The organism is Enterovibrio makurazakiensis (assembly GCF_050336585.1).
In the GTDB taxonomy this organism is placed as follows: Bacteria; Pseudomonadota; Gammaproteobacteria; order Enterobacterales; family Vibrionaceae; genus Enterovibrio; species Enterovibrio gelatinilyticus.
On the sequence record NZ_JAKJSE010000012.1, the window covers coordinates 57,672 to 115,342 of the forward strand.

A 57,671-nucleotide genomic window follows, 5' to 3' on the forward strand; every position below is an offset into this window, starting at 1 on the left:
CGCGTGAAGCGTGATGTTGCAGAGCGTGGTCGTACAATGGAATCTGTTCTTCAACAGTACCAAAACACAGTTCGCCCAATGTTCATGCAGTTCATTGAGCCATCTAAGCAGTATGCGGACATCATTGTTCCGCGAGGCGGTAAAAACCGTATTGCCATCGATGTGCTAAAAGCACATATAGCAAAATTGCTAAAAGCATAATAATAAAGAAGCCGGCTTAGTCCGGTTTTTTTTATCTTTGAGGTTGGGGAAGCCTAAGCCGCACATGGTCAATGCTGTGTGGCAATTTAAGCAGGGAGCGTGCGATGAGATTAAGTGACAAGCATATACGTGAATACTTGGACAGTGGACACATTACCATTGAACCCAGACCCAATGACGAGGCCATTTCGGGTGTGACCGCCGATGTGACTCTTGGCAACCAGTTTCGAGTCTTTCAAGAGTATGGGGCGCCCTATATCGATTTGTCTGGGCCGAAAGAAGAAGTGTCCGCACAACTCGATAAAGTCATGAGTGATGAAATAGAGATTGCCGAAGGTGAGGCGTTTTATCTTCATCCTGGGCAGTTAGCATTAGCAGTGACGCAAGAAGTAGTGACCTTGCCTGATGATATTGTTGGTTGGCTTGACGGCCGTTCATCATTGGCTCGTCTGGGTTTAATGGTGCATGTCACGGCACATAGGATTGACCCAGGTTGGCAAGGTCGTATTGTGTTGGAGTTTTACAACAGTGGTCGTTTGCCTTTGGCGCTGCGCCCGGGTATGCCAATTGGCGCACTGAGTTTTGAAACCATGACAAGCCCTGCAGAACGCCCTTATCACAAAAGAGAAAATGCCAAGTACAAAAATCAGCAAGGAGCTGATGCCTCGCGGATCAACGAAGATTAGATCTTTTCGCTTTGTTTTTTAAATACGCTGAAACGAGGCGTTTTGATGCAGAAATTTGCGTCATAATTCGTTAGTCTTTTGCTGTTATCTCAATGCATCTCAAAAGGAACGGTTTGTCATCATGAAAAAGCTTCTCTACATCCTTCTTGGACTGGTGATGTTAGTGGTTGTCGCGATAGGTGTGCTTGTTGCGGTTATCAACCCTAACGATTTTAAGCCGCTGATTGCTGACGAAGTGAAGAAAGCGACAGGGCGAGAGTTGGTCATCGATGGTGACATCAGTTGGCGCTTCTGGCCGAGCTTAGGTTTGTCCGTTGAAAAATTAGCATTTAAAAACCCCCAAGGTTTCGCTGAACCAAATATGCTCAAACTGGATCGCGCTGACTTGTCCGTCGCTGTGATGCCGTTGATGTCGGATACACTCGACATTGGTCTCGTGAGCTTGTATGGCGCCCATGTCTTTATTCAAACATTGCCAAACGGGCAGAGTAATCTTGATGGGCTGACCGGAGACGCGTCGACCACAGATAGCGAGCCGGAGACTGCGTCACAGACGCCGACCACCGAACCTGCCAGTGATAGCCAAGCCGCTACAGCATGGACCATTACAATTGGTGGGTTGGATGTGGTTAATGCCAGTGCAGTAGTGCGCGACGATAAGGTTCATACCATCAGTGAAATTAGCCAGCTAAATCTTCATATCGGAAAGCTGACCACTGGCACTTGGGTGCCGGTCGAGTTTGACGTTGAAGGAAAGCAAAATGCCATGGTATTTACTGCGAAAGGCCAAATGGAAGCGATGCTGAACAAAGTGGCGATGGAGTCACAGCTTCGTAAGCTGTCTTTATCCGCTTCTTTGAATGACGCCAATATTCAACTAGACAGCCTGTCGCTCACTGCCGATCAGGTTGCACTAGCAATGCCTGCGGCCTTGACGTTTTCTGCCAAAGGCAAGGCGAACGACATGTCATTTGATACGTCAGGTAAAGCCTCTGTGTTGGTCGATAAATCGATAGCGAATATTCAAGCGACTGGCATTGATATCTCGACCCTGTTGGCTGGAGCATCACTTCCGCGGCCAGAGATGAATATCAGCCTTAAAGCGGATGCGGCGTTCAATAACAACACGCAGAAGTTAACACTGAGTCAGTTGGTTGCCAGCCTTGATGAGTTGGAGGTTGATGGTCATGCATCAGTTGCGCTGGCCGATATTCCCGCTGTACGTTTCGCGCTTCATAGTTCGAAGATTGATCTTGATGCGTTTCTAGGCAACACCACAGAGGCGGCACAACCTGCTGTCTCAAAACCTGCGGAAACCAAGCCATCGTCAGCGCCTAATGACCAATCTGCCACCGCTATTGCCAAAGCGCCATTGAGCGATGACGAGCCTGACTTATCAGCCCTGAAAGGGTTGGATATTGCAGGGGAAATCGCAATTGATGAATTGGTCGCCAACAATGTAAAGGTTAGCCAAGTGAAGACCGCATTTGCTGTTAACCGTGGCAAGGTCAACCTAAAGCAATTTGATGCGAAGCTCTATGGTGGTTCAGTGTCTGCCGAAGGCTCGTTGGATGCAACGGTAACGCCTGCTCGCTATCGTGTCACCAAAGACATCAAAAACGTTAACGTTCAGCCTTTGCTAATGGCAGCAGCCAACGAAGATATTTTGTCTGGTCGTGGCAGCATTGACGTGAATGTAAATGGTGTTGGTTTGTCAGAAAAACGTCTTCGCACTGGCATCACGGGTACTGTGGCTATCAACTTTGCAGATGGCTCCATTGACGGTATCAACATCCCTGAAATGATTCGTGAAGCCAAAGCGACACTAAAAGGTAAGCGTGCGGATTATGTCGAGGAAGCTCGTCAAACAGACTTCAGTGCGCTAACGGCGACCTTTAACCTAGGTAAAGGCATTGCATCAACGCGCAACATGAAGATGGAAGCGCCCGCGCTGCGTATTCGTAGTGAAGGTCAAACCAATCTGGTCAGCGAAGATTTGGACTTCGAGGTGTTTGTCTCTGTGGTTGGAACCAGCAAAGGACAGGGCGGGAAAGACATTGATGAGCTGAAAGACGTTACCATTCCCGTTGCGATTGGCGGCACGTGGCAAGCGCCAAGCTACAAGCTAGATGTCAAAGCACTGTTGACCAGTAATAAAGTGTTGGAAGAAAAGGTGCGCAAAGAAGCTGAGCGTGGCTTAGAGAAATTGCTTGGTGACAAAGCGGGCGATGACAAAGTGAAAAACGTGGCGGATAAGTTGCTAAAAGGTTTGTTTAACTAAAGGTTTGTTTAACTAACTGTTAGTGTCTGAAACTTTGCATTAAAAAAGCCGCTATCGCGGCTTTTTTGGTTTGTTGGCTTACGCACGCTGCTTTTTGGCTCGTTTTTCAGTTTTGAGCATGTCTTGAAGCGCTTCCAGCAAATCAACCGCAGACAGTATGCCGACTAAATCATCGGTTTTGTCTAACACCGGCAGTGCGCCGACATTGTAATCCAACAAGGTTTGATTGGCCTTCGACAGGGTTTCGTAGGTTCGGCAGGTAATGACATCTTTGATCATGACGTCACCGACAGTCAGATCATCTGACAACAAATAAGGGTGTTCAATATCCGGTGCTTCATCAGCCCAATTTGGGCGGCGCAGCGATCTGTCGCTGATAATACCAACCAATTGCGAGTCTTGTGTAACCGGTAGATGGCGTATGTCTTTGTCTCGCATTAAAAAGTAGGCTTCGCGTACACCGGTGTCTGCGCTGACGGTGATAAGTTTACGTGTCATGTAATCCGAAACTTTTCCTGGCATCGTATTGAATCCTCCATGTGGTCAAATTTTAAACCTACATAATGTAAGGACTAAATGTTGAGAGCTGTGACTCATATACCCAATCAACCTCGTTGAATCCTGCATCTTCAGGTTGTTTGGGTATAAATATTCTGGAGGAAACAATAATTAACGGTTTCATTCCAAGGAATTGCTTTCACTCTTGGCTCGGTTCGCTAGAATCGGGTCTTCGCTGAACAAACATCTTGAGTTGCTCCGGCATTGAACAAAAAGGAATACACGCGTAGATGGATTCGATTTCTCAAGCAGCCTTAGGCGCTGCTGTTGCAGGTTTAGTGGCGGGCAAGCGCTGCACCCCTAAGGTATTATTAGCGGGAGCGGCGCTTGGTACATTGCCTGATTTAGATGTGGTGTTGGATTACGGCGACCCCATATCCAACATGATCAAACATCGTGGTTTTAGCCATTCTTTGTTTGTTCTAATCCCGTTCTCTGTAGTGCTAGCACTGTTTTGGAAGCGTTTCTTTGCCGCATCATGGCCTTTCGTTCAGTTGCTCACACTGATCACTGCGGCCTTGATTACACATCCGATATTGGATTCGTTCACCTCATACGGAACTCAGCTTTTTTGGCCGTTAGATGTACCGTCAGTGGCAATATCTAGCATGTTCATTATCGATCCCTTGTACACACTGCCGTTACTTATTCCCGTTTTGGCAGCACTAATTTGGCGTCGTCGAGCCGCTAAATTGTGTGGGGCAGGTTTAGCAATATCGACCCTTTATTTGATGTGGTCCTTGGTGGCTCTAGGCCAAGTACAAGAGCGTGTCGAGGAAAACGTCGCGGGTACGCATTTAGAAGGACAGCCTGTTTTCATTTCCCCGACGCCGTTCAATACCGTGCTGTGGCGAGTGGTTGTGCTAGATGATGAGAAATATTGGGAAGGTCTTACTTCGTTGCTGGATGAAGATCCGGTCATAGACTGGATGCCTATGATTCGTGGTGAATGGCCGTTCCCGAGTGAACCTGAGTTGTTGGCACAGTTTGAAGCCTTTACCCGTGGTTTTGTGCAATTTAAACAGCAAGATAATACGTTGACCGTGACGGATCTTCGCTTGGGGATGGCGATGTATCATCCGTTTGAGTTCTTAATGGCGGAAAAGAATGACCAACAGATCTGGCAGCTCGTAGATCCAGTGCAGCTTGATCCTGGCCCTGTTTTACCTAGGCAAATTCCTGCGCTGTGGATGCGGTTGTTAGGTTTACAAAGCATCGACGCCTTGCTGTGTAACGAACATGACTGTTTTCGTGAAGAGCAAATTGAAGAGACGATTCAGTAAGCAACTTAAAGTGTGACTGGCTGAAGCGAAAACGCCCCTGTTCTTTGTATCCTTTGATTCGGATATTTGGAGAGGGGCTTTTTTTGGGGTACATCGGCGCTATCGAGAAAAGGGGGGGGCCTGCTACCAATCGATGCCTTTACGAACTTTTACACCAGAATCAAAAGCGTGCTTTACATTGCGTACTTCCGATACCGTATCCGCCATATCAGTTAGGGTTCGGTGGGCGGCGCGACCAGTAATGACCACGGACTGTTCACTAGGGCGATTCTCTAACGCAGTGACGACTTCATCAAGGTCGATATAACCATAAGTGACCATGTAGGTCATTTCATCAAGCAAGACGACGTCATAGCTTGGGTCAGCAAGCATGCGTTTACATTCAACCCAAATCTCTTGCGCCACGCGCGTATCGTTCTCTTTGTCTTGTGTGTCCCACGTAAAGCCGGTTGCCATGACGTGGAATTCAACACCGCACTGTTGAAGCAGATTTCGCTCTCCACATTCCCAAGTGCCTTTAATAAATTGAGCCACACCACATTTCTGACCATGGCCTGTCGCGCGAGTGACGACACCAAAGCCAGAGGTGGATTTTCCCTTGCCATTCCCGGTGATGATTAGCAGAAGTCCTTTCTCAATCTGAGCAGCAGCTACACGCTCGTCCACTTGTTCTTTTACTTTTTGTTGTCGGGCTTTATAGCGCTCGTCGCTCATTTTGCTTTCCTTTTCTGCTTGTCATGCTGGCTTCTCGGCCGAATCAATATGTTGGCCTTAGTCATTTGGATCACAACATAACAAACCTTGTCATATTTGGAAGCACAGAAGTGATGTTCAACTCTGGTTGGTCAAAATATCCTCGTCTAGATGTACTGATGGGAACGACGGTATCTAGTACATTTTTTGATCAAACTTTTTAACATCGATTGAACGTCTACTTTGCGCTCTGTTGCTTCATTGGTTACAGTGTTTTCAACGTGATAAAGGAATGGAGTGCCAATGTCGGTTGATCATCATAGTAAACCGAAAATTCTCGTCGTATGTATGGGTAACATTTGTCGCTCTCCGACTGGAGAAGCTGTACTCAGAGCGAAAGCGGCGACACGTGGCCTAGATGTGATTGTTGATTCAGCAGGCACCATTGGGTATCACACTGGCGCTAACCCTGATCCACGTAGCCAAGCTGCAGGAGAAGCCAGAGGGTATGACTTCTCAGGGATTACTTCGCGGCAGGTTGATGTCAAAGATTTTGAGCGCTTTGACATAATCTTAGCGGCAGATAAGGCGAATCTGGCTGACTTAATCGATATTTGTCCCCCTGAACACCGACATAAATTGTCCCTTTTCCTCAGCCATAGTCATTCTGAATTAAATGAAATCCCTGATCCCTACTTTGGTGGTGGACGCGGTTTTGAAGTGGCGTTGGATTTAATTGAACAGGCGAGTGATGAAGTGCTTAACCAGTTGGGATAGCGTGAATTCCCTTATATGGATTTGAAGCCCGTCAATGACGGGCTTTTTTGTGGCCATTTCCCAGAGAAAATTTGGATTATTTGCCATAAACAGAGCATTTTGAAGTCATTCAACTTGTTTAAAATATAAGGCTCTTATAAATTTAGGATCTATAGCCAATGTCTTTGTCTGAGGTAAGGGATTGAAACTTCAACAGCTCAAATATCTAAAAGCGATAAAGGACAATAATTTAAATGTGTCCGCAGCATCGCAATCTCTTTTTACCACACAGCCGGGTGTGAGTAAGCAAGTGGGTTTGTTGGAAAAAGAACTCGGGGTACGAATATTTGAGCGCAGAGGTAAGAACCTCAGTGGTGTTACGCCGATCGGTGAACGTATTCTTGAGCAGGTTGAGCGAATGCTCGCGCTTGAGCAAAAAATTAAAGCATTGGCCAATGAGCATCTGGATCCAAGTGTGGGTACACTGAATATCTATACCACTCATACTATTGCTCGCTATCTGTTGCCAAACAGTGTTTCCTATTTCACACAAAAATACCCGAATATCAATTTCCATTTGCACCCGACGCTGCCTTTGCAAACCAAAGGGGTGATCAGCAAAGGCCACTCTGATTTCTCGATTGTTGCTCACGATCTTGGGGCCGACAATGATTTGATTGTGCTCCCTGCCTATTTATGGACACTAGGTCTGGTAGTGCCCGAGGAGCATCCGCTTGCCCATGTACGTAAACCTACGTTAAAGCAATTGGCGGATTACCCCATTTTAAGTTACGAACCGGGTTCGACAGGGCGTAGAACGCAAGATGAGGCCTTTGGTCGTGAAGGGATTTCCCCTAACTATTTCATGACAGTCATGGATGCGGATGTCATTAAGCGATACGTTCAGCTTGGTTTCGGCATCGGCATTGTTTCTACGTTGGCAGCGCGTGATATCGAAAACACCGGGCTGACCTATATCAATCTTGATCACTTGTTTGCTCCGTCGAGCGCGTGGATTTGTTTCTCGAAAGACATTCTTTTGCAGAACTACATGTATGATTTTCTCCTGTCATTTTCTCCTCATCTCACTAAGACGTTGATGGAAAATGTGTTGATGCAAAATAGTGCCGAAAAAGTTGATAAGCTATTTGAAGGCCTTGAGCTACCTGTCTACTAATACGGGATAGCGAGGACAAACAAAAACGCCAGCGAGAGAATCGCTGGCGTTTTTGTTTAACATGAAGTGTGTCAATTGGTTGATGATTCAGACGCTTCATCGTTCTTTGGTGTGCGGATAGTCCTGCCTTGGTTGTTGTTTAGCTCGGGGTGATCCACCAACAAATGCTTTGTGATCTTAGGAGGAACGGATTCATTCTCAGGGTGGTGGTGATGAAAAATCGGCGTACGAGGTCGATATACGTGGGGTGGACGATCGCCCTCCAGTACAGTTTCAGGTATCCGTTTCCCCGTGATGATCTCAATCGCTGTGATTGAATCTGGTTCGGCTTCAATCACTTCGCTCACGTCTATTTCTTCCGTCGCGTATACCGACATCACGCTCATCAGAAATACCGACACGCTCAAGGTGATGAGTCGCGTTGTCGCTTTAGTGAGGTTTACATAATCATACATGGTGCACCTCCTAGGCAACTGGGCCACTTTTGGTGTCTCGTGCTGCAATAAACCCGTAGAAGATGTAGCCAAGTAGCGTCAATATCGCGCCATAGAAAACGGCAGATTGACCACAGGCATACACGCCATAAATACTGTAAAGCACGGCAAATGTGCCGATGGCAGCCCCTGTTTTGTACTCTTTAGCACTCAAGTTTTGCTTACGTAAAATGACTTCGAGCCCAGTGAGCGACAAGATGTAAGGCACCATATTAATAAACACGGCCAGATTGAGTAGGATATTGAACTGACTAACCAAGTTTGGCGAAATGGTCATAATCGCCAGTAGAAGCTCCAACCCAAGCATGATAAGCATGCCTTTAATGGGCGCATTTGATTTGGTGACTTCACCAAACACTTTAGGGAAAAGGCGAATGTCGGCTGCTGCTTTCGATACTTGCGCATTGGTGAACTGCCAGCCAAGCAAGGAACCGATACAGGCGATAACGGCAAGAGCCGTAATGACTTGTCCGACGGTTTCATTGAACATGTAGGTGTACACTAGGCCAAAGGGCGCATCAGATTTTGCCAGCTCCTCATTGGGGATGATGCCTTGAATCACGGATGTTGATGCGATATATACGATGGCGGTAAAGCTGGTGGCAAGCATACAGGCTAAGGGAACATTCTTTTCGGGGTTTTCTACCGCCCCAGAGTTCGCCCCTGCAGATTCAATGCCTAAGAAAGCCCAGAGCGTGAGCGCGATACCTGATGATATGGCGGTGACGGTTGTATCTTGGTGAGGGTTCCACGCTTCCGCAAAGACCTCAGGTTTAAACCAAAACCAACCCGCAACGGACAAACCAACCACTGGAATAATAATCCCCCAGACGGTCACTGCTGATATTTGCCCTGTGAGCTTTGGGCCCCAAAAGTTAGCAACCATAGTGACAACAAGAATACCCACTACGGCGATAAAAGTGTGATAGGGCGTGGTTTTAATCCAAGGAAAGAAGGGGACAAGATAGCCAGCTGCCGACACAGCAATAGCAACAGCACTGATCACCAAACATACATAATAGGTGTAGGATGCAATGAAGAAGGCAGATTTCCCATGTGCTTCATCAGCATAGGCAGACATCCCTCCATCTCGATTACAGTACATGCCACACTTCGCAAAAGCGTAAGCAATACACATCGCGCCGATTGCGGTGACAATCCATGACAATAATGATATTGCCCCAGTTTGAGCCAAACTGGCAGGTAACATGATAATCCCTGAACCCATCATGTTGACGGTCACTATGGTAGTGAGCCCAACCAACCCCATTTTATTTTTTTCTGATGCCATGCTAGTTCTCCACCTCGATATATGTTGGTGCGAAAGGCGGTAATTTGCTCTACCCAAGTCATGGCAATGGCTCTACATCGTGCGTTTGGCAGTTATGGGCATTGTTCCGTCACCTCTATCAAGTGCCAGCAAGATCGCGACATGATTGAAATAGGCATCAGAAAACGTGAGCAATACATGCTTACCGTTGCATTGAAAATAGATGGTGTCACCTTTCCAGATTGATTCTTTTACAAGACAGTTAAACGATAAATGCCTGAGTGAGGCGGAATGTTTTATTCGGTGTGATCGGAGAATTTGTGTTTCTTCGCATCCAGCTGGAATGAACTGAGATGCACCTTTTTACGTTGAATGTCTTTTTTGCGACTTTGTCTCTGCTTCCTCTCTTCTATGTTCAAGATGTCTCAATGAATCTTGAGTCATCTCTTCTTCAAGTACAGTGTCGGAGCTGGGTGTATGAAAACCTACGGAAAGAAATTTAACGTATTGATATTAGAAGAGGCACATAGAGAGGGTGTTGTCGGTAATGCCATTGAAAGGCTAATTTCCGAACTCGAAAGCAGTGGTGCCAGAGTAATGGTAGCAAGCAGTTTTGATGATTGCTATTCAATGATTAACTCCAATACCGCACTCGATTGTCTGATGCTGACATCGGCCATGAGTGGGTCGCAAAGCGAAGAAAACGAACGTTTCTATGTGCTGATAGAGAAACTAAATAAACGTCAGCAAAACGTGCCGGTATTTTTATTGGCGGAGCGCAAGAAAATTACCCTTCATGTCACCCGTGAGATGATGGAGAACGTGGATGAGTTCGCCTGGATCCTTGAAGACACACCGGATTTCATTGCAGGACGAGCCGTTGCAGCGATGGGACGATACCGTAAACAGTTGTTACCGCCCTTGATGGCTGCGTTGATGCATTATGACGATATTCATGAGTACTCTTGGGCGGCACCGGGGCACCAAGGTGGCGTGGGCTTTACAAAAACCCCTGCGGGACAGCGTTTTTATAACTATTACGGTGAAGGGCTATTTCGCACCGACATGGGTATTGAGCGGGGCAGTTTAGGTTCATTACTTGATCATACTGGGGCGTTTGGTGAAAGTGAACGGTATGCAGCTCGTGTGTTTGGGGCTCATCAATCCTATTCCCTAGTGACGGGAACCTCTGGGTCAAACCGAACGATAATGTCTGCATGTATGAAAGCGGATGATCTCGTGATTTGTGACCGTAACTGTCATAAATCTATTGAACAAGGCCTAATGTTATCAGGTGCTCGACCTGTCTATCTTGTCCCCACAAGAAACCGCTACGGCATTATTGGGCCGATTTATCCTGACCAATTATCGAAAAGTGTGCTTCAGCAACGTGCAAAAGAAGAGCCACTGACCAAAGATTATGCCGACCAACGAGCGGTCTATGCAGTATTGACCAACTGTACCTATGACGGCCTTTGTTATAACGCCAAACAAGCGCAAGACATACTAGCGGAAAGCAGTGATCGGATTCATTTTGATGAAGCGTGGTACGGTTATGCGCGTTTCAATCCTATCTACGAAGATCACTTTGCCATGCGTGGTGAGCCGGAAGAAAACCCAGATGCCCCCACGGTCTTTGCCACCCACTCGACACACAAATTGCTGAATGCACTGTCTCAGGCTTCTTTTCTTCATGTACGGAACGGCAAAGGGGCGATCAGCTTTGAGCGCTTTAATCAGGCGTACATGATGCACGCGACAACGTCACCTTTGTATGCGATTTGTGCTTCCAATGATATTGCTGTGTCGATGATGGACGGCAATCGTGGACACTCCCTGACGTTGGAAGTGATACGCGAGGCCGTAGATTTTCGTCAGGCAATGGGGCGGCTAAACCGTGAATTTAATGATAACGGTGATTGGTTCTTTAAACCGTGGAACGCGGAAACAGTCACGGATCCTGCGTCAGGTGAAAGCTACGCCTTTGAAGATGCCCCGGCTGATTTGCTGTGCGAAAGTCAGGATGCATGGGTCATGCACCCTAACGACAATTGGCATGGCTTCAAGGATATGCCTGCAGATTGGTGCATGCTGGATCCCATTAAAGTCAGCATTCTGGCGCCGGGCATGGGCGATGATGGGCACCTGTTAGATTCGGGTGTGCCGGCTGCGCTGGTCACGCTCTACTTGGGACGCTTTGGTATCGTGCCGACCCGCACCACTGATTTTCAAGTCATGTTCCTGTTCTCGATGGGTATTACCAAAGGTAAGTGGGCAACATTAGTGAACACTTTGATGGCCTTTAAGCGCCATTATGACAACAACACGCCACTCGCCGATGCGCTGCCAGATTTGGTGGCAGACTTCCCTGATGTATATAGCGAAATGGGGTTGAAAGAATTGGGTGATAAGATTTTCGGTTACCTCAAACAGCACAACCCAGGCGAAGTCCTGAACGCGGCCTACGAGACCTTACCGGAAGCTATCATTACGCCACATGCTGCATTTGAGGCCATTGTTGCTGATAACGTGGAAATGGTTCCATCTTCCCAATTGGAAGGGCGCGTGGCGGCGAATGCGGTTATTCCTTACCCGCCGGGTATTCCTATGTTGATGTCTGGTGAGAGTTTCGGTGACGAAAACAGCCCGCAGATTAAATACCTCAAGAGTCTTGAAGTGTGGGATGAGGAATTCCCCGGTTTTGAGAAAGAAACTGAAGGCACTGAAATGCACGATGGAATCTATCATGTAATGTGTGTGAAGTCGGTTTAAATACAAACGAAGGGGGAGCAAATAGCTTCCCCCTTTCTTGTTCAATCTATGTTATTTGACGGTAAATTGCCCCATCATTCCCATGTCTTCGTGTTCCAGAATGTGGCAATGGTACATGTATGGCCATTGTTCAGTCGCTTCGTAGTCAAACTTCAGCAGAATTTCCGCGGTACCATTTGGATAAATGGTGTCTTTCCAGCCTTGGTCTTCGGGGGCTGGTGGTTTTCCATTCATTGACAGAATCAGAAAAGACGTGCCATGCATGTGGAATGGGTGTCTGCCTGAATCAATGGTCCACTTTTCCAGTTGCCCTAGCTTCGATTCATGGTTGATGACTTTCATGTTCATCTGTTGGCCATTAATGGACATATCACCCAATTCAAAAACGCGTTCAACCTCAACATCTTTTTCAAGATAAGGTGTGATGGTATTGAGTTGCTTGGGTAACTCGGATGCAAGCACTTTAAGAGAGTCATCTCCCCGAAGTTCAAGAACAGGTTGGCTTTGAGAGAAAGGAATGAGTACAGCGTTGAACCCGTTGTAGTTCATTGGTAACAGCCTTGCCAACAACCTCTGGCTTTCGACGACTGACATATCAACTACGATGTCATTTCGTTCTCCAGGCGCCATTTTCAGCGATGTTAATTCAACTGGCGACGTTAGTAACCCGCCTTCAGTCGCTATTTTATAGAAAGGTTGGTCGCCTTCCAGATAGAACTCATAAGAGCGGGCATTGGAGCCGTTGAGTAAGCGTAATCTGACGAAAGATCGTGGCACCAACGTATAGGGATTGACGGTACCATTGACCACAAGTGTGTCTTCTCTTAAGTCTTCCGGCATGTTGCCAGTTGGGTATGGCGTCATTTTTCCATCAACGAAGCTTCTGTCCTGAATCACCAATGGAATGTCATCAATGCCATAACTGTTTGGTAAACCCAGAGACATTGAATGCGCATCCTCAATAAGATAAAAACCAGCTAACCCAGAATGAACCTGACTCGCGGTGGAGCCTTTAAGGTGAGGGTGATACCAGTTGGTTGATGCCTGTTGCGAAACGGGAATGGTTACGCTCCATGTCTCTCCGGGCATGATTTTGTTTTGAGGCCCACCATCAATTTTTCCTTCAACGTGCAATCCATGACCGTGAATATTAGTGGGTTCATCCAGATGATTGGTGAACTGAATGTCGGTGTTCTCACCCTTGTACATTTTTATCGTAGGACCAAGATAGCCGCCATTGTAGCCGCGTGTTGTGCTCTTTACGCCGAGGAAAAACGCGTGCTCACCTTTTGTAATATCGATAACTATCGGCCCATTTTGGGTACGGCTGTCGATGAGTGTTGGGATATTTAGTGGTGTTTGTGCTGCTGTGGTGGGTGGAGAAGCGCGTAGAGCAATGCTAGCAAAAACGGCAGTAAAAAGAAGAGCGGAGACTAAAAGTATTACGAAGGCCACACGTCGGTTGGCAAACCCTTTTTGGCGCTGAAGTACACCTTTTTGATGTCTGAAACAGGTCATCCTTGTCCTTAAATAACTTAAATATGTTGTGGTTGCGGATTATTTAATAACAGACTGTGTTCGTCCATTTAGAGCCTAGCTCAAAAGTGATACAAACAAGAAAAGATAGCGAGTTGTCCAGATTAACGCATCTTTAGGTATAAGAAGTTGGTGAGAATAGAAAGAAAAAGGCCAGAACTGAAGTATCTGGCCTTTGATGTTTATGGGGGAAAGTAATCGTCAGTGGCAAGCGATATGGATAAAGATTTGCGCACCGATCAGCAAGAAATCGTCATCCACATAGTAAGGGTTTGAGTGCAGGTAGTTACAAATACCCGCATCTTTGTTACCGCTTCCTAGGAAGAACATTGCACCTTTTTGGTTTTCAGCCGCGTTTACCATCAAACTGAAATCCTCTGAACCGGTCATTGGGTTACCGTTTGGATCAAGGCGGTCAGCTGGCACGGTTTCACGCGCAGCATCGACAACACGTTGGTAAGCATCAGGGTGGTTAATAACCGCAGGGTAGCCTTCGCATTCCATGGTGGTTTTAAAGCCACGGATTTCGCTTTCTTTCACGATGCTGTCGAAGCTGTCTTTTAGGATCTTGTCCGTTTCAGCGTCCATCGCTCGGATGGTGCCGCGAGCTTGAGCATGATCTGGGATAGCATTGGGAATGCTGCCGCCATTGAACATGCCACAACCGAAGACAGCAGGGCTGAATGGATTGGTACGTTTAGCAACAATGTAATCCATGTCCATGATGATGCGACTCGCTTCGCGGATGGCATCTAGACCTTTCTGCGGGGTAGAACCATGAGCAGACACACCGTTTACATCCAGTGTCCATGCAGAACCATACGACGACATAATGCCGTTGTTGATTTTGACCATGCCGTATTCAAGCGCAGCATCGTTGTGCAGTGCGTACACTTCGGATACACCGTTCATGCAGCCCAGCTCAACCATCTTGCTTGCGCCTGGAACGCGCATGTCTTCTTCCGCCATTTGGAACACAAAGCGAACGTTGTGCTTCAATGCTTGTTTGTTTTCAGACAGGAATTTAGCCGTGGTCAAGATGATCGCCATGTGTGTGTCATGACCACAGTTGTGTGAACAGCCGTCATGTTGAGAGCGGTAGTCGTTCTCTGTCATGTCGTCCATTTCCAATGCATCCATGTCAGCACGGAAAGCCACTCGATCCAAGTTCTCGTCGATAGTTAGGTCAGCAATAAAGCCGGTAAAACCTTCGTACGTGGTTAGGGCATAGCCGAGTTCGGTCATCAATGCTTGGCAGTAGGCTGTGGTTTTAAATTCTTGGCCTGATGCTTCTGGGATCTGGTGCAAATCACGGCGAGTGTTCACGCTAAAAGCGTGTAGTTCTAGCAGTTTGCTGTCTAGATTAAATTGGCTGTATTTCGCTGACATTAGATGATTCCTTTCATTTGGAAGCCGATTTGGGCAATCATTGATGCACCAAAGAAGCAGCTGGTGGCAACGATAAGGAAGATGACAATAACCTTCCAAGACATCTTCTTAAGTTCTTCCATTTGGCCGCCAACAGACAAGCCCGCAAATGCCAACAATGGCACACAGACAGACAGGAACTGGATTTTACCGACTGATTCGAGGAAGTAAGTACGGATAGGCGTTTCTGGCAAACAAATCAAAATGCCGATAATGGTCGCGTAGGCAAACGTTGGCAGTGAAGAAGGGATAAATTTCTTAGCAACCAACGACAGAAATACAATCACAGACATAGCAACAAAGCTGTTCACCATTTCTAGTGGCGCAGTGCCGTTAGTGAGAAACTGGGTAAAACCTGCCAGTACAATCGCAAGCGAGACCAGCTTCATATCATTCAGAATGGCTTTCATGGCTTATTTACCTTTGTTGCAAATTTTGTAGACGAACTCAGCAAGTGGCAGACCCAAGAAGGTCAGTGACAGTGCGCCAAGTACAGAAGAAAGCAGGTTAGAGGCAGCAGCAATACTGAGTACTTGCTTCGCCATTTCAGGCTCAAGACCCGACACCAGAGCGCCAGATGCAGCACTTAGCATTGAACCACTACCAACGCCTGAACCCGCAGCCAGTGCTAATGGGTGAAGGCCTGTTAGCGGAGCAATACTGCCCAGCACGCTGAACCACAATGTGCCGATCACTGAACCGCAAAGGTAGATAGCGAGCACGCCAACATATTCAGGGCTGCCCGTGCCGAACTTACCTTGGATAACGGCGATTGAAGGTTCACGACTGATTGATGAACAAGCGCCAATGGTTTTACGGCCAAAGCCGAATTTCACTGCAAGCGGAACGGCGACAAGAATTGGAAGCAGGTTGCCCAGTTCTTGGAATAGAAGCGGGATTCCCGCATCAATGATCATGTCTAGGTTAGGGATGATCATGCCCGCGTACTGGGTGCCCAGAACAAGCAAACAGTAACCAACCATTTTGCCGCAGAAGCCTTCTTCTTTTTCAGTGAAGAGTTTGCCCCACGCTTTGACTTTGGTTTTTGTCCAGTTTACCGACAAGCCCATGCCGATCATCACTGCAAATAGCATTGGTAGAATAGATATCGTGGCAAAACCCATATCAATTTTTTGGGTGCCGATTAAAAACTGAGAAATGAAAATCAGGGCAGATACAGCAATAACACTGGTCATAACGACGCGAGCTTGCCCGCTTTTGTTTTCTTCTGTGTTCATAGGTCTTCAACAGTTAAAAGTGGAATTCGGGGCTGATTATAGAGAGCGCGAGAAAGCGAAACGTGAATGAGATCAATAGTTGCAGCGCGATACTAGATGAAAACTAAATATCATATTCCCATATGGAATTAAGGGTTATTGGCAGGTAAAAAGAGGGTGATTTTGGTGTGCGACATGTTGGTGTTTGGCGACAAGGTGCAACACTGATAACGGAGCTCGCATGAAGGTGTAACAGAAGGCTCGACACGAATCGCGCGGTGAATGTGAATGCAAGTTGGTCAGAAAAAAGAAAACCCAGCACGTGGCTGGGTTTGACGTTTTTAGTCTGGCTACCTAATCAACGGTTAGTTGATATGAGTGTGTGATTACAGTAACGGCGAACAATTGCAGGGCGTATTGGCATCAAGTTTGTCGCTGTTTTTCTGGGGCAAATACCAGCTTTCCAATCCATTTTGTAGTTGGCTTGCTGCTTTTGATGGTGACAGTTGCCCAGACATGACACTGGCGCTGGTTTCCCAAATCTCTAGCTCGAGATTTGGCTCCCCACGAGATAACACTTGGGCCGAGTTTCGGATGGTTGAATCACACCGGTCACGCCAAGACATCATCTCTTGTGCTATCGGGTTCTTTACATCAAAGAAGTGGTTAGACAGTGAAAAGAAGCCTGAAATTTCATTGGTGAGCAGTTCAGCAAACTCGGCGGTGGTCATCCATTTTAGAAACAGCTCTGCCGCTTCTTGATTGGTAGATTTCGAGTAGATGCCCATGCCTAAATCAGTATGGTCACTGAAGTAACAAGCATCGCCTTTCTTTTCGATAGGCGGCGGGAATACACCCATGTCGACTTTGCCTGCAAAGGTGCCAATGTCCCATGACCCCGCAGGGTAGATAGCGGCCTTACCATTAGCGAACGCTTCAATAGAATCATTGTAGCCGCGCTGGTCGAAATCTTCGCCCATGTAGCTTGACCACTTGGCGAGTTCACGGAATGTTTTACGATACGCCTGACTGTCCATACGCTCTTTGCCCGTTAACAAGGCATCACGGCCGTCTTCGCCTTTCCAGTGTGTAGGACCAATGTTTTGGAAGCCCATCGTGGCGGCTTCCCACTTGTCTTTGGTGCCCATGGCGAGCGGCAAGTAACCAGCACGTTTCGCTTTTTCTAATGCCCAGTAGAAATCTGCGTTGGTGACAGGCTCGTTCACGCCAATTTCTTTGAAGATGGATTTATTGTAGAAAAAGCCATGGATAACTGATGCCATTGGCAAGCAGAAAGTTTGTGCGCCTGAATCGGTTTGCCAAGGAGAAAGCGCAAAACTTGGGAAGTTTTCCATCCCTTCCATTTCAGTCACTTCTTTTAGCAAGCCACGATTGAACAGCGCTTGAGAGCCATCAAATGGGCGGCAAGCAATCAAATCGCCAGCCTTACCTTGTTCAAAACGCTTCTCCATGTCTCCGTTCCATTTTGACGCATCGAGATCAGGCGGTGAGCGATATTCAACTTTTATGCTTGGGTAGTGCTTGTTAAAGGCTGGAATGATTTTCTCGTTCCATACTTTGTCATCAGATCGCCAAGAATCAATGATCAGTGTTGTCTGAGCATTCGCGAAAAACGATGCCGCCAGAGTGATCGCGGCAAGGGAGAATAGTTTGGTGGTTTTCATGGTCAAATCCTTACACGCGGAAGTTAGCAATCAGGCGTTGTTGTTCCTGAGCCAAAGTGGCCAGTGATTCACTGCTAGTGGCTGAAGCTCTGGCGTCTTTCTCTGATTCATAGGCCACGTGAGCAATGCCATTGATATGCTCGGCGACTTCATGACTCACTTTGATCTGCTCTTCCGTTGCTTGCGCGACGTGTACCGCCATTTCTTGAATCGCTTCCATTCGCGCCACGATGTCTTGCAGTGTTTCGTCAGTTAGGCGCGTTTGCGTCAAACAATCATCCATCTGCTTTTGGCTCGTGTTCATGGTGTCTGCCATGCGCGACGCGTTACCTTGCAAGTTATTGATCATCTGCTGAATTTCTTCGGTCGATTGCTGAGTACGAGTCGCTAGTGCACGAACCTCGTCGGCAACCACAGCAAATCCACGTCCATGCGAGCCTGCACGAGCCGCTTCGATAGCAGCATTTAGAGCAAGCAGGTTGGTCTGCTCAGCGATATCCTGAATGACATGCAAAATCGAGCCGATGTTGTTGGAGTATTGGTTTAGCTCTTGAGTATTTGAAACCGCCTCCTTGATGTTGCTAGACAGCTGCTCGGTCAACTGGCGGCTTAGTGACACCTGAGTTCGGCCGCTGTTTGCGGTTTGGTTGGTGTTTTCAACTTCCGCGACAGTGAGTTCGGTTGAACGCGAGATCTCTTTCGCACTCACTTCCATTTCAGAAATAGCTGCTGCAACTTGGTCAGTGCGGGATTTTTGGTCTTCAACGCGGGTGCGTGAGCTTTCACTCACACTGGCGGCGCGGCTGGCTTCATCAAGAAGGTGCTGCGCCCCTTCGCCAAATTTTGCCAAGGTGCCTGACATGGTGTTAGCCAACATATCAATCGAGCGGCTTAACTCACCAAATTCATCATGTGCCTGATAATTAGCGCGTGTACGCATGTCGCCATCTGTCATACGTGCAAGTACATTGCTGATCAGTGCCAATGGTTTTTGGATGCTACGCGTTGTATGAACGCCAACCCAAAGGCTAATAGCGGCTGCGACTGATGTCATGATAATGATGTACAACAAGGCTTCGCTAACGGCTTTTTCCGCATCATTGCGGCTGGTTTGTGCCAATTGCTGCGCATAGTCAGCATAGGCTTGCAATTGGGACTGAATATCATCCATTTGAGATTCAGTTTGCGTGATTTCACGTTGCAGTTGTGCGTTATTTGACTGCTGGCGACTCATGACATCTAAAATGCCATGATCTGCCAATGTCAGTTGCTCAACTTTCTTCAAGTTACGCGAGTAGCGTGCTTTCACATCCTCTTCGACAGAAATGAGTTCGAGGCGCTTGAATGCCATTTCGACATCTTTTGACAATGTAGCGCGCAATTTAATCAGGTCAGTATCCTGTCCCGCGCGACGAAGCGACTTCATATCACGTGCGATGCCGCTTGTGATGAGCTCTGCTCGGTTGTGAAGTGAGCGCTTGATAGCAGCTTTTTGCAGCAGGAGATTGGCAGCCCACTGATAGGTGTCTTCTAAGCGAAGAAACTGAAGATCAAGAACCTGACGCTTCTCTGTCAGCATGTTCGCTTGCTTTTGCAAATCAATCAGTGTGCTGGCTTGTTCAAAATAACGAGTCGACGCTTGATGCAATGCATCTATCTGACGGCGTTCATCGTTATGCTGTGCATTCTGTTGGGCACGGCTGAGAATTTGGAAAAAACGTGTCTTCTGGCGGTCAAAAAGTGAGTTGACACGATCGGCTTGCGTCGGGTCATTTTGAAAGGTGCGAATAAGAAGGCTGGTACGCATTAACTCTGTGATTAGCTCTCCTGACGCAACGACCATTGGGGTCGATTGGTTAGTAATTTGCTCCACTTTTCCTTGTAGAGTTTTGGCATTGAACAAACTAATGCTGCTCAGCAATGCCATCAATACAAACATTAAGGCAAAACCTGCGATTGTTCTTTGTACTACGGACAACTTCATTGCTCTCTCACTTTTCAGCAGTCTTGAAAATACAGACTAAAAGTAATGCTGGGTTTTTGTTTCTCACCTGAAATTAATACTCCAAGTGATGACGAAAAATGCCAGCGATTGTGACACGATTCATTATTATCGGCATTATATGACTGTTTCTTTAGCGGAAATTTACGTGATTTAGATCATATATTTTGCAGTGTGAATTAAATGGGCTGAAGGTCTTGGTGAGAAAGTAGTCAATATTGAACCAGCGTATCCGTGTTACTCAGATTCAACGTTCGCAAAATTCGCGCACAAAAAAGCCCCATTAAAGGGGCTCGTTAAATAGGCCTGACGAAGAATGCTAGCTAGATTACCATTTCTTCTTAGGCGCAAAGAGCTCGTCGAGTTCTTTGTTATCGTCGTTCTTAGGCTTAGCATTCTCATGGCCTTTGCTGAGAGCCGCATTGACTTCGTTCAGCATTCCAGTGAGGCTCTCTTTGGCTGACTGGCAGTAAGGGTCATTTTTGCTACTGACCACATCTAACGCTTTCTTCAGCAATTGCTGTGCGGTACCCATTTGGCCTTTGATCTTTGCATCGTTTACGCGTTTGAGTACGTTTTCGATATTGATCTTCATTTGCATTTGTTCCAAACGAGAATTCTCAGAAACAAATGCTTGTGTTGGTAGACGGCCTTTGGTGTGCTCCGCTTTTATGACTGCACGCAGACGTTTGACCAATTTAAGCATCGAAATGGCTTCACGATCGCTATCTGGAACACGGAAGGACGTTGAATCCTTGTTTTGATAAGCCTGCTTGATTTGATTAACCTGCGCTTGTACATCGGCGATACGTTGCGGAAGTGAGCGATCGTTTTTATCGATGTCATGCATGGTCTTCAGTGCATCGAGAATTTTTTGATTCAGACATACCAGCAGGGTACCGCTATACGGCAAATTGTGTGCGTTACCGATCAACTCTTCAGTGGCGTCAATAACTGCAATATATTTAGCCATTTCCTGGCGCTTGGATGACTCTACACGTTGTCGCTGCTGGGCCATAATGTTGTAGCCAACAATGAGACCAAGCAGGATGACACATAAGCCAACCACTAAGGCAATATTCATAAGTGAGCGTCGATAATCCCTGTTAAAACTAAGACGGCCTAAGATACACGATCTGCTAGTATGGTCATAGTTTGTTAGTTCTATTTTCGATCTTAGCTAAATTCTGCCGTTTCGTATTGCTTTTGTCTGATTTAGTGCGTTTCACTACACGTTTATTTGCAAAATTATCATCAAGTTATTTTGGTCGTGTGTTTTGATAGATTTCAGCAATATCGAGCGGAATGTGGGCGCTGTGTAATGATTATGTGTCGATTCGCTTCGCCTTCTTATCAATAAGAGATATAACCTAAGTATCTTCTTGGTGTTCTTGATTGTTTCTATGAAATTACAACAGCTTAAATATATTGTTGAAGTGGTGAACCACGACCTCAATGTGTCATCAACGGCAGAAAGTTTGTTTACCTCTCAGCCTGGCGTCAGCAAACAAATCCGCGCTTTGGAAGATGAACTGGGGGTGCAGGTATTTGGCCGAAGTGGCAAGCATTTAACCAAACTCACACCCGCAGGTGAGAAAATTGTAGATATTGCCCGTGATATTTTGTCTCGGGTTGATGGGATAAAATCTGTTGCGTCGGAATATACGACGCCGGACAAGGGCAAACTGAATATCGCCACAACGCATACTCAGGCCAGATATGCATTGCCATCGGTCATTTCTCAGTTTGTTAAGCGATATCCCAATGTATCTCTTCACATGCATCAGGGTGCGCCGAGCCAGATTGTCGATTTCGTGCAAAAGGGAAAATCTGACTTCGCTATTGCGACAGAAGCGTCCCATCTCTATGAAGATTTAATCATGCTGCCGTGTTATCACTGGACGCGATCTTTGATTGTTCGAAGAGATCACCCGTTAGCCTCTCGCTCGTCCATTACGATTCACGATATTGCGCGTTTTCCATTGGTTACTTATGTCTTTGGATTTACGGGGCGCTCCTGCCTTGATATCGCATTTGACCGCGCAAAACTCAAACCCAATATTGTGTTTACCGCCACGGATGCGGATGTCATCAAAACCTATGTTCGACTTGGCGTAGGCATTGGTGTGATGGCGAGCATGGCGTATGACAAAGCGTTGGACTCGGACTTGGTGGCAATTGATGCGAGCCATATCTTTGATGCCAGCACGACGCGTATTGGTTTTCGTCGCGGTACGGTGCTTCGCACTTATATGTATGACTTCATCGAGAGCTTTGCGCCTCACTTAGATCGCAATACCATCGACAGAGCCATGCTACTGAAAGATCCCCTTGAGCTGGAAAACCTATTCAGTCAGGTTGAACTCCCAATTAGATAAGGGCGGAACACGCTGCATTTTAAGGGGCATTGCGTATATACTTCAGTCGCATTACCCGCGTGGTTCACCGTTCCTGTCGTCCAATATTGGAAGTGTATCTTGTCTCAGCCTTTACCTGTGCTCACTGAGCGTTTTTCGTCAATTGACTCATGGCTTCAATCACATACCTCGTTGTGGCAAGGCATGCCCTTTGACTATCTTGATCTCCCATGGCGTGAAACGCATCCTGAACTGTGCCACTGGCTAGACGCTCAAAGTTTGGAGACGCTGCAAAAGTACAAGGAAAATCCACGATGTTTAGCCGATGCGATCGCAGCTTATCTCCCCGACACAAAGAAGATGCTTGCGTTATGCGCGATTAACTCGGCAGATAGCAGTGACGCAGATATACCCTGTGATAACCACCTTGCGACGGGTATTCCTGGTCGGAAATGGGAGCAAATCTCCGCATTCAATCGCGTTATGCCTATGTCCAGTGGTGATCATTGGCTGGAGTGGTGTGCGGGAAAAGGTTACTTAGGACGCGTGATTTCTGCGTCACGTCAGGCTCGGGTCACTAGCCTAGAGTGGCAGAGTGCACTTTGCCAAGATGGTCAGGATTATGCGGACAAGCAGGGGCTTCCTATGCATTTTGTCCAAGGGGATGCTTTTGCATCAGATTCTGAGTTGCTTGTCCGAGACTGTGACCATGCCATCGCACTGCATGCCTGCGGTGATTTGCATGTGACGCTTTTGCAACATAGCGTCTCAGCGAAACCTAAGAGCGTTTCTGTCTCGCCTTGTTGTTATCATTTGATTCGAGACTCTCACTACCAAGCGCTCTCTTCTGCGGGTAAGCAATCTCCATTGGAGCTTAGTCGACACGATCTAAAACTCCCATTACAAGAAACCGTAACCGCAGGGCAAACGGTGAAAAACAAGCGCTTTGTAGAAGTGAGCTTTCGTCTTGGGTTTGATTGCCTTCAACGCGCGTTGGGTGTGAGTGATCACTATCTTCCTGTGCCTAATGTTCAAAAGTCGCTATTGAACGAAGGTTTTGAGGCATTTTGCCTTTGGGCTGCCAAGCAAAAAAACATCGTTTTGCCCGATGATGTGGATTTCACCCACTATTTGAAACGTGGGGAGTCGCGATTTTTGACCGTGGAAAAAATGGAAACGGTGCGCACTTTGTTCCGTCGTCCACTAGAAATGTGGTTGGTGCTCGATAAAGCGATGTATATGAGCGAGAACGGTTTTGATGTTGATATTTACACGTTCTGTGCCCGAGAATTGACGCCAAGAAACATTCTTATTCAAGCCATAAGGAAGGGCTAAATGGAACTGAGCTATGAACAGCTCATTATGGTGGTGCTTGCGCTGGGATTAGGCGCGTTTGTTCAAAGCTTGATTGGCTTTGGGCTCGCCATCGTCGGCGCGCCAATCCTGATGCTGATAGACCCTTCATTGGTACCAGCAACAGTGACATTGGTCACCCTGTGTTTGGCGATTGTGAATACATGGCAGTATCGCGGGCAATTGTCATTGCGCGGTCTTGGCTGGGCGTTTGTTGGGCGTATTCCAGGTACATTCGTGGCTGGTGGATTGTTGTTGTATCTCTCAATCAATGCGCTCGAAATCATTATGGGACTGGCCGTATTATTGGCCGTGGTGGCGAGTGTATTTAAGCTGTCGGTTGAACCCAATAACAAGAACATGTTCTGGGCAGGTTTTGCCGCTGCAGTGATGGGTACAACGACCAGTATTGGTGGCCCACCGATGGCGTTGGTATTGCAGAAAATGGATATCGTGAAACTGCGTGCGAATTTGGCTGGCTACTTTATCTTTAGCTGTACGATCTCTCTCGCAGTGCAAGGCATGACAGGGTACTTTGAACTGTGGCACGCCAATGTTGCATTACTGTCTTTACCTGTGGTGTTTATCGCCTCATGGTTGGCATTGAAAGTTGCACCTTTGGTTCGTGCTGAATGGGTCAGGTATGGGCTGCTGGTACTTTGTTCCTTTGCCGGCGTGACGACCTTTCTCCGTGGTTTTTCTTAAACCAACAAAAAAGCCGACGCGTAGTCGGCTTTGTGTTTATATCGATTGCGAAAATCAGGCTTAGAATTTAAGGCTGACCTGCATACCAATAAACTGGCTGTCGTATGGCGCGCCCGCATCGGCAGCGAATCTTGCTGCGTCATGGTTGTTAAACCACGGGTCGTAGTTCATTCGAACGTCGGTATCACCTTGCCACCAATCGGTCACCCAGTAGTGGATATGACCCACAGGGTTCAGGAAGAACAAGCTGACGCCACCTAGGGTGTCAGAACCCATCACTTCACCACCATCGGCTACGATCTCTTTCTCTGTCAGATACATCCATTCACCCACTGCTGCGCCAAATAGTGGCGTAACAATGATGTCTTGAATAGAAGGGACTTCTGCAAAGCTTTCTACGCCATATTCCCAGAAAAAGGTCGACATGGTGAAGGAGTATAAGAACGACTCGAATTCAGTGAAGCCGGAGTGACGCGCTGCGGTGTAGTAAACACCACCGAAGTACGGGTGCATCACGTAGTTTAGGTAGTGGTCATCTTTATCCCAGACTGGGCCTGCAGACACGTTATCCCACCATTTTCCTGCAAGGTTACTGAAATCGCGATCTTCCGGTGTCCAGTTAGTCACGCTTTCTGGTAAAAACGTCATCAAGCCGACTGTCGCCACACTTAAGCCCAAGATGGTATAAGTTTGACCCATCAAGTAGTCCCAGTCTTTTTCTGGGGCAGTAGACAGATACTTTGGCAAACGATGAGCAGGAGATTCGTTAAAACGCATAGCGCTATCTACTGGCTGATCTTGCGCATCGTTAATAGCAAGGGAGTCAAAACCATAACTGTTCGAGTAGGAATAAGCTTGCTGCTCGAAGTTGATGGTTGAAGCATCAAAAGCCAAGGCCGTTTGAGAGCAAAGCAAAGCGGCCGCAGCCAAGGTTGAGCGATAACGCACGTAGGATCTCCCACACAACAAAAAGCCAAACCATTCAGCGTTGCCATGTAGCCGAGGTTTGGCGAGAAAAAGTGTTCAAAAATAACAGTGGTATTTGGTCGGTGTATGAGACACGTCCATGATAACCACGCTGAAGCATGGGAGTCATAACCGAAACAAAGTGCTAATTGTGAGGCACTCGCAATTAAGCCGCTAATCATAGCAACGTAAAGGGTCATATTTCCACCAAAAACTAGACATCCATCGCTATTTTAATAGTGGTGTGTCTAGAGTGTTCAGGTTTAGTGCGAAGTGCGGCGAAAGCTTGGGCGGAAAAACGGGTGTTTTTCTTGGTGTGGCTGTCAACGATGTCTGTGATAAATACCCGTACTGAATCTGTTTAGCCGTCGTGAATATCGCTGGTTGCGATAGTGTTAAGTGTCTGTGCATAATGGCTTTACACTATCGCTTATAAGGAGATATCAGTGGGACAGAGCAAACTTCGAGTCGCAATGCTAAGTACTGGCGAGGAAGTGCTACACGGTGATATCACTGATACCAATGCAGCTTGGCTATCGAGACGTTGCTTTGAAGAAGGCTTTGCGCTGCATAGACGTGTCACTGTAGGTGATGCGGTTGATGATATTGCGATTGAGCTAGTTAGATGTAGCCAAGTGTCAGACGTTGTGATTGTTAATGGCGGTTTAGGGCCAACCACGGATGATCTCACAACAGAAGCGATGGCAATGGCGATGGATGTCGATCTTGAGTTGAACAACCATTGGCTAACTGAATTAAAGGCACGGTTTGAAAAAAATGGTAATACCATGCCTAAAAGTAATATTAAGCAAGCCATGCTGCCTGAGGGTGCTGAACTGGTGGATAACCCTGTAGGCAGTGCTTGTGGATTTTCAGCCACGCTTAACGATTGCTTGTTCTTCTTTACGCCAGGTGTGCCAAGTGAGTTCAAGCACATGTTTGACAACGAAATCGTACCTCGCCTTCAAACAGGCTTTCCAAACACGACCAAGCAAGAAATTCAGCGCTTATATACCTTCGGCTTCTCCGAATCCCTCCTCAATGACAAACTAGAGCTTTTGTCGCTGCCCAATGAATTTGAGATCGGGTATCGTTCTTCACTGCCTTTTATCGAAGTGAAACTTTTTTCACCTCGCCAGCATAGTGACATCTCGCTGATCACAGACGCGATCCGCAATGTATTGGGCGATCGTTTGGTGGGGGATGGTCAACCCATGTTGGAGTCGGTTGGCAATCTCCTAGAGCAGAGCAAGGTGACAATTTCCGTTGCGGAAAAATTCTCTGGCGGGTACTTGGCCAATTGGTTAAATCAAACAGAAGCTACGAAAGAAGCGTTTGTTCAAGGTTGGGTGCTGAGTGAATCTAGCCTAGTTGCTGAAGGCGATTACAATCCGTTAGCAGCGGTGCTCGCGATGGCGACAGCATCTCGTGAGAATGCGGGTGTTGATATCGGTTTAGCCTCTGGGAATATAGAAGCGGGCCGTGTTGCACTTGGATTGTCTGCCGCTGATGGTGATTGGGGTATTGTCGTGAAGCCCCGTCGTTCTCAAAGCAATGAGAACTTCCGTTGTTACACTGCCACCATGCTGCTAGATATGTTGAGACGCTATCTATGCGGATACGAGATGTTCCCCGATATCGCCTCTTTGGTGACTACAGAGTCGTTGCATATCCCTGTCGACAGTGAAGCTGAGTAAACATGATAAAGACGCCTGATACAGTCAGGCGTCTTTCTATAGTGATCTTTTAATCTCAACGTCAGTGGAAGATCTCAGCACTTAAGCAGCATCTTGAGGTTGCTTAGGTATACAGGTTTAGGTTTAGCTTTTTGGCCACATGCGCAATCATTCGTTGCGCTCTCACGCTGTTTCCTGATTCATCCAACGGGGGAGAAAACGCCGCGATACCGAGTTTTCCGGGCGCGACAGCGAGCACGCCGCCGCCAACGCCACTTTTTCCCGGCAGCCCTACTTCAAATGCCCAATCACCTGAATAGTCATAGAGACCTTCCATCGTCATTTCGGCAAGTACTGGAGCTACGTTTTGTGCCGCGATGATTTGTTCGCTCGATAGCGGATTCATGCCTCGGTTTGCAAGTGTCGCGCTCATCACTGCGAGATCTTTACAAGTCACGAGTGTGGAGCATTGCCGTGTATAAACATCGCAGGCTTCCATGGGATCGCAAAAACAGTTACCCGCCGCATACAAGAGCCATGCAATCCCTCTATTGTGAAAGTTGGTTGTTTGCTCTGATTCATTGATTTCATCGGAAAGCATGATTGAGCCAGCCGTCATCCGCCGTTGCATATCTAAAATGCGCGCCCATCGGTTTTCGGGGTCGGTGGCGTTAAGCAAACTGACACTAGCCATGGCACCCGCATTCACCAGAGGTGAAAGCGGTTTATCTTGGTGTTCACATAGTGCCATCACTGAATTGAAAGGAAGCCCTGTTGGCTCTGCGCCAATCTTCTCTCGCACTATTTCGGGGCCAACATCCTCCATGAGCAGTGCCAGTGTTGCGACCTTAGAGATAGATTCGATAGCAAAACCGTAGTCACTGTCACCCGCTTGATAGATCTCGCCATTTGCTGTGACAATCACTAAAGCGGCAAGATCCGATGGCACTGATGCAAGATACGGAATATAGCTGGCATTTTCGCCACCGGGTAATGTCTTAAATTGGCGATAGGTATCATCAACCAGTGACTGCAGTGTGTCTGGTGAAGGCATGATGTTCATGATGCTGCCCCCTTGCCTTCGCGATGAATCTCCGTGACGCCTTCAGTGTGTTTATCGGAATCATTTTGCAGGCCGGGATGCACGCCTTCAATTTGCCATGTGAAAGGGGCAAAGTCAGAGTTCTCATCTCGCCAATGGGGTTTGCGAACGGCGTAGATCACAAAGGGAATGGCGATGAAAAACAGACTCAATCCAACCAAAATAGAAATGAACACGGTAGGGCTGCCAACGGCAATCTGACTAGGTGGAATGAAGCTGAATGCAAAGGCAATGGCGGATGCAGTAAAACCGACGCCTGCAAAGATGTATAACCCCGTTTTTCCTCCTGGCACATTGTAGGGGCGAGGACGGTTAGGTTGGCTAAATCGCAGGTAGATAGCGGCTGAAAACATCAGCATGTACAGCGTAAGGTAAATAACGGCGGCAAGTTGACTGAGAATTTGATACGCCGCTTCGACCGAAGGTAAAACAACAAAGGTCACCGCGAGAAAGCTCACGATGATCCCTTGCACCAAGAGTATGTGGATAGCCATGCCATTCTTGTTGGTCTGCTGCCAAAACCGCGGCATATAGCCCGCTTTCGCGACTTCCAGCAGGCCGGTCGAAGGCCCTGCGACCCATGTGACAATACCTGCTAATACACCAATAGCGAGACAGATAGCCATGATAGGGCCTAAAAAGCTAAGCCCGGCCCATCGGAACATATCGAAGTATGCGACTAATAGACTCTGTGTCAGGTTGATGTCAGCGCTCGGGATCACGAAGGCGATGGCCAGTGTACCGAGAACGAAGATCACCACGGTTCCTAGCGCGGCGATACCAATTGCTATTGGGTATGAACGGGTTGGATTGTCGAGATCTTTAACGTGGATGGCGTTCATTTCCATACCGGCATAAAACAGAAAAATACTGGCGGCGAGTACAACGTTATTGAAATTTGAAAGATCTGGAATGACGTCTTTCCATTGCATCTCTATCTGAATTTTTTCACCACTGAGCAGGAAGGCAAACCCCAGTATGATGAGAATAATAGCAGGAACAATGGTGCCGATAATGCCACCCCATTTGGACAGTAATGTAAAAGCTGCTACGCCGCGAAAGGCAATAAAGGTCGCAAACCAATAGATAGCTAATACGATAGCGAGGACGAAGAATTTATTCTGTGAGAGAGCGGCATCAAAGGTTTGATCGGGCCCGATAAAGGCCAAAGAGACGGCTCCAAATGTCAGGGCAGTCGGGAACCAAACACACACTTGTACAAACAACAAGAACATAGCCATGAAAGCCAGTTTGGGGCCAAAAGCTTCACCTATCCACCTGAAAATACCGCCTTTTTCTGGCCAACCTGTTGCCAGTTCTGCGGCCACCAATGAAACCGGTATTAGGAAGAATACAGCGGCAAACACATAGAAAAAGACCGAGCTAAGACCGTACTCTGCCTCTGCAGGTAAACCTCGCAAACTGACAACCGCCACAATGTTCATGATGGCGAATGTAACCACACTTATTTTGCCTGTGGCAGCAGCACTGCTTTTCTTATCCATTTTTTAATCCTATGGAGTGAAGGCCACACGAAACGGTGGCCTTTGGACTAAATTGAACGATTTAACGCCCCCGTAAGTGCAGGACTAACCGTGGTGGAATGAGGACGTTGTACTCGATTTTGCTTGTGGATATTGCTTGAAGTACTCGAGGCATCGTTTGAGGTCTTCAAGCAGCAAGGCAACCATATCTTTGCTTACGCCATGGCGGATCATGATGCGCTGTATCACTGTGTCTTGGCGGTTACTTGGAAGCGGGTAGGAGGCAATTTGCCAACCGCGCATTCTCATGCGGTCTGAAAGGTCATAGAGTGTGAATCCCCAGTTTCCTTCTTTTAAGCTGTAGCTAAGGGCGGGTAGTCCGCCTCGTCCGTTATAGAACAGTTCGAAGGGGCCAAGTTTAGCGATTTCGTCAGCTAACCATTGAGCGGTGCTTAAACAAGACTCTTGGATTCCTTTGTACCCTTCAAAGCCTAAACGTAGAAAGTTGTAGTATTGCGCGACGATTTGACCGCCTGGGCGTGAGAAATTGAGTGCAAAGGTAGGCATGTTTCCGCCGAGGTAATCAACGTTAAATACTAACTCATCGGGTAGATGTTTTTTGTCTCGCCATACCACCCACCCAACTCCGAGAGGCGCCAAACCGAATTTGTGGCCTGAACTGTTAATCGACACAACCCGTGGCAGTCGAAAGTCCCATTTCAACTCGGGAGAAACAAACGGAGCGATAAAGCCGCCCGATGCACCGTCGACGTGGATAGGGATATCCAAGCCGGTTTTTGCTTGAAGCTCATCGAGTTTGTTTGAAATAACTTCTACGGGCTCATAAACGCAGGTATAGGTAACACCAAGAGTAGGGACGACACCGATTGTATTTTCATCAACGTATTGTGAGAGTTTGTCGGGATTCATTCCTACTTCGTCGCCATCGAGCGGTATTTCACGCATTTCAACATCAAAGTAGCGAGCGAATTTGTGCCAGCAGATTTGAACGGGGCCACAGACAATGTTGGGTTTGTCCGTCGCTAAGCCGAGCGCCTCGCGTTTTTTTCGCCAGTTCCACTTCATGGCAAGGCCACCCAACATGGCGGCTTCTGATGAGCCTGTGGTCGAACACCCCACGGTGGTTTCGCTTTCGGGGCTATTCCAAAGATTGGCAAGAATATGAACACAACGTGCTTCAATTTCCGCTGTTTGCGGGTATTCGTCTTTGTCGATCATGTTTTTGTCTATGCAAGCATCCATTAATTCGTGAACACTTGGTTCCATCCATGTCGAGCAAAACGTGGCGAGATTCTGTCTGGCATTACCATCCATGAGCAATTCATCACGTAGCAGTTGTGCGATGAGTTCTGGCGGTTGACTTTGTGTGGGTAGAGCGTGTTTGGGGAGCTGAGTCTGAGAAAGGGCTTCTTCATATAGATCTTCTGTTTGAAGGTCGTTTCCTTTGGTGAAATGTAATCCCATACATTGTCTCCTAGCGCGCCGCAAAAAAGTTGGGAATGAGAGCCTTAATGATTAAAACTCATTGAGCTATCAGTATTGGAAAGACGACGGAAAAGAAGTGACCAATATATGAGATAGAATGCACTAACAATGAAAGTTTTTTGGACATCGAGCTTCTACGGTGCAGAAGATCGACAGCATGGGCAGGTAAGAGGACAGATAAGAGGATTGATACGAAGAATATGAAGGTTTTATTGGGGGGATTAGCGAGGAGTTATGTTGAAAAAAAACGCCGCAAAACCTGAGTCAGAGGTTAGCGGCTTTTTTAGCTACAAAAGAAAGCTGGTAGTCGAATTCCAATTCTACGTTGCCAGTAGGTACCGAACCACAAGTCAGGATTTCTCCCGCAGCGACATAGGCCATGGCATCTTGCTGAGTTACCGAACCGTTATCGAGTTTGCAGCGACAAGCACCACATACGCCGTTACGGCATTGGAATTCAGGTTGAAGTCCTGATTGTTCGAGTTGGTCGAGCAGTGGCTGGTGGGTATTACCCACCAGCAATTCGCCATTCACTTTGATAGTGATTTGACTCATAGTTCGAAGTCACCCAAATCATCGATATTCATGTCGTTATCAATTTGGCCGACAAGGTATGAACTGATTTCTGCTTCTTGTGGTGCCACCTGAACATTGTCAGAAGACAACCATGCATTAATCCAAGGGATCGGGTTTTGAGACGCGTTTGAGTATGCAGGCTTCAGTCCAACCGCAGACATACGGAGGTTGGTAATATATTCCACATATTGGCAAAGAATATCCTTGTTCAAGCCGATCATCGAGCCGTCTTTAAACAGGTATTCTGCCCACTCTTTTTCTTGCTCTGCTGCTTCTTTAAATAAGTCGAAGCATTCTTGCTCGCACTCTTTCGCAATGTCTGCCATTTCTGGGTCGTCATCGCCACTGCGAAGGATATTCAGCATGTGCTGTGTGCTAGTTAGGTGCAATGATTCATCACGCGCAATCAATTTGATGATTTTTGCATTGCCTTCCATCAATTCGCGTTCTGCAAAGGCAAATGAACACGCGAAACTCACATAGAAACGAATGGCTTCCAGTGCATTCACTGACATCAGGCAGACGTAGAGTTTCTTCTTAAGCTCACGTAGCGAAACCACGATGGTTTCACCGTTAATGGTGTGCTCACCTTCACCCAATCGATGGTAGTCGCTGGTGGCTTGAATCAAGTCATCGTAATACTTGGCAATGTCATTCGCACGCTTGATGATTTGATCGTTGGCGACGATATCATCAAATACAACTGACGGGTTGTTGACGATATTACGGATGATATGAGTATAAGAACGAGAGTGAATGGTTTCAGAAAAAGACCAAGTCTCAATCCATGTTTCTAACTCAGGAATAGACACCAACGGAAGCAAGGCAACGTTTGGGCTGCGTCCTTGAATGGAATCCAACAGGGTTTGGTACTTCAAATTGCTGATGAAAATGTGCTTCTCATGTTCAGGCAACTTGTTGTAATCAATACGGTCTCCCGAGACATCGACTTCTTCAGGGCGCCAGAAAAACGAAAGTTGCTTTTCGATCAGTCGTTCGAAAATTTCATACTTCTGCTGGTCGTAGCGCGCTACGTTTACAGGCTGACCAAAGAACATAGGTTCTTTGAGTGCGTTATTGTTTGTTTTTGAAAAAGTGCTGTAAGCCATTGCCGTAAAGATACCGTGTAAAATGAAACCTTAAAGAGGGAGCTGATGCTCCCTCCCATTTAGATATTAGATTTTGCAAGCACCGCCTGCGCAATCATCGTCTTGTGCGGCTAGATCTTGCTGTGCATCATCCGCGCCATCACGAGTGTTGTGGTAGTACAACGTTTTCACACCAAGTTTATACGCCGTCAGCAAGTCTTTGAGCAGCAACTTCATTGGTGTTTTGCCACCAGCTTGTTTGCTTGGGTCGTAGTTGGTGTTAGCGGAAATCGCTTGGTCGACGAATTTCTGCATGATACCGACTAACTGTAGGTATCCATCATTAGAACCGATGTTCCATAGTAGTTCGTAGTTTTCTTTGTACTTGTCGTACTCAGGAACAACCTGCTTCAGGATGCCGTCTTTCGATGCTTTGACAGAAACAAAACCACGCGGTGGTTCAATGCCATTGGTAGCGTTCGAGATTTGTGACGATGTTTCTGATGGCATCAACGCTGACAAGGTTGAGTTGCGTAAACCATGCTCGACGATCTCACCACGAAGCGTTTCCCAGTCATAGTGAAGTGCTTCTTCACAAACGTTGTCCAAGTCACGCTTGTAGGTGTCGATAGGCAGCACACCTTGTGCATAGGTGGTTTCGTTGAAAGACGGACAAGCGCCTTTTTCTTTCGCTAGACCCACAGAGGCTTTCAGTAGGTAGTACTGAATTGCTTCAAAGGTGCGGTGTGTTAGACCATTTGCGCTGCCGTCTGAATAACGGACACCATTTTTCGCTAAGTAGTAAGCAAAGTTAATCACACCTACACCTAACGTGCGGCGGTTCATGGTGGCTTTGCGTGCTGCTGGTAGCGGGTAGTCTTGATAATCAAGCAATGAATCGAGAGCACGAATGGTTAAATCGGCCAGCTCTTCAAGTTCGTCCAACTCTTTGATAGCGCCTAAGTTGAACGCAGATAGAGTACAGAGGGCGATTTCACCGTTGTCATCTTCCACGTTGGTCAAAGGCTTGGTTGGCAATGCGATTTCAAGACACAGGTTCGATTGACGAATAGGTGCAACAGCAGGGTCAAACGGGCTATGAGTATTGCAGTGATCAACGTTTTGAATGTAGATACGACCGGTTGAGGCACGCTCTTGCATCATCAGTGAAAACAGCTCAACCGCTTTGACAGTTTCACGCTTAATAGAAGCATCTTGCTCATATTGAACGTAAAGGCGCTCAAATTCTGCTTGGTCAGCGAAGAAAGCATCGTAAAGCCCTGGTACATCCGATGGTGAAAACAGGGAAATGTTTTCGCCCTTAATTAGACGGGTATACATCAATTTGTTGATTTGTACGCCGTAGTCCATGTGACGGACGCGGTTTTCTTCAACGCCGCGGTTGTTTTTCAACACCAGCAGGTTTTCAACTTCACGGTGCCACATTGGGTAGAACAGTGTCGCCGCACCGCCGCGAACACCGCCTTGTGAGCAACACTTAACGGCGGTTTGGAAATACTTGTAAAACGGGATACAACCAGTATGGAATGCTTCACCACCACGAATAGGGCTACCGAGTGCACGAATGCGACCAGCGTTAATACCTATACCAGCACGTTGGCTCACGTAACGCACAATCGCGCTTGCTGTCGCATTGATAGAATCAAGGCTGTCATCACACTCAATCAGTACGCATGAGCTGAACTGACGGGTCGGTGTACGAACGCCTGACATGATTGGCGTAGGCAGTGAAATTTTGAACAGTGACGCGGCATCGTAGAAACGGCGAATGTAGTCAAGACGCGTTTCTTTCGGATAGTTAGCAAACAGGCATGCAGCGACCATAATGTACAAAAACTGTGCACTTTCGTAGATTTCTCCAGTAACACGGTTCTGTACTAAATATTTGCCTTCCAATTGCTTAACAGCAGCATAAGAAAAATTCATATCACGCCAGTGGTCAATATAGCCATCTAGAATGTTCAATTCTTCTTCGGTGTAGTCTTCCAATATGTGCTGATCGTACTTGCCCATGTCGACCATCTTACGAATGTGGTCAACAAGCTTAGGAGGTTCGAACTGGCCGTAAGCCTTTTTGCGCAAGTGGAAAATAGCGAGGCGCGCTGACAAATATTGGTAGTCAGGCGTTTGCTCAGAGATCAGATCAGCAGCTGCTTTGATGATGGTCTCGTGGATGTCTTCAGTTTTAATACCGTCGTAAAATTGGATATGAGAACGGAGTTCGACTTGTGATACTGAGACATTGTCTAGGTCTTTGGCTGCCCACTCGATAACACGGTGGATTTTGTCTAGATCAATGTTTTCCTTTACGCCACTGCGCTTTTGGACGGTAATTTGTTGGTTCATTTATCTTGTTCCCGGTATTTCCTTGCCTGAAGACGTGTTTTCGCAAGATTTCACAAGTTGCAAGGAAGAATTGTGATCAATATTAAACTGATGGCGTACGCATCCAAACACTACATATAGGGGGTTCGCCTTGCTTGAGTAACAAGATAGTGATGAGCTGATGATATTGCAAGTTAGCGAATATTCGCCTTCTGTGGATATCTTGGGGATGATGATTGTTATGTTAGTGCTTACTAACCCATTTGTCCTATAAGATGCAATGGCATAGAAAAATGCAATAATTTTTAGGGTACGGATGTAAATAAAAAAAAATATTATTCTTGCCTAGTAATACAAACAGTGATTCATCTTAACTGCATGAAAGTTGGTTATTTTGTGCGCTTTAGACGTGTGACAAAGATCAGAATAATGACAGAATTCCTACAGGACTGTTAAAAGTAAGATCTGCATCCCACTCAACAGGATTCTGCTCCTCTCCAATGTAACCCCATGCTGCAACAGCGGAATACATGTTGGCTGCTTTCGCCGCGATGATGTCATTTTCGATGTCACCTACATACAAACAGTCAGAAGGCAAAACGTTGATCAAACCAGCGGCATAGATAAGTGGATCCGGATGAGGCTTGGCTCGGCTGAGCGTATCAGCACAAACAAGCGCTGGGGTTTGAGAGAGAAATGGAAAGTAGGGGAGAAGCATCTTAGTGAGAAAGCTGGGCTTGTTGGTCATTATCCCCCAAGGAATATTACGCTCGGTAAGTTCAGAAAGGAGCGTATCGACGCCTTCATAAGGGGCTGTTGCGGTACAGATGCTGTTTGCATAGTGATCGAGAAATGCCAATCTTAGCTGGTCGATATCTATACCTTGCCGTGATTGACCAAACCCTGCTCTCAGTAAGCCGCGAGCACCATGGCTGGTGTTGGCTTGAATCTGTGTTTTAGTTAATGGAGGGAGACCGTGGTCGCGCAGAACATTATTTGCTGCGTTCGCCATGTCTGGCGCGGTATCGAGCAGTGTGCCGTCTAAATCAAACAGAACCGCTTTGATCTTCCCTTTCATTGACTGTCCTTATCCGTGACGTTTTGTCTTTGAGTAAAAAAGAGCCCGGTTATTCCGGGCTTTGAGTATGAACAATGTAGTTGACGTCAACGTTACGTGGCGACAACCAATACTGGTTAGTCAGCGGATTGTAGTGAAGGCCTGTCATGTGTTGTTCTGCAAGCGGCGTAGCATCAATCATCTTTAAGAGTTCTGACGGGCGAATAAACTTATTGTGATCATGTGTCCCTTTTGGAACGATTTTCATCACATGCTCGGCACCGACGATCGCAAATAACCAAGACTTAGTGTTGCGATTTAATGTGGAGAAGAAAACGTGGCCGCCAGGTTTTACCATACGAGCACAAGCTGCTATCACTGAGGCTGGATCTGGGACATGCTCGAGCATTTCCATACACGTGACAACATCGTATGTGCCTGCGTTAGCATCGGCATGTTCTTCCGCTGTTGTTTGGATATAGGAAACGCTAGTACCTGTTTCTAACGCGTGAAGGCGTGCTACTGTCAAAGGCTCTTTGCCCATATCTAGGCCCGTCACGTCAGCGCCTTCGCGAGCCATGCTTTCTGCAAGAATGCCCCCGCCACAACCCACATCCAGTACTTTTTTGCCAAAGATGCCAGCCGTACGCTCGATGACATAGTTCAAACGAAGAGGGTTGATCTCGTGCAGCGGTTTAAACTCGCCGTCTAGATCCCACCATCGTGAGGCCATATCTTCAAATTTCTTGATTTCTGCGGGGTCGACATTTTGTGGGGTCGTCATTGCGTATTTGTCCCTAAATTTTTTTGCCATTATAACCGCTTTATAATCAACAGCGAAATGCAGAAAACGTTGAGGAGAAGGGACAACGAAAACCGGAGGCAGATCCCCCGGCAATGATGTGTTTAACGAACGAATGAATCGGTAATAAAGTTATGCTGCGTTGGTAACGGCAACTGCAGCGAGCAGCCCCAACAAAGTGTATTTACCGATAATGATTGCCATACCCACTGCATTGATTGCTTTGTGTAACATAGCGCCTCCTTGTTGACACTTGATTGCGTCAGAGCTTATTTTTCCTTACTAAGAGGAGGGATATTGGGAGGCACTTCCCACTCTTCTTTTCTTTCTTTTATTACATAGTAAATCGTGACATGCACATGGTTGAAAAAAGGCGCTCATCAAATACTCAGAGAATCTAAAAAAATACGCCTACGCTTCTGTGAGCGATTCTCACAAATTTTTCTAGCTCCACCTTGCCATTGAACGTTTTTTCGCCCTGTCGTGCGTTAGAGCGCCAGAATAAGAGTAATTCGTGATTTATCTCGGGTTTAGGCTGTGACTCTTGGTCTAGTTTTATGGTATTCTCATCGTCTTGCACGTAGTCATTTTTGACATACTTACCTGAGGGATATTGGCTCCATGAGCGATCTTGCTAAAGAGATCACGCCCGTCAACATTGAAGATGAACTGAAAAGTTCTTACCTCGACTATGCGATGTCCGTCATCGTGGGTCGTGCTCTTCCTGACGTGCGTGATGGTCTGAAGCCAGTACACCGTCGCGTTTTATTCGCGATGAACGTACTAGGCAATGACTGGAACAAAGCATACAAAAAATCTGCCCGTGTTGTTGGCGATGTGATCGGTAAATACCACCCACACGGTGACAGCGCAGTTTATGACACCATCGTTCGTATGGCACAGCCTTTCTCGCTGCGCTATATGTTGGTTGATGGACAAGGCAACTTCGGTTCAATTGACGGCGACTCTGCGGCGGCAATGCGTTATACCGAAGTTCGCATGTCAAAAATTGCCCACGAACTATTGGCGGATCTCGACAAAGATACAGTCGATTACGTACCGAACTATGACGGTACTGAACAGATCCCTGAAGTCATGCCGACTCGAATTCCTAACCTTTTGGTTAACGGTTCTTCGGGTATTGCTGTGGGTATGGCAACCAATATTCCTCCGCATAACTTAACGGAAGTTGTTAGCGGTTGTTTGGCATACATTGAGAATGAAGACATCACTATTGAAGAGTTGATGACACACATTCCAGGCCCAGACTTCCCAACCGCTGCAATGATCAATGGCCGTAAGGGCATTGAAGATGCATACCGCACTGGTCGCGGCAAGATTTACCTGCGCTCTCGTGCGGAAATCGAAGTCGAGAAGAACGGCAAAGAAACCATCATTGTTTCTGAAATCCCTTATCAAGTGAATAAAGCGCGTTTGATCGAGAAGATCGCCGAGCTTGTGAAGGATAAGAAGATTGAAGGCATCAGTGCACTGCGTGATGAGTCTGATAAAGATGGCATGCGCATTGTTATTGAATGTAAGCGTGATGCGGTAGGTGAGGTAATCCTCAACAACCTATATGCGCAAACGCAACTTCAGACCTCTTTCGGTATCAACATGGTTGCGCTGGACAATAACCAGCCACGCTTGTTCGGCCTGAAAGACATGCTGAAGTGCTTCGTGAACCACCGCCGTGAAGTGGTGACACGTCGTACTATTTACGAACTTCGCAAAGCTCGTGATCGTGCTCATATCTTGGAAGGTTTGGCGATTGCATTGGCGAACATCGATGAAATCATCGAGATGATTCGTAATGCACAAACTCCAGCGATTGCACGCGAACAACTGCAGCAACGTGGTTGGGAGCTTGGTACTGTTGCTGCAATGCTTGAAGCAACAGGTGTTGACGCTGCTCGCCCAGAATGGCTAGAAGATGAGTTTGGTGTTCGCGACGGAAAATACTTCCTGACTGAGCAGCAAGCACAAGCTATCTTGGACTTGCGTCTACACAAACTGACCGGTCTTGAGCACGAAAAGATCCTTGATGAATATAAAGAGCTGCTAACACTGATTGGCGAACTCATGTTCATCTTGTCTAGCCCTGAGCGCCTCATGGAAGTTATCCGTGAAGAGCTTGAAGCGGTACGTGATGGTTATGGCGATGAGCGTCGTACCGAAATCACGGCGGCAAGCCATGACATTGATATTGAAGATCTGATCAATCAAGAAGACGTGGTAGTGACCCTATCTCATGAAGGCTATGTGAAGTATCAGGTTCTTTCTGATTACGAAGCACAGCGTCGTGGTGGTAAAGGTAAGTCTGCTACGCGAATGAAAGAAGAAGACTACATTGAGCGTCTTCTTGTTGCCAATACGCATGACACCATCCTGTGCTTCTCGAGCCGTGGTCGTATGTACTGGCTGAAAGTGTATCAATTGCCACTAGCTTCGCGCACTGCGCGTGGTAAGCCGATTGTTAACATGCTACCGCTTGAGCCAAATGAGCGCATCACAGCTATCTTGCCTGTGAAAGAATACTCAGAAGACAAGTTTGTCTTCATGGCAACGGGTGACGGTACCGTTAAGAAGACGCCGCTGACTGATTTCAGCCGTCCTCGTAGCGCAGGTATCATTGCAGTTAACCTTCGTGAAGGTGATTCACTGATCGGTGTTGATATCACGGACGGTACACGCGACATCATGTTGTTCTCTTCATTTGGTAAGGTTGTTCGTTTCTGCGAAAGCCCAGTTATCGATGAAGAAGGCAATGCGAAAGGCGGTGTTCGTGGCATGGGCCGTACAGCGGCAGGTGTTCGCGGTATTAAGCTTGCTGAAGGCGATAAAGTGGTATCACTTATCGTACCGAAGAATGATGGCGACGTACTGACAGTCACTGAGAACGGTTACGGTAAACGTACTGAACTTGGCCAATACCCAGCGAAGAGCCGTGCGACTCAAGGTGTTGTATCCATCAAAGTCTCTGAGCGTAATGGTTCAGTAGTTGGTGCGGTTCAAGTCACCGAGGGTGATGAGTTCATGATGATCACCAACGGCGGTACCTTAGTGCGTACGCGCGTTGCTGAAGTGAGTCAGGTAGGTCGAAACACCCAAGGTGTGACACTTATCCGTACTGGCGAGACTGAGAAAGTCGTTGGCCTACAACGTATCGATGAGCCAGAAGAAGAATTGATTCTGGACGAAAACGGTGAAGTTGTTGTTGATGCAGAAATTGTTGAACAAGCATCTGCAGAAGCACCTGTTGAGCCATCAGCAGATACCGAAGAAGACAAAGAAAACGACGAAGAGTAATTCTTCCCTCTGATTCTTTGTTATAGAAAAACGCAGCTTAGGCTGCGTTTTTTATTATCTTTCTAAGCATCGACGTAACTATACCCAAACAACCTGAATCGAGCATCTGCAGGTTACTTGGGTATCGAGCGTATTTCCCGTTCCAATCCCTTGAGAAAGGTGATAAAACAAATAGAACATTATTTATTCATGACTTCCTACGCGCCTTATTCAGTAGCGCTGCCAGCAAAGGGATGAGTTGGCACTATTAAGAAAGTCATTATTAAGCGATTCAACGCAGGAGCATTCATAGATCATGGAAAAGGTACACAATTTCTCAGCAGGCCCAGCAATGCTGCCACAAGCCGTTTTGGAAAAAGTTCAGGCTGAACTGATTGACTGGAATGGCACTGGCTCGTCGGTGATGGAAATCTCCCACCGCAGCAAAGCGTTTTTGGCAGTAGTGGGTGAGGCTGAGAAAAACCTTCGTGAATTACTGTCCATCCCTGATAACTACCACGTTCTGTATGCTCAAGGTGGCGCTCGTGCGCAGTTTGCTGCCGTGCCAATGAACTTACTAGGCAGTAACACCATTGCGGATTATGTTGATGGCGGGTACTGGGCAGCAAGTGCGGTCAAAGAAGCGAAAAAATACTGTACGCCTAACGTTGTGACAGTAAAAACAGAGATTGATGGTAAACGTGCGGTACTTCCAGCTAAAGATTGGAAACTAAGTAGCGATGCAGCATTCGTGCATTTCTGTCCGAACGAAACCATTGATGGTATTGAAATACGCGATTTGCCAGAGACTAACAAGCCTATCGTTGCAGACATGTCGTCGACGATTTTGTCACGCCCGATTGATGTGTCTAAGTATGGTGTGATTTACGCGGGCGCTCAAAAGAACATTGGCCCGGCGGGCATTACCCTGATCATCGTCCGTGACGATTTGCTAGGCCGTGCGAAAGAATTCCTACCAAATGTACTTAACTACACGACGTTGGTAGAAAAAGATTCGATGTTCAATACCCCTCCAACGTTCGGTTGGTATCTCGCGGGTGAAGTCTACAAGTGGGTGAAAGAGCAAGGTGGCGTTGAAGCGATGCAGGTGAAGAATGAAGCGAAGGCTGCGTTGCTTTATGGCTATATCGATTCATCTGATTTCTACGTGAACAACATTCATGAGAGCAGTCGCTCATTGATGAATGTGCCATTCCAACTGGTCAACGCTGATCTAGATGAAGCATTCCTTGCGGAATCAGATGCGCGAGGCTTGAAAGCACTGAAAGGACACCGAGATGTTGGCGGCATGCGTGCATCAATTTACAACGCAATGTCGTTGGAAGGTGTGCAAGCATTGGTTGACTTTATGGAAGAGTTTGAAGCAAAACACGCATAACCTTTCATTCGCTATTGTGTCTGAAACCGCCCTTATTGTGGCGGTTTTTTTTTGCTTTTGTTTTGAGTTTGTTAAATGTGCGCGTTCTTTAGCCAGATGATTTGGTAGCGGAACGCAAACGTTTGCTTTTTGGTTGTGGCTGGATAAAATGGCGCGAAAATCTTCCCCATAATCATCACTTAACTATCTGATTGTTCTGAGTAACAGCAATCACAGAAGACGACTTTCAGATAACTCCTTTGCCCATTCAGCGCACAGGAGTAAGTGTACTTAAAGCAGGTATCAGTAAATGAACGATTCTCATCGTGCAGATAATGTTCGTCCATCAGAACTCATCTATGGACTCTATGACCGACCACCTCTACCACAAACCTTGTTTGCTGCGGTTCAGCACCTACTTGCTATGTTCGTTGCCGTTGTTACACCGTCGCTTATTATTTGCCAAGCATTGGGCCTGCCGACGGAAGACACGAATACGATCGTGAGCATGTCATTGTTTGCATCTGGTCTCGCTTCTTTTATTCAAATTCGAACACTCGGCCCAATGGGTTCAGGTCTGCTGTCTATTCAAGGTACGAGTTTCAATTTTCTAGGGCCAATTATTGGCTCAGGCCTTGCGATGAAAGCAGGCGGTGCGGATACAGAAACCATGATGGCAGCGATTTTTGGTACCATCATGATTGCCTCGTTGACCGAGGTTTTCCTTTCTCGTGTGCTTGAGCATGCCCAACGCATTATTACGCCATTAGTGTCGGGTATTGTTGTCACCCTTATTGGTCTCACACTTATCCAAGTGGGGTTAACCTCAATGGGGGGCGGTTATGCCGCCATTGAAAACGGGACTTTTGGCGAACCGAAAAATCTGCTTTTAGCAGGTTCAGTGCTCGCTGTCATTGTGCTACTCAATCGCATCAACAATCCTTACTTGCGGGTTTCTTCTATTGTTATCGCCATGTCTGTGGGTACCTTGATAGCGTTTGCTCTGGGTATGGTGAACACCGCGCCGACTGACAATGTGGAATGGCTTGCGATACCAAAGCCAATGCAATATGGACTTGCTTTTGACTTCTCGTTACTTGTTCCGTTGGTGATTGTGTTTTTGGTCACATCGTTGGAAGCGATAGGGGATATTACTGCAACGTCGGAAACGTCTGAACAGCCGGTTTCTGGTCCTGTATACATGAAACGCATTAAAGGCGGCGTGTTGGCTGACGGCGTAAACTCAGCGCTAGCAGCCGTGCTAAATAGTTTTCCTAATTCAACGTTTAGCCAAAACAATGGCATTATTCAACTCACGGGTGTAGCGAGTCGCTACATTGGCTTCTTTGTGGCGGGTATGTTGGTTATCCTCGGTCTTGTACCTGGCGTTGCGACCTTGGTTCAGTTAATTCCTGAGCCGGTACTAGGCGGCGCCACCATTGTGATGTTTGGTACGATTGCCGCATCGGGTATTCGCATCATTTCGCGTTGTGAACTTAACCGCCGTGCCATTCTCATCATGGCGCTATCTTTCTCTATGGGATTGGGTATTGCTCAAAAACCGGAGATCCTCCAGTTCATGCCAGATTGGGTGAGAAACATTCTTTCTTCAGGGATGGCGGCGGGTGGTTTAACAGCGATTATTCTTAATTTAGTGCTGCCAATGGAAGATAAACTGTCAGACAAATAAACCACTGACTAGAAAGGTAGCCAATTCGGAAAAAGGGTTGGCTACCTAGTTCGTTTATTTCCATATATCCCTTCGTCGTTAACCATCTTCTTATCCTCACTTTCGTATTTCAGTCTCTATACTGAGAAAGTGGAGGTGTCGCTATGTCAAATCGCTCTGAGTCTGCACAAGTTGGAAGTATGAAATCGTCTTCCGATTTATCACCGTCAACGACGAATGCAGATGCTAGTCATCATGAATCTATACCATTGCAAGCACAGTCATTTCAGGCGTGTCAGTATTGTGATCCTGAAGGCGAACAACACGCATGTCATGAACCTGCAGAAGAGTCGGGTTTTTGCTTTTGGCATGATGAAAATGCTTCCAAGGATGCACCTGATGTAAAAGCGCGTCTTGAAGCTTATGCAAAAGACGGAGGACAACTTCGAGGGATCATTGTTAAGCGTGCTGACCTTCGAGATGTTAACTTGGTGAAACACGGCCCTGGCGGAGGTTACGACCTGAGTTATGCCAACTTCTATCGTTCGAATATGACGTCAGCTCACCTGTTTAATGCCAAGTTTGATCATGGAAGCTTGATGAAGGCCGACCTCCATGATGCCAATGTTCATTGTGCCAGCTTTATTAACTGTAATCTTTTGGGCGTAAAACTGACCGATACCAAGATCGACAACATCAAGGTTGGGAATATCCTTCAACAAGAAGCCGAAGGGAAAGTAGCAGAGCGGGGAAGGGACATGGAAAAAGCACTCGATCTTTACGAGCAATCTGAAGAGATATATCGGGATTTACGTAAGGCATCAGAAGCTCATGGCATCTTCACTATGGCAGGCTATTTTTTACAGAAAGAACTGACAATGCGCCGTTACCAAATGCCATATATGTCAACGCAACGGGCGATGTCTAAGACAGTAGATTTATTTTGTGGTTACGGAGAAAGCCCCATTCGCGTGGTGTTTTTCTCCCTTGCTTTGATATTGATAAGTGCGATGCTCTATTTCATTACTGGCATTCAGTATGCAGGAGACCCTGTCGGCTATTCGTCTGAACTTGGGTTAGGTAGTAATGCGCAGGCATTTGCAGAGTGTCTCTACTACAGCGTCGTGACGTTTACGACTTTAGGGTATGGTGACTACATACCCGTGGGGATGTCGCGATTAGTTGCTGCGACGGAAGCCTTTACTGGCAGTTTCACTATCGCGCTCTTCGTGGTGGTTTTTGTGAAGAAAATGACGCGTTAACAGTTAGACCAATGTAAATAATCAAAATAATCGAAAGCAGCGGGGGCTAGCCGAACCGCTGCTTTTTCGTTACTCTCGGGGTACGAAAAATTAAGGATCCCAAGTATTTCACATGGAGCAATTGACGTTACAACCTATTTCAACCATTAATGGTGAAGTGAACCTTCCTGGTTCAAAGAGCGTGTCAAACCGCGCATTGCTTTTAGCCGCACTCGCTAAAGGCACAACACGACTAACTAACCTGCTCGACAGTGATGACATTCGTCATATGCTCAATGCCTTGACAAAGTTGGGTGTGACATATCGTTTATCTGACGATAAAACAGTCTGTGAAGTTGAAGGCCTAGGTGGTCCTTTTCGTACGTCAGAATCTATAGAATTGTTCTTAGGCAATGCTGGAACGGCAATGCGACCACTGGCTGCAGCGTTGTGTGTTGGCCAAGGCGATTATGTGCTGACAGGCGAGCCTCGCATGAAAGAGCGTCCAATTGGTCACTTGGTTGATGCGATGGTGACGGTTGGCGCAGACGTCACTTATTTGGAAAACGAAAACTACCCACCACTAAAAATTGTGAGCAAAGATATCAATGGCGGCGACGTCGAAATTGATGGCACAATTTCAAGCCAGTTTTTGACTGCACTTCTTATGACTGCGCCCCTATTTAGCGGTGATACCAATATTCGCATCAAAGGCGATTTGGTATCTAAACCTTACATCGACATTACATTGCACATCATGGCGCAGTTTGGTGTTGAAGTTGCTAATAACGATTACCAAACCTTCCAAGTTAAGGGCAATCAGTCCTACATTGCGCCAGGTGACTTCTTAGTCGAAGGGGATGCTTCTTCAGCATCGTACTTTCTTGCAGCTGCGGCGATTAAAGGCGGCGAAGTGAAAGTCACGGGTATTGGTAAGAAAAGCGTTCAAGGCGATGTTAAGTTTGCAGACGCGTTGGCAGCAATGGGCGCAGAAATTGAATGGGGTGATGACTATGTGATTGCTCGCCGCGGTGAATTGAAAGCGGTAGATTTAGATTTCAACCATATTCCTGATGCTGCCATGACCATTGCGACTGCGGCATTGTTTGCAGAAGGCACCACGTCTATCCGTAACGTATACAACTGGCGAGTAAAAGAAACTGATCGCCTGTCTGCTATGGCAACGGAGCTGCGTAAAGTGGGCGCGGAAGTGGAAGAGGGCGAAGATTACATCACTATCACGCCAACGGCTAATATCCAGCACGCTGAGATTGACACGTATGATGATCACCGTATGGCGATGTGCTTTTCGCTTGTTGCATTAAGCGATACACCAGTGACCATCAATGATCCTAAGTGCACATCTAAAACGTTTCCTGACTATTTCGAAAAATTGGCCGGGTTGTCAAAAGGCTAAATTTGATTGGCATTACGAACGTGAAAAACAGGTCGGCTTATCGCCGACCTGTTTTTTTGGTCCGTAGTTCCCTATAATACGCCCCCGATTCCTCAGAGCGGCGTATTGTTCGGTGAATCGCTGAATATTTGTCTTATTACCGCTTTGAACGTACATGATTTGGAGAAGTCTATGTCTACTCTCGCACCCGTAATTACTGTTGATGGCCCAAGCGGCGCTGGCAAAGGAACACTTTGCATGCTGTTGGCTGAAAAACTGGGTTGGCATTTGCTCGACTCTGGTGCGATCTATCGTGTACTTGCTCTTGCTGCCATTCATCACGGTGTTGACCCTGAGTCAGAAGATGCATTGGTTCCCCTTGCTGCTCACCTTGATGTTCAGTTCAAAGCTGAAGGTGAGTTGGTGAAAGTTATTTTGGAAGGCGAAGACGTATCTAGCGAGCTTCGCAAAGAAGAAACGGGTATGGCTGCATCGAAAGTGGCTGCCCTGCCACGTGTTCGTGAAGCGTTACTCCGCCGTCAACGTGCTTTTGCAGAAGCGCCAGGGCTGGTTGCTGATGGCCGAGACATGGGAACGGTTGTTTTCCCTAAAGCGGAAGTGAAAATTTTCCTTGATGCTAGCGCTGAAGAGCGCGCTACTCGCCGCATGAACCAGTTGCAACTAAAGGGGTTAGATGTTAACTTTGACCGCCTTTTGAACGAAATTCAGGAACGTGATGACCGAGATCGCAACCGCGCAGTCGCGCCATTACGTCCCGCGGACGATGCACTATTGCTAGATTCAACTTCTCTCAACATTGAGCAGGTGCTTGAGCAAGCATTGTCCTATATTGAAAGTAAATTTACCGTTACTTCTTGAAGTAGCGGCAAAGCCGTTGGTCGCAAGGATGATGACCGACATTAATATCAACCCCACGTGGTAGGATACCCGTGGACGTTTAAACTAATTGAAGATCAAATTAATGACTGAATCTTTTGCTTCACTCTTTGAAGAATCGCTAAAAACGATTGAAACTCGCCCAGGTGCCATCGTTAAAGGTACTGTTGTAGCTATCGCGAACGGTTACGTTCTTGTTGATGCTGGCCTGAAATCAGAGTCTTCTATCCCTGCAGAGCAATTCAAAAACGCTGCTGGCGAACTAGAAATCGAAGTTGGTGCTGAAGTTGACGTTGCACTTGACGCTATCGAAGATGGCTTCGGTGAAACTCAACTGTCTCGTGAAAAAGCAAAACGTCACGAAGCTTGGATCCAACTTGAGAAAGCTTACGAAGAAGCTGAAACTGTTATCGGTGTTATCAACGGTAAAGTTAAAGGTGGTTTCACTGTTGAGCTGAACGGCATCCGTGCGTTCCTACCTGGTTCACTGGTTGACGTTCGTCCAGTACGTGACACTGCTCACCTGGAAGGCAAAGAGCTGGAGTTCAAAGTTATCAAGCTAGACCAGAAGCGCAACAACGTTGTTGTTTCTCGTCGTGCTGTTATCGAATCTGAAAACAGCGTTGAGCGTGATGAACTACTTGCTTCTCTGCAAGAAGGTATGGAAGTTAAAGGTATCGTTAAGAACCTGACTGACTACGGTGCATTCGTAGATCTAGGCGGTGTTGACGGCCTGCTTCACATCACTGACATGGCTTGGAAACGCGTTAAGCACCCATCAGAAATCGTTAACGTTGGTGACGAAATTCTGGTTAAAGTTCTTAAGTTCGACCGTGACCGTACTCGCGTATCACTAGGTCTTAAGCAACTTGGCGAAGATCCATGGGTAGCAATCGCTAACCGTTACCCAGAAGGTCACAAGCTGACTGGTCGTGTAACTAACCTAACTGATTACGGCTGCTTCGTAGAAATCGAAGAAGGCGTTGAAGGTCTAGTACACGTTTCTGAAATGGACTGGACTAACAAAAACATTCACCCATCTAAAGTTGTTAACGTGGGTGACGAAGTTGAAGTTATGGTTCTGGACATCGACGAAGAGCGTCGCCGTATCAGCCTGGGTCTGAAACAATGTAAGAACAACCCATGGCAAGTATTTGCAGAAATGCAAAACAAAGGCGATCGCGTAACTGGTAAGATCAAGTCTATCACTGACTTCGGTATCTTCATCGGTCTTGACGGCGGTATCGACGGCCTAGTTCACCTGTCTGACATTTCTTGGAATGTTGCAGGCGAAGACGCTGTTCGCGACTTCAAGAAAGGCGATGAGATCTCTGCAGTAGTTCTTCAGGTTGATGCTGAGCGTGAGCGTATCTCACTAGGTATCAAGCAAATGGAAGAAGACCCGTTCAACAACTACCTAGCTGATTTCAAGAAAGGTACTATTGTTAAGGGTAAAGTAACTGCAGTTGACGCTAAAGGCGCAACCGTTGAGCTGATCGAAGGCGTTGAAGGTTACCTACGTGCTTCTGAAGCATCACGTGACCGCGTTGAAGATGCAACTCTAGTTCTTGCAGTTGGCGACGAAGTTGAAGCTAAGTTCACCGGTGTTGACCGTAAGAACCGCGTAGTTAACTTGTCAGTACGTGCGAAAGACGAAGCTGAAGAGCAAGAAGCAATGGCAACTCTGAACAAAGCTGACGAAGCTGCGTTCGGTAATGCAATGGCTGACGCGTTCAAAGCTGCGAAAAGCGAATAATTAATGCATTGTGAGGGGGAAAATTTCCTCCTCTACAGTTATACTGTTGAGAAACATACTAAAAGCGGGGTGTACATGACCAAGTCTGAGCTAATCGAAAGACTATGCAGTCAACAAACCCATCTTTCTGCCAAACAGGTAGAAGATGCCATCAAGGAAATCCTTGAACACATGGCCACTACACTCGAGGAAGGTGACAGAATCGAGATTCGTGGTTTTGGTAGTTTCTCTTTGCATTATCGCGCTCCTCGTGTTGGACGCAATCCAAAGACAGGCGACAAGGTTGAGTTGGACGGTAAATACGTTCCTCATTTTAAACCTGGTAAGGAGCTTCGCGACCGAGTTAACCTTTAAGGTTGATTTGCTTTCGAACAAAAAACGGCATGCGTTATGTGTGCCGTTTTTTTTATGCCTAATACAATGGTCTGACAAGGCAAATTGCTGCATAATCACTGGTATACCCAAGCCACTTTGAACCACACAAATTAAGGTGTCTTAGGTATAATAGTCCAACAAGCAAGTCATCGATGTTAGACGTTTCAGTCTTGCTCATCGTTGGAAGAAATTAAGAGGGAATGACTGTGAAGATTATTGGTATCGTTTTACTGGTCCTGTGTTTTCTAATCACGCTTGCTTTAGGTGCGCAAAATCAGGAAGTGGTTAATTTTAACTACCTGGTAGCACAGGGTGAGTTTAGATTGTCTCTACTACTGGGCGTGGTATTTGGTTCTGGATTCGCACTCGGCTGGTTGATTTGTGGCATGTTGTACATCAGAGCGAAGATGTCAGTGGCTATGATGAAAAAACAAGTCAACAGACAGCGCCAGGAGTTGGACAAACTGAGAATCGACGCCGTTAAGGAATAATCGTAAATGCTTGAGCTGTTGTTTCTATTGCTACCAATCGCCGCTGGTTACGGTTGGTATATGGGCAATAGGAATGCTCGTCATCGTAAGCAGGATCAGTCTCATCATTTATCGAGACAATATGTAGCAGGTTTAAACCTCCTTTTATCTGATCAATCAGACAAAGCCGTTGACCTGTTCATCGAACTGCTCCAAGTCGATAACGAGACTATTGATACCCACTTAGCACTCGGCAATCTTTTCCGTTCCCGTGGAGAAGTAGACCGTGCGATTCGTATCCACCAAAATCTCATCGCTCGTCCTAATCTTACTCTCGATCAACGCAATCTCGCGCTTCAACAGCTTGCCAAAGACTATATGGTCGCGGGGTTCTTTGACCGCGCAGAGAAAATTTTTCACCAATTGATCGATGAACCTGACTACAAGCAATTTGCCCTGCAGCAGTTGCTTGCGATTTACCAACAGACGCGTGAATGGGATAAAGCCATTGATATTGCAACGCGTTTGGTTAAGTCAGGGAAGAGCAAACTCAAACGAGACATTTCACATTTCTATTGTGAGCTTGCCATGCAGATGCTGGCTGACGGTGATGAGAAAGCCACAAGACAATTACTCCGTCGCGCATTGTCGTCTGACAAGGGATGCGTGAGAGCATCGATAATGTTGGCCCGCATCGACATAGGAAACGAAGATTATCGCGATGCCGCAAGAGGTCTCGAACAGGTGCTGGAACAAGATATCGACTTTGTCAGCGAAGCATTACCGTTATTGGCAACCTGTTATCAGCACATGGACAAAGAAATGTCCTTGGTTCGCTTCCTTAAAAACTGCATTGAGAAAAACACCGGTGCATCGGCTGAGTTGATGATGTCTGACATCATTAGCGATCACGAAAACCCAGCCATGGCGCAGAGCTTCTTAACGAGACAGCTCACCAAAAACCCAACCATGAAAGGCTTCCATAAATTGATGGAGCTCCACGTTGAGCAAGCAGAAGAAGGCCGAGGTAAAACCAGCCTGACGACACTTAAGCATTTGGTTGCGGAACAGTTAAAAGTGAAGCCACATTATCGCTGCCGAAAATGTGGATTTTCAACTCACTCGTTGTACTGGCATTGCCCATCATGCAAAGGGTGGGGTTCGATAAAACCCATCAGAGGTCTAGACGGAGAATAATTAGGAATGCAGGATCCAAAAGTTATTGTTGCATTAGATTACCCAAACATTGATCAGGCGCTTGCGTTTGTCGATCGTATTGAGCCAGGTAGTTGCCACCTGAAAGTGGGTAAGGAAATGTTTACCCTTTATGGTCCTGACTATGTGCGCAAGCTTCATGATCGTGGTCATACTGTTTTTCTGGATCTGAAATTTCACGATATTCCTAATACCTGTGCACGTGCTGTTGCGGCGGCAGCAGAATTGGGTGTGTGGATGGTGAACGTTCACGCAAGTGGTGGTGAGCGAATGATGGTTGCAGCGCGTGAAGCATTGGAACCGTATGGGAAAGATAAACCACTGCTAATTGGCGTGACAGTGTTGACCAGCATGGAACAAAGCGATCTTATGGGTATTGGTATCAACCGAGAGCCACAAGAACACGTAATGTCTCTGGCTTCGCTCACACGTAACGCGGGCTTAGACGGTGTGGTGTGTTCAGCGCATGAGTCGAACATGCTGAAATCAGCGCTGGGACAAGACTTCAAACTGGTGACGCCAGGTATTCGTCCAGCGGGTTCCGATGCAGGCGACCAACGCCGTATTATGACCCCTGTAGAAGCAGTGACCGCGGGTTCTGATTACTTGGTTATCGGTCGTCCCATTACGCAAGCAGCAGATCCTATGCAGGTGCTCACAGAGATTAACGCCTCTTTGGCTTAACACGATAGGCCCGATCATTTGGCTTGAGCAAACGCTGTTAGCGCAAATGTCAAAAGAGCGGCTTTTAGCCGCTCTTTTCGTTTTCATTCAGTGATGGAATTGCCTCGAGTCAGGCCAATAAACCGCACGTTATGCCATGTTGTATCTTGAACGTCGGTCCATGGTTGGCGCGGTAAAGTGACTTTCAATAAGACGTTGCGTCAATGCATGTTGCGGGTCAGAAAAGACAGACTGCGTTGTGCCAGATTCAACCACTTCACCATTTTGCATCACCATCACTTTGTCAGCGACATGCTTGATAACTCCCATGTGTTGTGACACATAGATATAGGAAAGCCCCATTAACTCCTGCAACTCTAGAAGTAGGTTTAGGATCTGGGAACGCATAGACATATCTAAGCCATTCAGTGCTTCGTCCGCAACAATGACACAAGGCTGCAGAATTAGCGCTCTTGCCAAGGAGATGCGCTGTTTTTGCCCAGTCGCTAACATTTGCGGATAGAAATAGGCATGTTCTGGTAAAAGTCCGACTTGGCGTAGCGTGTCATTGACTCGACGCTCACGCTCTTGCGGCGTCATATTGGTATTTCGCTTAAGAGGGCTTTCGAGTATTTGACCAATTTGATTACGAGGATTCAGCGATGTATTAGGATCTTGGAAAATCATCCGAATCAACTTACATCGTGTTTTGTAATCATTTGGTCGAAGCACTTCGCCATTCACGCGAACTTCGCCACCTGTCGGCATGACAACACCCGCGAGCATTTTCGCTAACGTCGATTTTCCTGAGCCATTTTCGCCGATGAATGCCAGAGTTTCACCCGCGTCCAATGAGAAAGATACAGGCTTTACCGCTTCAATCACGCGCTTAGTGAAAATACCGGTGCGGTATTGATAGTTTTTGGATAAGCCATCAACTTCAAGCAGTGCGGTCATGTTTTTTGGCTTCCATATTGAGAGGGAAATGACAGGCGAATTTGTGATTCTTCACTTTGATGGTACGTGGTACTTCAACACACTTTCGTTGTGCGTAAGGGCAGCGTGGCCCCAATCGACAACCGATCGGGAGATGCTGTAACGGTGGAATAGAACCAGGAAGCGCCGCCAGTTTACTTTTATGGGGAATGTCTTTACTGAAATCAGGCATGGCACGAAGTAAGGCATCAGTGTAAGGGTGATGCGGCTTTTCGATAATTTGCTTTCGTCCTGCCGATTCAACCGACTGACCACAATACATCACAGTGATACGGTCGGCCCACTGTGTGACTGTCGTGAGGTCGTGACTGATTAATAAGATGGTGGTGTTAGCAATTTGGTTGGTGCGGCTTAGAAGACGGAAAATTTGCGCCTGTGTAATGGGGTCCAAATCGGCTGTTGGTTCATCAGCAATCAATAGTTGAGGGCGATTGGCGATGGCCATGGCAATCATCACCTTTTGGCATTCCCCATCTGTTAATTCATAGGGGTAGCTTTTCATCACGCGTTTATGATCTTTGATACCCACCTTGTGAAGCAGTGCGATAGATTGTTGTTTACGCCAAGATAAGCGCTGCCACCAACTTCCGCTAAATGAGCTCGAAGGAATGGCTTCTTCTAACTGATATCCCACTTCTTCTGAAGGGTCGAGACAGGTCGATGGCTCTTGGAAGATCATTGCAATGTCTTTACCAACAACATGGCGACGCTCTCGAGCAGGCAGTGAAAGTAGGTCAATATTACCAAGTCTTAAGCGATCCGCACTGACACGCCAGTTGTCTTTGGTGACGCCACAAATGGCTTTTGCAACCAGACTTTTTCCTGAACCAGACTCGCCAACCAAGCCTCGGATCTCACCTTCATTGATGGTTAAGCTCATACGGTCAACCGCTTTGACGGGACCTTGAGGCGTATCGATTTCAATGGTGAGGTGTCGTATATCTAACAGTGGCATTATTCTGTTCCTGCGTTTAACGCTTGGCTAACGCCGTCACCGACGAGGTTGACCACAAGTACACTTATCATGATAGCTAATCCGGGCAGGGTAACAGTCCAAGGGGCTGTAAACACCAATTCGATGGAGTCTCCCAGCATTGCGCCCCATTCTGGGGATGGTGCTTGTGCACCCAAACCCAGAAAACCGAGTGCCGCAATATCTAAAATAGCAACGGAAATAGCACGTGTAAGTTCAGTGCTTAGGACAATCAAAATATTCGGCAGTACTGAGTGATACAGTAAATAGAAGCTGTTTGCGCCATCGAGCCGCGAAGCCAATATGTACTCTTTTTCCATTTCGGCATGCACCGCGGTATAAACGGCACGAATGAAACGGGGTATCAGAGCAAGCCAAACCGCCAACAGAATGCTGACTTCACCCGGTCCATAAAATGCCACCACAATAATGGCAAGAAGCAGAGAGGGGATTGACAGTATGGTATCTAGTAAATGGTTGAGAAAGCTTGATTTTAGACCCGATGTCATGCCAGCCAAAATACCAATCAATACGCCAAGTACAGCGGCGGCAAGTGCGACCAATACGGCATAGCCAAAGGTTAAACGTGATCCCGCAATCAGACGAGACAGCATGTCGCGCGTTAAATCATCGGTTCCCAAAAAGTAATCAACGGTACCTGCGTTATCCCATGACGGAGGCTGCAGCAGGTGACCCGTCTGAAACTGCGGGTCGTAAGGGGATATCCAAGGCGCAAGCAGTGTGATGAGTATGAGGATGCATAGCCACCAGAAGCCGAAGACCGCTAAGGTGTTTTCACGAAATGCTTTCCATGAACGCTCTAGCTGCGTCGGGATGTGCTGCTCTAAATAAACACTATTTGAGGGCATACCATTCCTTCCTTGCAAGCGGGCTGATTGCCGCACCGGCTAAATCGGAGAAAATGTTGGCAAGCAGCACCACGCTGCCTACAGCCAATACGCCTGCCTGTACCGTGACATAGTCTTGAAAACTCAGTGCGTTGAGTAGCCAAGTTCCGATGCCAGGCCAGTTGAATATGGATTCAGTGATGATTGCGAACGTCATCATGGTGGAGATTTGGATACCAAATTTGGGAATAATTGGAGGCAACGCATTCTTTAATACGTGTCGCATGACGATCTCTGATTTAGACAAGCCTTTAGTGGCAGCCGCTTTAATGTAATTTTGACTCATCACGTCTGCCACAGAATCGCGCAGCAACTTAATGATTTCGGTCGTGGGCGCGACAGCGAGCACGAGCGTTGGCATCACAAGATGTCGAATGATGTCTTCGATAGCTTGGCTGCGTTGGGGGTGATTGGAAATCAACACATCCACTAAGGCAAAGCCAGTGACCGTAGGGATCTCAAACAACAAGTTGTAACGGCCAGAAACAGGTAGCCAACCTAGATAGAGTGAAAACACCATGATCATCAATATAGCCATCCAAAAGATAGGCATCGAAAATGTCAGTAACGTGATGGAGGAAATCATAATGTCAGCGGCAGACCCGCGACGAATTCCAGCCAAGGTACCAAAAGGAATACCGATGATGAGCGCCAAAAGAAAGGCAAAAAAGCACAGTTCTAGGGTGGCAGGAAACACCTGAGAAAGTGATTCAGTTACCGGTAGACCGCTGGCTGAAATACCAAGGTCACCTTGCATTAGCTGGCGTAGATATTGAAACCAGCCAGTCCAAAATTCTTGTTGATTAAAAACCGAAAAAGGGTCGAGCCGAACAATGTTGTAGCCGATCAATGTCAGGATCAGCAAAGTAATAATGAAGAGATTGAGCCTGCGAATCGCGTAGATCAACATAGATCACTGGCTCCTAGAAACATTGGCAAAAGATTTGTCTCCGAAAGGACTCAGGGTAATTCCCTGAAGCTTGGCATTTCTCGCTTGATAATGAACGCCATGTGCGAGAGGAATAATAGGCATGCGTTCTTGTAAAATGGCTTGTGCGTTTAAGTAGAGTTCACGGCGATCTTCTCGCACATCCGTCGCGATAGCAGCATCAAGGTAACGGTCAAAATAGCGGTTACACCAATTGGAAAGATTCCAACCCGTAAACTTGGCATTGCAAGACAAGAGCGGGCGAAGGAAATTATCAGGGTCGCCATTATCTGCAATCCAGCCCGTCAGCACCATATCTAAATCAGCGGGATCTTGTCTAAGTTGTTTCCGGTTAATATCTTCTTGTGCCACGAGATTCACGGTGATGCCAATCATCGCGAGGTTTGATTGAATCAACTCTGCCGCTTTTCGTGGGCTAGGGTTATAGGATTTTGGCGTGAGCGGCACAAGAAGGTCCACCGTAAAGCCGTGACGATACCCCGCTTTGGCCATCAACCCAAGCGCCAGTTGCGGGTCAAAGGCAATGGCGTTTTGCTCGTCATACGCCCATGACATCGGTGGCAACATGCCTGTGGCTGCGGTTCCTGTTCCGTAGTAAACCGATTGAATGAGTGTATCGCGGTTAATCGCCAAACTAATGGCCTGACGCACCTCTAGTTCCGACAGCGCGGGGTGACGGGTGTTGAGAGCAAGGAAGGCGACGTTCATGCCTGTTTGTGATGCGAGAACGAAGTCAGGGTTCTTTTTGATGACTGACAATTGGCTGGCGATAGGAGAGGACAAGACATCGCACTCACGTGTGATCAGCTTGGTAAATGTGCCTGTACCTCGGTTGCTAATGTCGTAAGCAATCTGCTCCATGGGCGCTGCGCCATTCCAGTATCCCCAGTGGCGTTTTAAGCGAATGTACCGATGAGGCTGATAGTCATCCAAAAAGAAAGCGCCTGAACCGACAGGGTGAGTGTCGATTCGTTCTGGTGTACCAGAAGAAAGCAAGTGCTGGGCGTATTCAGAGGAGTGAACAACGGCATACGTAGTAGCGAGAGAGGAAAGGAAAGACACATCAGGGCGCGATAAGATGAATTTGACTTTGTAGTCCCCAATGGCAACCACATCATCGATCAGGCTTTCAAAATCCATACTGTCGAACCAAGGGTATTCCCCCCCAGAAACCTCATGGTAGGGATGCTCCGGATCGATAAGTCGCTTAAAGCTAAAAACGACATCTTGGGCGCTGACACCGCGATGGGGAATAAACCACTCAGTGACTTGAAACGTCGCGCTGCGTCGAAGATCAAACGTGTACTCTTTGCCATCTTCACTCACTTGCCAACTTTGCGCCAGCATGGGAATGGGCTGGTAGGTATCGGGATCAAGCTGCAACAGACGGTCGAAGATCTGACTGGATAGGGCGTCAGCCGTCAGACCACCATCGGTGAGTTGGGGGTTAAATGTATTTGGCTGACCCGGGCCGCAATAGATGAACCCGCGGTTTCGCGCAGAGTTGTCGGAGAACGGATCTTCGCATCCTGCCAATAGGAGAATGGTAACGCTTGCGAGTAGCAAGCGGCTTAGCGCGCTCATAAGCCAATGATTAGGTAATAAAGTTAAGATGTTAATTTACCACTGAAGCAACAAAGTCACCAAGTCACGGTGCAAATAACAGAGTGATTTCAGAACAACAAACCAAAATTCATTCTGATTCGGTGTTTTCCTCACCAACCAAGTTGTATTTACGTAATAAGCCTCTTACTTGATGGTAGCTCAAGCCCAGCAGTTCTGCGGCGCGTCTTTGGTTGAACTTGGCATGTGTCATGGCATATTCGACAATGTCTTTTTCTTGATTCTGTTGCCACTGACGCAAATCCATCGGCAAGATAAATTGAGGCTGTGCGGTAGGTTCAGGTGTTGCTGAAGTTGTCCACGGCGCTTGATACGGGTCTAACAAGATGGCGTCGACAGGCGTGTCTTCGTCTGCATGCCGATAAATAGCACGTTCAACCACGTTCTTTAGCTCACGTACGTTGCCGGGCCAGTGATAGTCGTGGAGTGCATTCATGGCATTTGCCGTAAAACCAGAGAAGTAACGATAGCCCAGCTCTCGACACATCTTCAGCGCGTAATATTCGGCTAATAAAGCGATATCGCCTTGGCGCTCTCGAAGTGGTGGGAGGTGGATGACATCAAACGCGAGCCGGTCGAGCAAGTCAGCACGAAACTTCCCGTCAGCGGCGAGTTCAGGCAAGTTTTCGTTGGTGGCACAGATGAGTCTTACGTCGGAGCTCAGCATATCGCTGCCGCCGACACGCTCATACTCACCGTATTCAATCACGCGGAGCAGTTTTTCTTGAACCCCAAGTGGCGATGTTGCCAGCTCATCTAAGAAGAGCGTGCCACCTTCTGCACGTTCAAATCGCCCTTTGTGCCGACCTTTAGCGCC

49 protein-coding genes (2 of these 49 cut by a window edge) are annotated in these 57,671 nt (G+C 47.1%); 23 read left to right on the plus strand and 26 right to left on the minus strand.

The genetic code is table 11. The annotated features are described in order from the left end of the window. The 3 genes from udk to L4D06_RS10185 all read left to right on the plus strand — a co-directional run. Positions 1-201, plus strand: partial view of a uridine kinase gene (udk, locus tag L4D06_RS10175; protein WP_274165727.1) — the final stretch only. 441 nt of this gene lie to the left of the window's left edge; the window shows 201 of its 642 coding nt (coding positions 442-642); the start codon falls outside the window, past its left edge; it ends in the stop codon at positions 199-201. A gap of 104 nt (positions 202-305) precedes the next feature. After that, entirely contained in the window at positions 306-887 is a 582-nt protein-coding gene (dcd, locus tag L4D06_RS10180; RefSeq protein ID WP_429739213.1) for a dCTP deaminase, read from the plus strand. 121 nt (positions 888-1,008) lie between these two features. Continuing rightward, positions 1,009-3,168, plus strand: coding sequence for an AsmA family protein (locus L4D06_RS10185; RefSeq protein ID WP_429739214.1), 2,160 nt, complete (start codon positions 1,009-1,011; stop codon positions 3,166-3,168). Positions 3,169-3,246: 78 nt separating this feature from the next. Here L4D06_RS10185 and L4D06_RS10190 read toward each other — a convergent pair whose 3' ends face one another. Continuing rightward, positions 3,247-3,690: a CBS domain-containing protein gene (locus tag L4D06_RS10190; protein WP_028022765.1), complete on the minus strand. Its 444-nt coding sequence runs from the start codon at positions 3,688-3,690 to the stop codon at positions 3,247-3,249. Between the two features lie 266 nt (positions 3,691-3,956). Here L4D06_RS10190 and L4D06_RS10195 point away from each other — a divergent pair, with 266 nt between their 5' ends. Further along, on the plus strand, positions 3,957-5,009 hold the full coding sequence (locus L4D06_RS10195; RefSeq protein ID WP_274165724.1) for a metal-dependent hydrolase: 1,053 nt from the start codon (positions 3,957-3,959) through the stop codon (positions 5,007-5,009). Between the two features lie 123 nt (positions 5,010-5,132). On the opposite strand, the gene cobO is transcribed toward L4D06_RS10195, so the two are convergent. Then, a complete protein-coding gene (cobO, locus tag L4D06_RS10200) occupies positions 5,133-5,723 on the minus strand; it encodes a cob(I)yrinic acid a,c-diamide adenosyltransferase (RefSeq protein ID WP_274165723.1) in 591 nt (196 codons plus the stop codon). Between the two features lie 282 nt (positions 5,724-6,005). On the opposite strand from cobO, the gene L4D06_RS10205 reads away from it, so the two are divergent. Both L4D06_RS10205 and L4D06_RS10210 read left to right on the plus strand, forming a co-directional pair. Continuing rightward, positions 6,006-6,479, plus strand: coding sequence for a low molecular weight protein-tyrosine-phosphatase (locus L4D06_RS10205; RefSeq protein ID WP_429739216.1), 474 nt, complete (start codon positions 6,006-6,008; stop codon positions 6,477-6,479). A 181-nt stretch (positions 6,480-6,660) separates the two neighbouring features. Continuing rightward, positions 6,661-7,635 (plus strand): LysR substrate-binding domain-containing protein, encoded by a 975-nt coding sequence (locus L4D06_RS10210; protein ID WP_274165721.1) that lies wholly within the window; start codon positions 6,661-6,663, stop codon positions 7,633-7,635. Positions 7,636-7,706: 71 nt separating this feature from the next. Here the strand turns inward: L4D06_RS10210 and L4D06_RS10215 are convergent, their stop codons facing one another. Next, positions 7,707-8,090 carry a hypothetical protein gene (locus tag L4D06_RS10215; RefSeq protein ID WP_429739218.1) on the minus strand — a complete coding sequence of 128 codons (384 nt, stop codon included), beginning with the start codon at positions 8,088-8,090 and terminating at the stop codon, positions 7,707-7,709. A 10-nt stretch (positions 8,091-8,100) separates the two neighbouring features. Further along, positions 8,101-9,420 carry a putrescine-ornithine antiporter gene (gene potE, locus L4D06_RS10220; RefSeq protein WP_274165719.1) on the minus strand — a complete coding sequence of 440 codons (1,320 nt, stop codon included), beginning with the start codon at positions 9,418-9,420 and terminating at the stop codon, positions 8,101-8,103. Positions 9,421-9,486: 66 nt separating this feature from the next. Between potE and L4D06_RS10225 the strand changes: the two genes are divergently transcribed. Further along, positions 9,487-9,645, plus strand: a complete 159-nt coding sequence (locus tag L4D06_RS10225) for a hypothetical protein (protein ID WP_429739220.1) — start codon at positions 9,487-9,489, stop codon at positions 9,643-9,645. A 231-nt stretch (positions 9,646-9,876) separates the two neighbouring features. Beyond that, a complete protein-coding gene (gene adiA / locus L4D06_RS10230) occupies positions 9,877-12,171 on the plus strand; it encodes an arginine decarboxylase (RefSeq protein WP_274165717.1) in 2,295 nt (764 codons plus the stop codon). 51 nt (positions 12,172-12,222) lie between these two features. On the opposite strand, the gene L4D06_RS10235 is transcribed toward adiA, so the two are convergent. From L4D06_RS10235 to L4D06_RS10265, 7 genes are all read right to left on the minus strand, one after another. Beyond that, entirely contained in the window at positions 12,223-13,689 is a 1,467-nt protein-coding gene (locus L4D06_RS10235; protein ID WP_429739222.1) for a multicopper oxidase family protein, read from the minus strand. A gap of 219 nt (positions 13,690-13,908) precedes the next feature. Continuing rightward, the gene (locus L4D06_RS10240; protein WP_274165715.1) at positions 13,909-15,096 is read right to left on the minus strand and encodes a M20 metallopeptidase family protein; all 1,188 of its coding nucleotides are present in this window, start codon (positions 15,094-15,096) and stop codon (positions 13,909-13,911) included. Beyond that, the gene (locus L4D06_RS10245; protein WP_028022754.1) at positions 15,096-15,545 is read right to left on the minus strand and encodes a hypothetical protein; all 450 of its coding nucleotides are present in this window, start codon (positions 15,543-15,545) and stop codon (positions 15,096-15,098) included. Before L4D06_RS10245 ends, L4D06_RS10240 begins: the two co-directional genes overlap by 1 nt. Positions 15,546-15,548: 3 nt before the next feature. Then, the gene (locus L4D06_RS10250) at positions 15,549-16,373 is read right to left on the minus strand and encodes a DUF3100 domain-containing protein (protein WP_429739225.1); all 825 of its coding nucleotides are present in this window, start codon (positions 16,371-16,373) and stop codon (positions 15,549-15,551) included. 365 nt (positions 16,374-16,738) lie between these two features. Beyond that, a complete protein-coding gene (locus L4D06_RS10255) occupies positions 16,739-18,037 on the minus strand; it encodes an ABC transporter substrate-binding protein (RefSeq protein ID WP_429739226.1) in 1,299 nt (432 codons plus the stop codon). 10 nt (positions 18,038-18,047) lie between these two features. Then, positions 18,048-20,021, minus strand: a complete 1,974-nt coding sequence (locus L4D06_RS10260; protein ID WP_429739228.1) for a methyl-accepting chemotaxis protein — start codon at positions 20,019-20,021, stop codon at positions 18,048-18,050. Positions 20,022-20,367: 346 nt separating this feature from the next. Next, positions 20,368-21,123: a DNA repair protein gene (locus tag L4D06_RS10265; RefSeq protein ID WP_274165711.1), complete on the minus strand. Its 756-nt coding sequence runs from the start codon at positions 21,121-21,123 to the stop codon at positions 20,368-20,370. 319 nt (positions 21,124-21,442) lie between these two features. Between L4D06_RS10265 and cysB the strand changes: the two genes are divergently transcribed. From cysB to L4D06_RS10280, 3 genes are all read left to right on the plus strand, one after another. After that, complete coding sequence (cysB, locus tag L4D06_RS10270; protein ID WP_429739230.1) at positions 21,443-22,417, plus strand: HTH-type transcriptional regulator CysB; 975 nt, start codon at positions 21,443-21,445, stop codon at positions 22,415-22,417. Between the two features lie 99 nt (positions 22,418-22,516). Beyond that, the gene (locus L4D06_RS10275) at positions 22,517-23,731 is read left to right on the plus strand and encodes a methyltransferase (RefSeq protein ID WP_429739232.1); all 1,215 of its coding nucleotides are present in this window, start codon (positions 22,517-22,519) and stop codon (positions 23,729-23,731) included. Beyond that, complete coding sequence (locus L4D06_RS10280) at positions 23,732-24,454, plus strand: sulfite exporter TauE/SafE family protein (protein WP_274165709.1); 723 nt, start codon at positions 23,732-23,734, stop codon at positions 24,452-24,454. Positions 24,455-24,514: 60 nt separating this feature from the next. Here the strand turns inward: L4D06_RS10280 and L4D06_RS10285 are convergent, their stop codons facing one another. After that, positions 24,515-25,384: a DUF3943 domain-containing protein gene (locus L4D06_RS10285; protein ID WP_429739316.1), complete on the minus strand. Its 870-nt coding sequence runs from the start codon at positions 25,382-25,384 to the stop codon at positions 24,515-24,517. A 482-nt stretch (positions 25,385-25,866) separates the two neighbouring features. On the opposite strand from L4D06_RS10285, the gene L4D06_RS10290 reads away from it, so the two are divergent. After that, the gene (locus tag L4D06_RS10290; RefSeq protein WP_429739234.1) at positions 25,867-27,117 is read left to right on the plus strand and encodes a CinA family nicotinamide mononucleotide deamidase-related protein; all 1,251 of its coding nucleotides are present in this window, start codon (positions 25,867-25,869) and stop codon (positions 27,115-27,117) included. A gap of 103 nt (positions 27,118-27,220) precedes the next feature. Here the strand turns inward: L4D06_RS10290 and glsA are convergent, their stop codons facing one another. The 8 genes from glsA to ubiG all read right to left on the minus strand — a co-directional run bounded on the left by glsA (position 27,221) and on the right by ubiG (position 37,039). Next, positions 27,221-28,159: a glutaminase A gene (glsA, locus tag L4D06_RS10295; protein WP_429739236.1), complete on the minus strand. Its 939-nt coding sequence runs from the start codon at positions 28,157-28,159 to the stop codon at positions 27,221-27,223. After that, a complete protein-coding gene (gene gadC, locus L4D06_RS10300) occupies positions 28,156-29,703 on the minus strand; it encodes a glutamine/gamma-aminobutyrate antiporter GadC (RefSeq protein WP_429739238.1) in 1,548 nt (515 codons plus the stop codon). The genes glsA and gadC overlap by 4 nt, the downstream gene beginning before the upstream one ends. Before the next feature lie 84 nt (positions 29,704-29,787). After that, positions 29,788-31,167 carry a glutamate decarboxylase gene (gene gad / locus L4D06_RS10305; RefSeq protein ID WP_274165638.1) on the minus strand — a complete coding sequence of 460 codons (1,380 nt, stop codon included), beginning with the start codon at positions 31,165-31,167 and terminating at the stop codon, positions 29,788-29,790. Positions 31,168-31,452: 285 nt separating this feature from the next. Continuing rightward, a complete protein-coding gene (locus tag L4D06_RS10310) occupies positions 31,453-31,743 on the minus strand; it encodes a 2Fe-2S iron-sulfur cluster-binding protein (protein WP_274165639.1) in 291 nt (96 codons plus the stop codon). Beyond that, on the minus strand, positions 31,740-32,873 hold the full coding sequence (nrdB, locus tag L4D06_RS10315) for a class Ia ribonucleoside-diphosphate reductase subunit beta (protein WP_274165640.1): 1,134 nt from the start codon (positions 32,871-32,873) through the stop codon (positions 31,740-31,742). Before nrdB ends, L4D06_RS10310 begins: the two co-directional genes overlap by 4 nt. A 66-nt stretch (positions 32,874-32,939) precedes the next feature. Further along, complete coding sequence (gene nrdA / locus L4D06_RS10320; RefSeq protein ID WP_429739241.1) at positions 32,940-35,219, minus strand: class 1a ribonucleoside-diphosphate reductase subunit alpha; 2,280 nt, start codon at positions 35,217-35,219, stop codon at positions 32,940-32,942. Positions 35,220-35,619: 400 nt separating this feature from the next. Beyond that, positions 35,620-36,276, minus strand: a complete 657-nt coding sequence (locus tag L4D06_RS10325; protein WP_274165642.1) for an HAD family hydrolase — start codon at positions 36,274-36,276, stop codon at positions 35,620-35,622. Positions 36,277-36,325: 49 nt separating this feature from the next. Further along, positions 36,326-37,039 (minus strand): bifunctional 2-polyprenyl-6-hydroxyphenol methylase/3-demethylubiquinol 3-O-methyltransferase UbiG, encoded by a 714-nt coding sequence (gene ubiG / locus L4D06_RS10330; RefSeq protein WP_274165643.1) that lies wholly within the window; start codon positions 37,037-37,039, stop codon positions 36,326-36,328. A gap of 639 nt (positions 37,040-37,678) precedes the next feature. Between ubiG and gyrA the strand changes: the two genes are divergently transcribed. The 11 genes from gyrA to pyrF all read left to right on the plus strand — a co-directional run bounded on the left by gyrA (position 37,679) and on the right by pyrF (position 51,426). After that, positions 37,679-40,366 (plus strand): DNA topoisomerase (ATP-hydrolyzing) subunit A, encoded by a 2,688-nt coding sequence (gyrA, locus tag L4D06_RS10335; RefSeq protein ID WP_429739243.1) that lies wholly within the window; start codon positions 37,679-37,681, stop codon positions 40,364-40,366. Positions 40,367-40,661: 295 nt separating this feature from the next. Next, complete coding sequence (serC, locus tag L4D06_RS10340; RefSeq protein WP_429739244.1) at positions 40,662-41,744, plus strand: 3-phosphoserine/phosphohydroxythreonine transaminase; 1,083 nt, start codon at positions 40,662-40,664, stop codon at positions 41,742-41,744. Between the two features lie 289 nt (positions 41,745-42,033). Further along, entirely contained in the window at positions 42,034-43,413 is a 1,380-nt protein-coding gene (locus L4D06_RS10345) for a uracil-xanthine permease family protein (RefSeq protein WP_429739246.1), read from the plus strand. A gap of 143 nt (positions 43,414-43,556) precedes the next feature. Then, positions 43,557-44,654 (plus strand): ion channel, encoded by a 1,098-nt coding sequence (locus L4D06_RS10350; protein ID WP_429739248.1) that lies wholly within the window; start codon positions 43,557-43,559, stop codon positions 44,652-44,654. Positions 44,655-44,766: 112 nt separating this feature from the next. After that, entirely contained in the window at positions 44,767-46,050 is a 1,284-nt protein-coding gene (aroA, locus tag L4D06_RS10355; RefSeq protein WP_429739250.1) for a 3-phosphoshikimate 1-carboxyvinyltransferase, read from the plus strand. 171 nt (positions 46,051-46,221) lie between these two features. Then, positions 46,222-46,908 (plus strand): (d)CMP kinase, encoded by a 687-nt coding sequence (gene cmk / locus L4D06_RS10360; protein ID WP_274165649.1) that lies wholly within the window; start codon positions 46,222-46,224, stop codon positions 46,906-46,908. A 103-nt stretch (positions 46,909-47,011) separates the two neighbouring features. After that, the gene (gene rpsA, locus L4D06_RS10365; RefSeq protein WP_274165650.1) at positions 47,012-48,682 is read left to right on the plus strand and encodes a 30S ribosomal protein S1; all 1,671 of its coding nucleotides are present in this window, start codon (positions 47,012-47,014) and stop codon (positions 48,680-48,682) included. 75 nt (positions 48,683-48,757) lie between these two features. Continuing rightward, complete coding sequence (ihfB, locus tag L4D06_RS10370; RefSeq protein WP_028022728.1) at positions 48,758-49,036, plus strand: integration host factor subunit beta; 279 nt, start codon at positions 48,758-48,760, stop codon at positions 49,034-49,036. Positions 49,037-49,263: 227 nt separating this feature from the next. Next, positions 49,264-49,548 carry a LapA family protein gene (locus L4D06_RS10375; RefSeq protein WP_028022727.1) on the plus strand — a complete coding sequence of 95 codons (285 nt, stop codon included), beginning with the start codon at positions 49,264-49,266 and terminating at the stop codon, positions 49,546-49,548. A 6-nt stretch (positions 49,549-49,554) separates the two neighbouring features. Then, positions 49,555-50,724 carry a lipopolysaccharide assembly protein LapB gene (gene lapB, locus L4D06_RS10380; RefSeq protein WP_274165651.1) on the plus strand — a complete coding sequence of 390 codons (1,170 nt, stop codon included), beginning with the start codon at positions 49,555-49,557 and terminating at the stop codon, positions 50,722-50,724. A 6-nt stretch (positions 50,725-50,730) separates the two neighbouring features. Continuing rightward, the gene (pyrF, locus tag L4D06_RS10385) at positions 50,731-51,426 is read left to right on the plus strand and encodes an orotidine-5'-phosphate decarboxylase (protein ID WP_274165652.1); all 696 of its coding nucleotides are present in this window, start codon (positions 50,731-50,733) and stop codon (positions 51,424-51,426) included. A gap of 129 nt (positions 51,427-51,555) precedes the next feature. Here pyrF and L4D06_RS10390 read toward each other — a convergent pair whose 3' ends face one another. From L4D06_RS10390 to pspF, 6 genes are all read right to left on the minus strand, one after another. Next, entirely contained in the window at positions 51,556-52,362 is an 807-nt protein-coding gene (locus L4D06_RS10390; protein WP_274165653.1) for a peptide ABC transporter ATP-binding protein, read from the minus strand. Then, positions 52,346-53,356: a peptide ABC transporter ATP-binding protein gene (locus L4D06_RS10395; protein ID WP_028022723.1), complete on the minus strand. Its 1,011-nt coding sequence runs from the start codon at positions 53,354-53,356 to the stop codon at positions 52,346-52,348. Before L4D06_RS10395 ends, L4D06_RS10390 begins: the two co-directional genes overlap by 17 nt. Next, on the minus strand, positions 53,356-54,243 hold the full coding sequence (gene sapC / locus L4D06_RS10400) for a putrescine export ABC transporter permease SapC (RefSeq protein ID WP_274165654.1): 888 nt from the start codon (positions 54,241-54,243) through the stop codon (positions 53,356-53,358). Before sapC ends, L4D06_RS10395 begins: the two co-directional genes overlap by 1 nt. Continuing rightward, positions 54,230-55,192, minus strand: a complete 963-nt coding sequence (locus tag L4D06_RS10405) for an ABC transporter permease (RefSeq protein WP_274165655.1) — start codon at positions 55,190-55,192, stop codon at positions 54,230-54,232. Before L4D06_RS10405 ends, sapC begins: the two co-directional genes overlap by 14 nt. A gap of 3 nt (positions 55,193-55,195) precedes the next feature. Next, the gene (gene sapA, locus L4D06_RS10410; RefSeq protein WP_274165656.1) at positions 55,196-56,815 is read right to left on the minus strand and encodes an ABC transporter substrate-binding protein SapA; all 1,620 of its coding nucleotides are present in this window, start codon (positions 56,813-56,815) and stop codon (positions 55,196-55,198) included. 109 nt (positions 56,816-56,924) lie between these two features. Continuing rightward, positions 56,925-57,671, minus strand: partial view of a phage shock protein operon transcriptional activator gene (gene pspF / locus L4D06_RS10415; protein ID WP_429739254.1) — the 3' portion only. The gene runs 255 nt beyond the window's last position; the window shows 747 of its 1,002 coding nt (coding positions 256-1,002); its start codon lies beyond the right edge, outside the window — the gene reads right to left on this strand; its stop codon occupies positions 56,925-56,927.

What these genes read in the sequence shown, in the direction of transcription:
- dcd (WP_429739213.1), top strand. Translation starts at nt 306, where the DNA reads ATGAGATTAAGTGACAAGCATATACGTGAATACTTGGACAGTGGACAC.
- L4D06_RS10185 (WP_429739214.1), top strand. Translation starts at nt 1,009, where the DNA reads ATGAAAAAGCTTCTCTACATCCTTCTTGGACTGGTGATGTTAGTGGTT.
- L4D06_RS10190 (WP_028022765.1), bottom strand. Translation starts at nt 3,690, where the DNA reads ATGCCAGGAAAAGTTTCGGATTACATGACACGTAAACTTATCACCGTC.
- L4D06_RS10195 (WP_274165724.1), top strand. Translation starts at nt 3,957, where the DNA reads ATGGATTCGATTTCTCAAGCAGCCTTAGGCGCTGCTGTTGCAGGTTTA.
- cobO (WP_274165723.1), bottom strand. Translation starts at nt 5,723, where the DNA reads ATGAGCGACGAGCGCTATAAAGCCCGACAACAAAAAGTAAAAGAACAA.
- L4D06_RS10205 (WP_429739216.1), top strand. Translation starts at nt 6,006, where the DNA reads ATGTCGGTTGATCATCATAGTAAACCGAAAATTCTCGTCGTATGTATG.
- L4D06_RS10215 (WP_429739218.1), bottom strand. Translation starts at nt 8,090, where the DNA reads ATGTATGATTATGTAAACCTCACTAAAGCGACAACGCGACTCATCACC.
- potE (WP_274165719.1), bottom strand. Translation starts at nt 9,420, where the DNA reads ATGGCATCAGAAAAAAATAAAATGGGGTTGGTTGGGCTCACTACCATA.
- L4D06_RS10225 (WP_429739220.1), top strand. Translation starts at nt 9,487, where the DNA reads ATGGCTCTACATCGTGCGTTTGGCAGTTATGGGCATTGTTCCGTCACC.
- adiA (WP_274165717.1), top strand. Translation starts at nt 9,877, where the DNA reads ATGAAAACCTACGGAAAGAAATTTAACGTATTGATATTAGAAGAGGCA.
- L4D06_RS10235 (WP_429739222.1), bottom strand. Translation starts at nt 13,689, where the DNA reads ATGACCTGTTTCAGACATCAAAAAGGTGTACTTCAGCGCCAAAAAGGG.
- L4D06_RS10240 (WP_274165715.1), bottom strand. Translation starts at nt 15,096, where the DNA reads ATGTCAGCGAAATACAGCCAATTTAATCTAGACAGCAAACTGCTAGAA.
- L4D06_RS10245 (WP_028022754.1), bottom strand. Translation starts at nt 15,545, where the DNA reads ATGAAAGCCATTCTGAATGATATGAAGCTGGTCTCGCTTGCGATTGTA.
- L4D06_RS10250 (WP_429739225.1), bottom strand. Translation starts at nt 16,373, where the DNA reads ATGAACACAGAAGAAAACAAAAGCGGGCAAGCTCGCGTCGTTATGACC.
- L4D06_RS10255 (WP_429739226.1), bottom strand. Translation starts at nt 18,037, where the DNA reads ATGAAAACCACCAAACTATTCTCCCTTGCCGCGATCACTCTGGCGGCA.
- L4D06_RS10260 (WP_429739228.1), bottom strand. Translation starts at nt 20,021, where the DNA reads ATGAAGTTGTCCGTAGTACAAAGAACAATCGCAGGTTTTGCCTTAATG.
- L4D06_RS10265 (WP_274165711.1), bottom strand. Translation starts at nt 21,123, where the DNA reads ATGAATATTGCCTTAGTGGTTGGCTTATGTGTCATCCTGCTTGGTCTC.
- cysB (WP_429739230.1), top strand. Translation starts at nt 21,443, where the DNA reads ATGAAATTACAACAGCTTAAATATATTGTTGAAGTGGTGAACCACGAC.
- L4D06_RS10280 (WP_274165709.1), top strand. Translation starts at nt 23,732, where the DNA reads ATGGAACTGAGCTATGAACAGCTCATTATGGTGGTGCTTGCGCTGGGA.
- glsA (WP_429739236.1), bottom strand. Translation starts at nt 28,159, where the DNA reads ATGAACATCATGCCTTCACCAGACACACTGCAGTCACTGGTTGATGAT.
- gadC (WP_429739238.1), bottom strand. Translation starts at nt 29,703, where the DNA reads ATGGATAAGAAAAGCAGTGCTGCTGCCACAGGCAAAATAAGTGTGGTT.
- gad (WP_274165638.1), bottom strand. Translation starts at nt 31,167, where the DNA reads ATGGGATTACATTTCACCAAAGGAAACGACCTTCAAACAGAAGATCTA.
- L4D06_RS10310 (WP_274165639.1), bottom strand. Translation starts at nt 31,743, where the DNA reads ATGAGTCAAATCACTATCAAAGTGAATGGCGAATTGCTGGTGGGTAAT.
- nrdB (WP_274165640.1), bottom strand. Translation starts at nt 32,873, where the DNA reads ATGGCTTACAGCACTTTTTCAAAAACAAACAATAACGCACTCAAAGAA.
- nrdA (WP_429739241.1), bottom strand. Translation starts at nt 35,219, where the DNA reads ATGAACCAACAAATTACCGTCCAAAAGCGCAGTGGCGTAAAGGAAAAC.
- L4D06_RS10325 (WP_274165642.1), bottom strand. Translation starts at nt 36,276, where the DNA reads ATGAAAGGGAAGATCAAAGCGGTTCTGTTTGATTTAGACGGCACACTG.
- ubiG (WP_274165643.1), bottom strand. Translation starts at nt 37,039, where the DNA reads ATGACGACCCCACAAAATGTCGACCCCGCAGAAATCAAGAAATTTGAA.
- gyrA (WP_429739243.1), top strand. Translation starts at nt 37,679, where the DNA reads ATGAGCGATCTTGCTAAAGAGATCACGCCCGTCAACATTGAAGATGAA.
- serC (WP_429739244.1), top strand. Translation starts at nt 40,662, where the DNA reads ATGGAAAAGGTACACAATTTCTCAGCAGGCCCAGCAATGCTGCCACAA.
- L4D06_RS10345 (WP_429739246.1), top strand. Translation starts at nt 42,034, where the DNA reads ATGAACGATTCTCATCGTGCAGATAATGTTCGTCCATCAGAACTCATC.
- L4D06_RS10350 (WP_429739248.1), top strand. Translation starts at nt 43,557, where the DNA reads ATGTCAAATCGCTCTGAGTCTGCACAAGTTGGAAGTATGAAATCGTCT.
- aroA (WP_429739250.1), top strand. Translation starts at nt 44,767, where the DNA reads ATGGAGCAATTGACGTTACAACCTATTTCAACCATTAATGGTGAAGTG.
- cmk (WP_274165649.1), top strand. Translation starts at nt 46,222, where the DNA reads ATGTCTACTCTCGCACCCGTAATTACTGTTGATGGCCCAAGCGGCGCT.
- rpsA (WP_274165650.1), top strand. Translation starts at nt 47,012, where the DNA reads ATGACTGAATCTTTTGCTTCACTCTTTGAAGAATCGCTAAAAACGATT.
- ihfB (WP_028022728.1), top strand. Translation starts at nt 48,758, where the DNA reads ATGACCAAGTCTGAGCTAATCGAAAGACTATGCAGTCAACAAACCCAT.
- lapB (WP_274165651.1), top strand. Translation starts at nt 49,555, where the DNA reads ATGCTTGAGCTGTTGTTTCTATTGCTACCAATCGCCGCTGGTTACGGT.
- pyrF (WP_274165652.1), top strand. Translation starts at nt 50,731, where the DNA reads ATGCAGGATCCAAAAGTTATTGTTGCATTAGATTACCCAAACATTGAT.
- L4D06_RS10390 (WP_274165653.1), bottom strand. Translation starts at nt 52,362, where the DNA reads ATGACCGCACTGCTTGAAGTTGATGGCTTATCCAAAAACTATCAATAC.
- L4D06_RS10395 (WP_028022723.1), bottom strand. Translation starts at nt 53,356, where the DNA reads ATGCCACTGTTAGATATACGACACCTCACCATTGAAATCGATACGCCT.
- sapC (WP_274165654.1), bottom strand. Translation starts at nt 54,243, where the DNA reads ATGCCCTCAAATAGTGTTTATTTAGAGCAGCACATCCCGACGCAGCTA.
- L4D06_RS10405 (WP_274165655.1), bottom strand. Translation starts at nt 55,192, where the DNA reads ATGTTGATCTACGCGATTCGCAGGCTCAATCTCTTCATTATTACTTTG.
- sapA (WP_274165656.1), bottom strand. Translation starts at nt 56,815, where the DNA reads ATGAGCGCGCTAAGCCGCTTGCTACTCGCAAGCGTTACCATTCTCCTA.